Below are 57,671 nucleotides of genomic sequence, written 5' to 3'. Positions count from 1 at the left end.
CGACTGTCAGCCACGGATCGACGTCGAGGGAGCTGTATGCGCGCTGTCGGGACTGGCTTACTGTTTGGTCTCGCGAGGCATCGAACGCCTCGGGGCTGCGGGCGAGTCGGCGGCGGCTGTCCGGTCGGTGGGTCTCGTCGCGCCCGAGTCCACGGAGTTTGTCGGTGTCGAGATACAGCCGCGGCGTCTCATGGGTTTCGCCGATCACGGGCGCATCTGCCGACACGCTCCACGTTACGTCAATCGGCAGGCGCCATGACGACGTGATTGCGTCATCGGTGAAATACGTCGCCGGGTCGATGGTGCCGTCATTGAGCGTGGCGGCGTAGTCGCTGTCGCTCACCCACTGGCGGTCGGGATCGTATATTGCTGCGCGGAGTGCTACCTCTCGATCGGTGCCCGCGTTTCGGACGAGAATCCGAATCACATGCGCGAGTTCGGTGTCGATGAGCGTCTCAAGATACTCTTGGAGTGCCGTTCGTGGCGGAGACAGCTCCGGGTCTCGGGCGGACTGAGCGCGGGTCGTTTCTGTAGCTGGTGTGTCCGGGCCGAGGAGACACGCCGTCAATGCGGGGACGGGCCCCAATTTCGTTGCGTCAACGATCTCAAACCCAATCTCTTGTGGGAGCTCATCTTGGGCGGCCCGGATGAGCGGGTAGTTCGCTTCGAGTGTTCGGTTCCCTGCCGCCAACAGCAGCTCTTGTGATTGTGCGCCGGTGTGGATGGTCACCTCGACAAGATCATCCGGTTGGCGGGTCGCGGTGTACACCGCCCGGGCGAGGTCATCACGCAGTGGTGTCGTGCGTCGCTCATCGGCAATATCGACACCCGGCCAGCGAAGTCGCAGGAAGCTTCGTTCTAACGACATAATTAAAAATCGGTGCCAGCGACTACAGCGAGAGGTCAGCGTCGACACCGGCGAGATGCGGTGAGACGAGTCCGCGGGGGAACACCCAGCTGTAGCCATCGAGCGCTCTCTTTCCGTCGGACGTGTCTTTTCGGTCGATGTCGGGTAATCCTCCACCGAATCTAGCCGTGTCCGGGGCGTCTTTGCTGGTACACCACCGGTAGACTCCCATCATTGTCGAATGACACTCATTCGTGGTGAGCTCGGTGTCAGGAGTCTCGGTGAGGAACGTGTCTTTGACCTCGCTTCCGAACTCCTTGTACCGGTCCATTTTACCCCCGGCGCGCTCCCACTCCGGCGTGGCTTCATATTCGACGAAGTCACCGCTGTCTTTGTGTTCCGCACCCGTCTCGTACATAATCGTCACGTACTGGAGGTAGCTGATGTCGATCGGGACGTGGGGCGTCGTGACCCGGCTCCACTCTCGTTTGAACGCCGTTCTGCTCTCGTAGGTCAGCGTCTCACCGTCGCGGGTGGTGACGATGTATTTGCCATCTTCTTTTTGTGCCGTCGCACAGCCGTGGTCGACCTCGGTGAGATCTGCCTCAGTCGGACACCGGCTGACGATCTCGCCGTCGATGACGTAGACGAGCATGCCGTCGGGCGTGATACATCATGTTGACTCCGATTCGGCTGTGACGAGCATTTTTCCGTCGATTTCGGGGATTGCGTCTCCCTGATACGTTTTGACGCCGTGTTCTGTTAGCCTCTTATACGTCGCATAGAGCATCTCATAGACGCGGTCAGCGGCCGATTCGCTTTTACAGACGAGGATGACGTGCCGGTCCGCAGCGATCGCACGTTCGACGTTCGTGAGGATGTTTGCCGGCTTGGTCTTGTTTTCGTACTCCGGTTCAACGTTGACCACGTCGCTGTCGACCTGCTTTTCGAGGGTATTAATGTAGTCCTCATCGGTGGTGAGTTCCTGATCCGGCAGCGAATCCCCGTCTTGTTCGACACGGCCGATCTCGTCGCCGCGGGCACGCGCAAATGTCATGAACCTGTCGCCGAGTTCCAGATGGCCATCAGTTCCATCGGTCTGGTGTCGCTGTTCAGCGTCGACGGTCGGTCCGGGCGTCTCCCAGTCTGTCTTGACATCGATATCGCGTACCGAACGCGGCGTGAACTCTGGCGCTTCTCGGACCGGCGAATACGTCCACGGATCGATGTCGTAGTAGTGTGCGTACCGTTTTGTGAAGTAGCTAATTGCCGCCGGCGGGATCCAGAATCGGCCGTAGTACCCGTGATCTTCTGCCGCTTGTTTCCAGCCTGTTGAGCCGTTGAGCAGTCGTCGGAAATCAGGATGGCCCAACACAATTTTTTTCAATTTCTCGATTTTGCGCCGGTGTTGGTATTTCGTATCGTACCGTTTTCGCATCGCATCTCTGATAGTGACCGTGTGGGCGGTCTGTCCGTTGACCTGCTGGTCGTATTTGATGTGAAGGTAGTCTTCGATGTCGATGTTGTAATTCGACGTGAGACCGATCGATTTAAACAGCCGACCGAAATCCTCGGATGCCCCCTCCTTGACGAGTCGGGCGAGTCCGCGATCCCCTTGGTATGTGTGGTTGGACGACAGTGCTGCGAGCCGAGATGTAATGTAGTTTTTCCCGCCATCGGGTTCAGCGATGAGCTGGTGAACGAACGGCTCACGCGCGTGCGTGAGTGCGTCGTATGTTTGCTCCATCATCTCCGCATTGACTTTGCCAACGCCAGCGAGTTCTTCGGCATCCTCGTTGACAAGCCGGCATGTGGCGGTCGGTCCACCGGTCGCGATCGGGTCAAGATCGAGATCGCCCACCTCGACATTGTACACGTCGGGGAAGCTATCGGCGATTTTCTCGTGGGCGACGTCGAGGACGTTTTGCAGCACCCGCTCGTCGAAGTCAGTGACGTCAGCCTGGATCGCGCGGCCATCGACGAAATGCGGACTGATATGGAACGCATGACACAGCACCGCCGCAGTATCCACATCTGTACGCGATACCGGCCGCGGGTACGTTAGTACTTCAATTGGCGCGTCTATCTTTTCGATGAGTTTTGTGATTGCCTCCGCGATTTCATCACCCGTCTCGTGTACGAGCTTGTCTCTGTATACGGGATCGACCGGTGGTGTTGTGTGAACCGTATCCTGTCTTACGCGCCCGCTTTGGAGTTCGCCGATCCACAGTTCCGGGCGCGTTTCATGCCGATTGAATAACTGTTCAACGGTACCCGTCGAGAGTGTTTGCTGGCTCATACGGGCCACCTCCACTGTGACGGAGAGTTGGTTCGTCGTGCCGTGGTGTGTCCACGACAGGTTGGTGGTTCGTACATCCTGCGCTGGGCACTGACGGGGGGATTATGAAAATCGATTTCTCGAATTCGAAAGTCGAATCTCCGAAAGATGTATATTGAATCAGGCAGTCGGTTCTCAAAACTGATATCTTCACCGAGGGTATCTTATTACCATCAGTGGGAACACACTCGCGATGGGTGCCGTCTCAGAGACGGGACGCGAGCGAGAGGACTGTCCCTCATCTGTCGAAGCGATACAAGCTGCTATCAGTCGTGACGACCGGATTGGATCTGATCAGCAACCGGTTTCTCGGGTGAAATCCCGGGCGAAAGAGATTGTTGAGATCATTTATTTTCCGGGCGACGACCGCAGTCGGGAGCCGACCGACCAGCAGGCACGAACAGTCTGTGTTCAGGAGTTGGCCGACTGCGAGGCGTTTGCTGTGACAGAAGACACGCTGCGTAGGGACTTGGATACACTCGCTGAGTACGGCTATCTTGATGCCGATACGACTGGACGACCGTACTGGTACACTATTGCTGACTCTTGGGTCAGTTCGACGACGACTGATGTCGCTGTCGAAGATTCTGGTGTTGATTTACAACAGCCGGAACTCGATGTTCCGACAGCGACCCACGAGGCTGATCACACAGAACCGGATAAACCAATTAAAAATTATCAGCGGGTTCTGACGTTGTTTACCGCGGCTTATGCGAATCTCACGTCCGCACAGCAGACTGCTGCTTCTCTTTTTGGAATTAGTGGGGTCGTGTTCGGGTTGCTTGGGGTGAGCCTCGTCGTTAGTGGACTGTCTGTTGAGCCCCAGCTTGCCGCTGTGAGCGACTCCAGTCTCCGCGCAGGTGTGGCATCTCTATTCGGGTGGGCTTGGCTCCATCTCGTTGGCCTGGTGAATGCTGTCTCGGAGGACGATGTCACCCTGAGCAATCCAGCATGGTGAATCGATTACCCTCCGCAAGACTAAGGTATTACGACTGGTATTACTACGTATGAGTAAGTCTACCCGTGTCACAGAGAAGGGCCAAGCGACGATCCCTCACGAACTCCGCGAGAAGTACGACCTAAATCCCGGTGACGAGGTCGTCTGGATGGACACTGATGAGGGGATCGTGGTGAAAAAGCGTACTCGTACCGGCGGACGCGGGATGCTCGTTCCTGACGACACCTCGGATGCGAAGCGCGAGGAGATCGCCGAGGAGTTGGGCCAGCGCGTCCGAGATCGCCGTGATCGGAACTACGAGGAAGCCTGAAATGGCAGCATACACTGCTGACGCCGTCTCGCTGCTAGTCTATCTCGTCGACGCGCTCCCGCGAGAGGCTGACCAGGTGTTCGCTGAAGCTGAAGCCGGGGAAACGGTCATCGAGACACCGAGTACGGCGATCGCTGAAGTGCTGTACTCGGTTTCCCGCGACAAGGACGTTCAGGGCATCTCTCTCACGGGGACACCGGAGGACGCCCGTCAAGCGCTGGTTGGAAACGGACCGATCTCGGTCGCGCCTGTCGGTGATGCGGAGCTGGCAGAATACGCCCAATTGCTTGGTGAGTTCAGCATCGACGACGGCCTGATCATCGCTAGTCACCGGGCACAGGAGACTGATGCGATCCTCACGACTGACGGTGTTATCGGTGACGCCGGTTACAAGACGATCTGGGACTGATTTTTCTCTTCCATCGTTTACCTGTGGGGACCGCACTCCCTGTGGACACCGTTGTGTCTGTAACGCGCGTCCTGGAAGCAGGAAGCCCCACCCTCAAGCGCGAGGACGTCAGCCCGAGCGGTAGGATGGAGTAATGCACCGGGGAGTGGCCTCTTCAGCGTCCACCCCTACCCGAACTCGTAGTCGCTATCGTGGGCGTCGACGTACGCGTCGTTCCCTGTTCGATCCGGCACGTAACAGGGGCCGCTATCAACTTGGTGGAAGACGGGAGCTTCAATATCCAGTCCACTTCGACGGCAGAGCAGAAGCGGCAACCGGTCACGCACGTCTCGGACGATCGGTTCTCGCCGCGCGTTGAGCGTTCCACTCGGAGGCCGGCGTTTGGTGAGCGGTGGGAGTTGGTCTTTGTCGAGATCCTGCTCGGTAATAATCCGCACGTCGAGCAATTGCGCTAACTGCCACGCACTCTCAGTTACGCGGCGCGCGACAGCGAGGACGGGCATTGCTCGCGTGAGCGCGGCCCGCAGCGCGACTGCTTCGACGGCGTCCCGCTGGACCGGGGTTTGATGCCAGTCTTTACACTCGACGACGAGGAAATCGTCAGGATCACAACGGAGCTCGTCTCGGCGGGCGATCACGTCGGTTTCGAGCCCGAAGCAGTACTCGTTGCGGGCTGTGGAGTACCCCCACTGCTCGAGTGTCTCGGCGACCCGCGTCTCGAGCCAGCGGCCGTTGGTTGGATCGTGGTCCGGTTCCTCGCCGTCTGGGGTGCCCACGGTGTCAATTTCGTCCGTAAAATCGGGAATGTCGTTACTCATCGGTTGGGTTCTCGATGGTGTCAGCGGCGTCTGCCTGCTGGGCTGCCTCTTCGAGGGCTATTGCGACCGTTTTGGCTTCTGTCGGCGTGAGTACGGCGAAGGTGACCTCACGGTCATCGCCGAAGCCAAGGAGGACACGCGATCCCTCGGTGACGTCGGTGCTGTCGGTGCTGACCTGGATACTCCCGTCCGTCGCTGTCGGGCGATCGCGTCTGATGACGGTCTCTAGGTCGAGTGTTTGGTCGCTCATTACTGCTCACCCCCGTTCGAGAGCCGTGTTTGTGGGGTCGCGACTGCTGTCGTCGGGTGTGGTGTCGGTGTCATGATGTCGGTTGGGTGGTCTCGGGTGTCTGGGACCTGGTTGGCGTGGCTGTTCGGCTGTCGGCTCTGGTTGGTGGTCGTCATCGGACGTGTGGTGTAATCGGTGTCGCCGCCGGGTTCGGTGGGAATCGCAATCGGTGGCTGTCTGTCCCATCTACCGCGATTGCCTCTCTCCGTGTAGTCAGGAGGCGGGCTGTTCGGCCCGGCGGGTATGGTTGACTGTCGGTGCGTTACCAGCGGCGGCGCGGGCTGATCGCTGCTCGCCGGGAGCCACGCCGTCACAGGGGGTGTCTTCGGGGATGGTGTCGGAGTCGTCGTGGCCCACCGCCGGTGGCCCCCCTGCTGGACGGGCGTGACGCGGTCCAGATCGCGAACATCGCTCAGGCGACGGTCATAGCTGCTCGCGGAGATCTCTGCTTGCTCGATGAGCTCCGAGCGGCCGAGTGGTTCGTCGGCTCGCAGCAGGGCGGCGTACAGCTTCGTCGCTGTCGGCGTGAGCTCGGGCCGGAAGCGCTCCGGTGAGAGTGTGGCCGCTGCGCGCTCGACTGCGCCCAGCGTCGGCGTTTGAGACTCGTTCAGCGCTCTCAAGAGGCTCACCACGACGTCGTACGGACACGCTTGGTTGGTGCCCGCCGGGCTGAACGAGCGTAGACAGCGCCGCACGAGCCGCTGGCGCTCGCGGGGTGTCCACTGGGTGTCGTGGGTCATCGCGACCTCGTCGATCACCCGCCGGATGGCGGGGTAGGTCGTCCCGTCGACGACCGGGATTTCGAGTGTCGGTGCGGGTTCAGTGCCGTCGGCGATCGCTTCCCGGACGGTCGTGAGTTCGCTTGCGAGGGCGGCAGTGATGTCGTCGTGGAGTTCCGTGATCGTCGGGCCGGCAACCACCCACGACATGGTGAGATCCATCCTCGCGTCGTGGTCCGCTTCGGCGGGGAGTCGCCGGCACAGCTTTGCGGGCCGGTCTTCGAACAGCATGCGGTAGCCCGAGTGAATTCCGTAGACGGACTGTTTAGGGGCCGTCTTGGCGAGGAACCCACAGAGGTCCTGTCGTTGGGTGGTGTTGCGTGCGAGGGCGTCGGTATCGGGCACTCTGATGGTAGTCGTGAGATCGATACCGGCTGCGTGATACAGCTGGGTCGCTGAGGCGATCAGGCCGTGGAGATCTTCGAAGAGGTTGGCGCGGGCGGCGGTGTCGTCGCTGTCTGTGAGTTCGGCGACTTGTGCGAGGAGTTGGTCTCGAACCGTTGTGATTCGCTCACGCCACGCTCCGTAGGTGGTTTCTGAATCGCTGTACCAGCCCACTTGGTGACCACGCCGGAGGATACGGTCTACGGGATACGCCTGGGTGTCGTCGTCGATCGCTTCGAATTCGTGGCCGAGCCGTGAGGGAGTGAGGATTTTGGAGAGGGATTTCTCGCTCAGTAAGGTGCTTGCGAGACGTCCCAGGGTGGCGAGGGGCCCACCCCACTGGAGCACAACGAGGGTTTCACCATCGGTGTGACTGAGGTACGCGACACGGCCGTCGTCGAACGAGTGGAGTTGGTCGTCGACGAGGGTGATAGCATCGTCATGGGAAACGGTGCTGAATCGCTCGTGAAGGTTGCTTGGGGCGTTCTCAGCAGTATTGAGCCACTGGACGTAGTCGGCGTCTGCGTCGGGGTCGCCGGTTGCCGCCACCCACTCGTCGGGAGTGGGTGTCTCCCTACCTGCCCGGCGGGGCGACACTGTACTTGTAGATTCCTGAGGGGTCGCAGTAAGACTCTCATCGAGCCGGCGCTGATTCGGGTGGACGAGGTCGTAGGTGTCGTCGAGACACTGCTGGACGGCTCGCTCTCCGAGCTCGGTGAGTTGGACGGTGTTATATTGGCCACGGCGGTCGATCGTGACTAACTCACGGTCTTCGAGATCGAGGACGTATCTGCTAATGGTGCCTTCAGCGACATCGATCGCGTGGTCGTTGGTGAGATCGCGGTAGCTCCGGGCGTACTCAGGGTTGAGGTTCCCGAGGAGCCGGCGTTTCCCAGGTTCGGTGTCGAGATCACGGATGGCCTCCCACGCGGCCGCGGCAGTCTGGGAGGCGTGGTCGGTGTGGGGGGACCGATCCCGGCTGCCAGTAAGATCGAGGTGACACCCGGTCCAGTTGGGATACCGCTTCGAGAGATGTCGGTGGACTTTGGGGGAAGCGACGAGTCTGACGTCGAACCCGTCGGCGAGGACGGCGATCGCCGCGAGTGCGCGGACGCCCGTGCGGCGGTCTGTAAGAGAGGTCCAAGCGTCGCCGTCCAACAGGAGCGTGAGGGCGGTAGGTTGGGCGTCGAGCTCGCGATGGAGTGCGACTGGTCCTTTCGCGAGTGCCCCGAGGTCGGCGTTGACTGGACCACGGCCCGTCCCGATGCTGGTGACTGTGTCGGTGAGATTAGTGTACCGCTGTTGGTGGTACGGACTGAGCGTGCTGGTGGGTTCATCTCCATAGATGAGCGCAAGTGTCGTGATGGCGCGCGTGTACGCGACGGCTTCAGCGACGTCGTCGGTCCACGGGTCCTCGGTCTGTTGCCACGCTGGCAGAATTTTGGCGAGGAGCTGTGAGCTCGTCCGCCACGGATCGGTGGTGGCGTACTCGCGGACGGTTCGCTCGGTGCGTGGCCGGAGTTTGGCGAGGAGGTCCGGTATCCACTCGGTCAGCCGGGGCGAGACTGCTGGACAGGTGATCCCCTCAGTGGAGATGTCTGTGGTGTGGCTGACAAGCCGGACCCCTCGCTTCCGGGCCGCGGGCTGGCGTGTTCCCACCGCCGATCACCTGCTGGTGGTGGGCTGGTGAGTCAGATCGGCCAGCATCACTCCGACCCCTCGCGTGGGGAGCCACCATCGGAGCGGGCGTGTTCTTGAACAGCGGTAAGAAGCGGGGTTGGCTCCTGCTGTGTTGGCTGGGTTGGCTCTCGTGGTGTTGGGGCGTCCGGGTGGACGTGTGGCTCAGCGGTTGTCGTGGGACTCGTGACGACCGGGGTCGGATCGAGGAGGACGAACGTTGTGGATTGTGTTCGGGTGTTTGAACACGTCCCGATGTGACCCGTAAGGATGTACTCGCGAACACCGCGGGTGAAGACGGTCGGGTGTTCGTGGCTATCTGAGCCGCACATGATGTAGCCGATCGCGTACGCGGGTTCGCCCGCCGCGCGGTAGGCGTAGGCGGTGATGTCGTCGCCTTCGTGGAGCGGTTGGCCGCAGACTTGGCAGATCGGGTTGCCGGTGCCGAGTGAGCTGCGTGTGAGTTTGGCGAGGTCTGCGGCTAGTGGGTCGTTGGAGCGCGTCATTCGTGGCCTCCCTCCGTGTTGTGGGTGGCAGTTTGCCACGCCTGTCGCGCGGAAAGTGCGCGGCGGGCCGATTCGGTGAGTCGGTATTGGGAACCGTGGGTGTGTTTGGTGACGAAGTCGCGTTCGATGAGCTCCTCGAGGATGGTACAGACGCGGGTGTGGTCGATGCCGTCAATGTAGTAGTCGGTGAGTGCGTGGTGTAGTGGGCCGCTCTCGCTGGGGCCGGTCTGTGAGAGTATCCACAGCAGGTCGCGGTGGGCGGCTGAGAGATCGGCAAGCGAAATGGCGTCGCTCTCGGTGGGACTAGACATTATGATCCTCCACGGTGTCCTTGTCGATGCTGCGTGTCGCAGCACACGGTGTACAGAGTGGGCCGTCGAAGGCAGCGTCGTAGCCGTCCGCTGGTTTGAGACACAAACTACAGCCGGAGTTGTTACTGTTCGATCCGTCAGTCGTCTCGCAGGGCTTAAGCCCTGCAGTTGCCAGTATCAGCATGGTTCTGTGGTACGACACAGAACCCGTCCTGGCCGGGTGTTCCAGCACCGCGGCCGGGGTTTCTACACTTTCTCACGAGCCGAGGGTTCGTCACTCGGGTTCCGTATAATAACGGTTAGCCTCTGGTAACATATATTTGACGGTATAGTTCGAAATGTGCTTTGTATAGCCTATAAGTGCTATTCGTCCGTACTATAGACTGTGATATTGGATATGTGCTCTATGAGGCACTCAGGCAAGTGGATGACTTCTCTTGACGATCGGATTTTGGAGTTCCTTCATGAGAATAAGCCGACAACACCTACGAAGATGACTACAGAGGCATCTCTACCTTACTCTAGACAGCATGTTGATCGAAGGTGTAAGAAATTGGATGAAGAAGGCCTCCTCGAAAGCTTAGGTAATGGTGTCTATATGATCTCTGAAGACGGTGAGGCATATCTCAAAGGACATCTGGACACTGAACATTGGAAGTATATTAATGAAGATGGTGAGGACGCACATGACGATCTAGCTGAAGATACTGGCATAGACAGGTGAACGGTATTTTTCTGAATCTGTGTGGATTACTCTGAGTTGGCAAATCACGCTTAACCAACACCTGGCCAATCTGAGAGCAGTTGTTGGTTAACAAGACGCGTGACTAACCCGAACCGGTACGTTTGTACGCGGGCGTCGGGTACGAGCCGGTAATGCGAATTCTCCGTGTCGCGCCGTGGATCTACCCCGACACGAAGGGCGGCGGGGATTACCACGTTCACGCGATGTCGCGAGACCAGGCCGCGATGGGCCACGACGTAACCGTGCTCACGACGCGTGAGGACGAGTCGTTGCCGCGGGTCGAGGAGACGGACGGGTACACGATCCTGCACGTCTCGCCGGGCGTGACGCTTCTCGGGAACGACGTCTCGCCCGCGGTGGCGCGGTACCTGTGGCACGCTGACGGCGAGGGCTTCGACGTGATCCACGCGCACTCGCACTGCTACTTCGTGACGAACCTCGCGGCGCTGAAAGCGCGGCTCGGGGACCTGCCGCTGGCGATCACCAACCACGGGCTGTACAGCCAGAACGCGCCGGAGCGGCTCTTCTCGGTGTACCTGAAGACGCTCGGCCGGTGGACGTTCGACCAGGCGGACGTGGTGTTCTGTTACACCGACATAGACAAAGAGCGCGTGCGGGACCTAGGTGTGAGTTCGCGGATCGAGGTCGTCTCGAACGGGATCGACACGGAGCGGTTCACGCCGGAGGGCTCCGAAAGCGATCTGATCGACGCGGAGGGGCCGGTCGTGTTGTTCGTCGGGCGGTTCGCGGAGGGGAAGCGGCCGTGGCTCGCGGTCGAGGCGTTCGCGGAGGTGATCGCGGAGTACCCGGACGCGGAACTGTACCTGTGTGGCGACGGGGCGTTACGCGGGGACCTGGAGGCGCAGGTGGCAGAGCTGGGGATCGAGGAGGCGGTGACGTTCCTCGGGCACGTGCCCTACGACCAGATGCCGAAGGTGTACCGGAGCGGGGACGTGCTGGTACTGCCGAGCCGGGCGGAGGGCGTGCCGCGGACGGTGTTGGAGGCGATGGCGAGCGGGCTGGAGATCGTCTGTTCGGACCTCTCGCAACTCAGCGAGTTGGACGATCCACACCTCCACTTGATCGAGACCGAGGACGAACACGAACTCGTGAAACAGCTCGTGTCTTCGATCGGCGATCCGACTTATGAAGTGAGTCTTACCGGGTCGTGTAGTTGGGCACGAACGGTTACTCAGACGACTACGTCACTAGAGGAACTCGCTGATTAGACGTATCCGAGATCTTCGAGTCTCGACTTCACTTCCTCGTGTTCCTCTTCCTGCTCCTCGCGATCACCCTTCGAGATCGATCGTCGTTCGTAGTGTTCTAGCTCAAGGTACGGTACTGAGGTGAGACCTTTCGCTGGTAAGTTCGAGGGGTGTCCATAGATCTTCACCGGAAGTGGTGAGACGCGTTCTCCGAACAGATTTCCGTGATCGCTGGTGATCACCGTCTTCCCGTCGATCCGGTCAGTTAGCGCCATGACCTCGTTGAGTACGATCTCGAGGTTCTCCTCGTATGCCCTTCTGACCTCATCTTCTGAGACCTCCCCCGAAGACAACATCTCCCAGATGGACGGATGCTCTCGTTTTCGGAGTCCTCCCGTGAACGTGGCGTGCGTCTCCAGATCGCGTCCGGTAGGGCCGATGAAGGGATAGTGCGGCTGCATGTAGTGTACGATCAGCCGCTTGTCCGGATACTCCTCGAGGGCTTCTATTGCTGACTCGGTTACGCTTTGTGGTGGAACCGTTCGTAGTTCCTCGTCCCACGCGTCCTGCCAGACATGAACGACCTTATGGAACCTCGATTCACACTTGGTTACTTGAGGAGACGCGGTCACGTACACCGTGTCCGACTGGTCCCCAGTTAGATTTCTTGCCAGAAAGTCCGTCGTGTGGCTCGCATTCGAGGTTCCCTCCGTTGCTGACTCACTAAACGGATTGTACTCCTGGAACGTATCGTATCGGCACCCGTCGAGGATGATCAGATAGTCCCAATCAGTATCGACGTGGGATTCCTCGGGAAACGAACCAGACACGAAAGGACGGACGAGAGTCGCAGCAGCTTTTCGCTTGGCTGCTTCGGGGAACCTGATCGTTTTGCGAACTCGTTCAAACATTACGTCCGGATTCTCGTCACCATAATTAAAATGGAGGAATTTAATAGACATCTCGAGTCGGATCTGATTGTACTAATTGCTACTCTATTTTGACATTGATTCATTTCAAAAACTCATTTTCAGAAAGATAGAATCACTTAGCAATCTCAGTATACAATTCGTGATAAGCAAATGCTGTTTCTTTCAAGGAATATTCTGAAATCGCTCTTTGACGTAGCTTCTCACGCATTCTTTGAACACGTTCACTATCGATCTCAAAGCTGATCTCGATTAGCTGAGTCGCGATCGCGTTCGGATCATCATGTGGGACAAAAATCCCGTGTTCCCCAATAACTTCGCGGAAGACATCTATATCACTCGCGACCACAGGTAAACCACAACCCATCGCTTCCACGGCTGCTACGCAAAACCCTTCATACACTGATGGTGTGAGAAATATATCTGACTGGTGAAGTAGACTGTATATTTGCTCCCGTTCGGGAAGATAGCCCGTGAACGTCACTAGATCTGAAAGACCGAGTTGGGAAGAGAGATCTCTTAATTCCTTTTCGAGCGGTCCACTACTCGCGATGACGAAGTGAACGTTATCGGCTGCTGACCTTTGTTTCATTTGTCGAGCAGCTCTCAGAATATTCCTTTGGTTCTTTTGTTCCGTCATGACCCCTACATTTGTGATCAGCAGTTTGTTTGGAAGATCAACGGGGAGCTCATGATCCTTACTTTTGCTAATACGTTCGATATCAATTCCATTGTAAATGACTTCGTTGCGCTTTGAAAGCCATCGCTCGACTGGTCCCAGTGATGACAGAGTACTCTCCGAGTTGTAAACGTTCACTTGTGGTAACCAGAAGGTAGCCGTATTCACAAGCCGTTGTGGCAGAGAAAAATGTTGAATATCATTATGTTCTGTATTCACAACTGAGAGTTGATGTGATCTTCCAATGAGTCTCCCAATTGATCCAGTAAAATTGTGGTGTGGATGAATTATGTCATATTTCTTATCGTGTAGATGATCCCATAACCGTCGGTAGGGAGTGATATCGAAATTCCCAGATCCTCCGAAGAATATTATCGGTAGCTCCATCTCTTGGACATCTGGATCGAGTCTATTATTAGAATTTTCCATAAGAACGCCGACCGTAACGTTTGAAGAAGTATACTCGTTGATAGCAGAAGCGATTTCAACTGGAATTGATGTTGATGAAATCGAATTGACGAGATATAGAACATCTGGCATTTTACTTAAGATATTCTGGTGGGTTAATAAAAATTCGCACTTTATAACTTTGATCACGACGATCTGTTTGTAGAGGATCAAACTGAAACACAGTACTTATGATTCAACACTTTATCGATGACCTTGTGGGAGTCACTTGGGAATCTCAACGACAAAAGATTGGTTCAATTTATCCACCACTATTATTGTTATTCTTATTTTGTTCTCTCATATTACAGAACACAACCATATCTACTAGGTCAGCGTATATAACTATAGCAATCGTATATGGTGTAATTTCGTTGTACTTCTCTATTTATATCCATCAAGTAAAGATTGTAAATAAGTTTTATATTCTTTGGTTTTTATTATTTGCGTCACTCATCCTTTTTCGAACACTATTTAATCCAGTTCTTGGTGACGTAGTTCGTCTTCTGGCTTTACTCACTTTTACGACTGCGAATCTAATTATTCTTCCTCAGGTCTTCAGTTTTCGTCAATTCTGTCTTATTGGTAGCCGACTCGGTGCCTTTCTAGTTGTGCTAGGATTTCTTCCATATTTTGGACTTTCCTTCGGTATTGGATTCATAGATGTGTCCCTATGGGGCAGTCAACTGTATTGGTATCCAAGTTTACAACCTATGATGAGTGTGTTTGTCAATCCGAATCAGCTCGGTTCTTTTGCTCTCTTCGCGACTATCGCTTCACTATACGAATGGAAGACTGATCGCAGTTCGTACACGACCCTTATATTGGTCCTGAATCTTTTGGGACTAGCGTTCTCAAATTATAGGACAGGATGGATTGCGTTATTGGCGGCACTAGCTATCTATGTTGTATACACAAAACTAGGTAGAGAGTTTATGACCCTCGCAGTAATCAGTGGCTTTTCCAGTCTACTCATTGCCTTTTTAATGATGTTTAACGTATTCCCTGGTCCGGAATTCCTCACAGAAGTTTCGCTTAATAATCGTCGGGAACTTTGGACAACAAGTATTTTAGCACTACAGGAGCGGCCATTTTTCGGATATAATTTCACAGGAGTAGTTGACATCGTGGGTAATCCTCACAATTCATATTTACGGATGTTCTCCGCGTTTGGTCTCTTTGGTGGGTGCCTTTATTCCATACTGTCACTCGGAATTCCCATCAGTGCTACTCGACAGGCTACCACCGATTCGCAAGTTATACTTGCGATGTTGCTTGTCTCATTTGTATTTGTTCAAATATTTAATTCTCTTTCATTCGTGGGAGTAGCAATGCGCTCTTCGATCATCGCTTTACTAATGGGATACTCCATTACGGCTACTCATCCGGATTGATAACCTGAGATCATATTTCATTTTGAATTTTTGAGATGTGACAAAATTAGTCCCATCTATCATGTTAACCCCGATATCCGAGGTCTTTGAGTCTCTCCGTAACTCTGTCTGTGTCAATTTCTTTACTTATCTCGTTGGTCACTCCTGTTCGAATTTGTCGCCGTTCCCCCTGAACAACCTCCAACCAGGGAATACGCGTAACTGGTTCCTCATATAATCCTCTAGGATGACCGTACTCTCGGATAGGTATCGGTGACGCGTGTTCACCGACGTAGTTCCCGTGATCAGAGGTAATAACCGTTTTTCCCAGTATCTCGGTAAGCAGGTCCTCAACGTGTTTCAATACGTACTCGAGATTCGCAGTGTATACATCCCACAGCTCTGATCGAGTCTGGTCGAGTTCACCCGTGAACTTCTGTGCCCAGACGTTTTCTCCGGTCGCTTCGTCCTCACCGCTTTCGATAGATGCCAAGTGCTCCTTATCGAACTCCGTATCGGACGAAACGAACGGATAGTGTGGTTGCATGTAGTGGACCACTATACGCTTCTGTGGGAACTGCTCGTGTGCCGTTATCGCGGTCTCAGTCATCGTATCAGCGAGTACGGTTCCGGTGTCTTCGTCCCAACCCTCGTCGAGCCAGACGTTGATCACCTCGTGAAAGTCGACATCCCAGTTCTCACGGTTGCGTTCGAGTTGGGGATTTGCCGTAACGTAAACCGTATCGCGTAGATCGCGACCGTCGACGTTTGTGCGGAGCCACTCGGATGTCGATGATCCTTTGGATTCCCTCGCTGTGAGCTCCCCTTCGATGTGATTCATTTCCTCGAACATGTCGTATCGACAAGCGTCGAGAACGACGAGTGTGTCCCAGTCCTCGTCGAATACGTCTATGCCGGCTGTGTTCTCTGATCGAAGTCCTCCACGACGGTGATACGCACGATTCAATCCCCGGAGAAAGAGCTTTGGGCTTTTGAATGCCCTTATTAACCGATCTTTTGAATCCATTTGTCACTCGCTGATATCTCGGGATTCGGCTTGAGATATATAACCTTCGTGGACTTTGAACTAGGTAAGATCTCCCATAGATGATCTCACAATTCCAGACCAGGAACCTCCGCTGAATTCAAATCCAGTTCAGAGCAATCACTCTGCCGCAATTGTACGGCACGTTTCAATGCTGTGACTCTGTTAACGATGTTTGGATGAGTATACGAGAGTCCCAGCAAAATCCGGCGGCGTACCGTTGGGTCCAACGAAACAGAATCTCGCAAATGTTGCCGGGCTGTCTTCAGATCTCCTCCTTTGAGATACGCTCTCCCAACCCGCTCAGCGACCTCCGCTCTGGCCAGATCCCACAATCCTCTCTCGCGTATTCGAGCCTTATGCTTGTCTAGGATCGTTTCGTTGTCATTTTTTGATGACTCAGGAGAACTCGACATGCTCTCATGGATCGTTCGAAAACAGAGATAGTCCTCAACAGCTCCAACCCGCCAATTCTGACATAACCGCATATAGAAATCCCAATCCTGTTTTGTGGGCAAGGATTCATCGAAGGCTCCAACATCGTTGATCGCTTTGCGCCGGACGAGAACCCGTGATGGTGTCCCGATCGAATTCCCGATCAGTAGTTCTTCAGAGCAATCTCCGTCCGGGGCACTGGTTTCACAGTAAATAATCTCATTATCCGGTGAGATCGATGCTACTAGACAAGTAACGAGTCCGACCTGTTTGTCTTTTTTGATTGCCTCCACTTGGCGAGCAATTTTCGTCTTGTGCCAGCGATCGTCGTCATCGAGAAATGCGATGTATTCGCCATTGGCGTTTCGAATCCCTGTGTTTCGGGCTGCGGATAATCCTTTGTTGTCTTCATGACGAACACAGCTCACTGACTCAGAGAATTCAGAAACCATTTTGTCAGCATATAATTCTTTAGAGCCATCGTCGATAACAATTACTTCGATATCGTCGTACGTTTGTTCTACCGCAGTCTTTATTGAACCTGGAAGGAACTCAGGGCGTTCATAGGTTGGAATTACTACGGATACAGTTTGTGCCATGAATACGAATTACCTGTATTCTGGTGCCATTCAGAATTAATGTGACGATGAAGTTTTAATTCTCTACTAAGGGACAGATCGAGTGACTTCGTCTTGTTCTCGTAGAACTCGTTTGAAGTGACATTTGTCTGCATCTTGAATGATTCTCGATAACGAAACCACTTTAGAGTAACAGTTTCGTATATCAGGCTATGAGTATAGTCGGGTGGATTTCCAGATACGCTCCTCAGCCCGTGTTGGCTGTTTTACGACCGATCTATCGGAGATCTAGGGAACAGATTTTCAGTATTGCTGATTCGATGAAACTCGTTGATCCTAGTACAATCTACGAAGAAAATTATTATGCTAAGCGGCGAGAAGACCCATGGCGGTCTGATGCACATTCTGTATCGCGCGCGCTTCGTGAATACTTTGAACCCAATAGCGTTATTGACTTTGGATGTGCTATCGGAGCCCATCTTGAATTATTCTACGAAGAAAATATCGAGATCAAAGGTGTAGAGGGTAACTCAGATGCCTTCAAGTATGCCGTTGTACCGGTCGAACATCTCGTAGAGCATGACCTTCGGGAGCCGTACGATCCTGAACGCTCCTACGATATCGCATTCTGTTTTGAAGTTGCTGAACACCTCCCAGAGGAGTATGCGGACGTACTTGTAGATACCCTTACCAAGTCCAGCGATACGATAGTAATGACCGCTGCTCCTCCGGGGCAGGGTGGTACACACCATGTTAATGAACAACCACCAGAATACTGGTGCGATAAATTTGAGTCACGAGGATTTGAATATGATTCACAAGATGTCGAAACCCTTGTTAATCGAATTGAAGTTGAAGAGGCTATCTGGATTCAAGAGAATCTGATGGTTTTTCGTTCAGGAACAGACCTCTAACACTAAAATAACCTATTGTGTGTTTAATTGAATTACCTCCTAAGTACAGATCATAATGCCGGAGAACAATTTACTACTGTCGTACTACCTGACTTACATGGGGTGAATTTCAATTATGACTGACTACGGGTTTCGTGACATTCTAAAAAGTGCTTCTGTCGTCGGAGCAGGAATGATCTTCTCAAAGGGTATCAGCCTCTTTGCCGAAACCGTGGTCGCTAGAGAACTGGCCGCGTCAGAATTCGGCGCAGCAATCTTCGCATACACAATCTTACTCACGGTCGGCGGTATCGCGCTCATCGGGATTCCGGAAGGGTTCACATACTACCTTTCTATCTTAGACGAACGCGATGACACCGACACAGCGTTTCGGATCATTATCTCTGGAATTGTTATCCTTACTATTGTCATTGCCACCAGTTTTCTCACGATCTATATTATTCCATTCCCGTTCATCGAACGATTCGGAATCTCTCGGGAGCAGTGGCAGTGGATTAAGCTCTTGGCGCCTCTTGTCATCGCCTATCCCGTTACACAGATCTCTTTCGGGATCATGCGTGGATATGATCGTTCTGCCCCCAAAGTGCTCTCCGGCGATATATTGAACAAACTGATCGCGCTTGGCGCACTTGGTATCGCTATCTGGCAAAGTAGTGGGATATTGATTTTCTTATCCTTCTATCTGGGTCAGTATCTTTTGAGTGGTGTGTTTGCCGGTGGATATGTGATCTACCTTCTTAAGATGAAACTGACGAGAGTCACAAAACTCGACCAATTTAATCAGGACGCGCGTCGTCTCTTCTCTTATTCGTGGCCCCTAGCGTTCAAGAACGCGACCCGTCGTCTGCTCGGTAACACGGATATCGTGCTTGTTGGCGCTTTGTTGGCCTCCTCTGCCGTCGGCTACTATCGAGTCGGATATGTCATATCCCAACTTGGGATGATCACGTTGATCTCAATCACGTATCTGTATACTCCCCGTGTTGCCCGCCGCTACGACAACAACGATCACAAAGGAATGGAGCAACTGTATCGCCAAGCGACGAAGTGGAGTACACTTCTCACGCTTCCTTTAATTGTTCCTATGCTCTACTTTCCAGACGAGATCATCCAAATTCTGTTCGGTGCCGAGTACACGGCTGGTTCTGTCGTGTTAACCATCCTCGCAGCCGATATTCTATTTCGAGTTGGAATGGGTCCTGCCTCGGCTACTCTTCAGGCAATTGACCGGACGAGAGTTGATTTTGCTACCACAATTATAACAATGATATTAAATGCTGGAATGAGCTATATTCTTGTCTCGAATTTGGGTATTCTGGGCGCTGCTATTGGCACCTTTATCAGTATCTTATTTATGAATACGATTCAAGTTCTGCTAGTCTACCGATATACCACTCTTCACCCATACACTCTACGGTACGTAGCCGGTGTTTTCACACTTGTCACGGCTAGCATTCCGGTGTCTCTCTTAACAGAATTTGCTGTCGGTGACGCAGTAATCTTGTCCTTTGATATCCCTGCTATACCTTTCGTTTTTGTAGCTGTATTCTGTATTGTCGAATTGGTTATTATTTGGAATAGCGGTTTACTTTCACCTGATGAAAAAAAATCTATACTAAAAATTCTGCGCGACAATCGACTCCCCTTTATACGATAGTCTCATTAACAAAGTTACAACGATGGCTGATCGGGGCCCCTCGCGTACGATTCTGTTGACGATTGACGCGCTTCGCGCTGATCATCTATCCCAGTACGGGTACGAGCGAAACACGATGCCCGCACTAGATCGGCTTGCCGACAAAGCAACTCGTTACGAATCGGCCTTTGCTAATGGAACGAATACTGGCGTTTCACTTCCTTCCTTGCTGAGTTCACAGTATCACGGTCGTGACCCATGTATCAACGGACAGACGGTCGCTACAGTTCTTAGTAACGCCGGTGTTCGAACTGCTGGTTTTCATTCTAATACTCTCTTTGCTAATGCTGTCGGTGTACCTGATGGGTTCGACGATTTTCAAGACTTTGGCGTGCGTGAGAACGAGTCGAATGATAAGTACACCTCTCTCTCCCGTCAAATATATTTGAAAAGTGCTAATAAAATAAAACCGCTTGTTGAACGTCTTGGAGTCAAATCTTTCGCTAAGCGTGTTAAAAATTCACTTCTCCCTGATTCTGCGTTACATTCAATGAGTTATTACGTGAACGGTGAGAAATTAACTGATGCCGTTGTTGACTGGTTACAGAAACACTCAGACGAGTCGTTTTTTCTCTGGGTACACTACCTCGACCCTCATCGACCATATGGAATTGATCTTGATGATCCAGTATATGGTGAGCAAGTAAATCTGTCTGAGATACAAAATTTGATGTCAAAAGCAGGGATTCACCCGTCGTCTGTAACAGACGCGGAACGTAAACGTATGATTGATCTTTACGACTCTGACCTCCGATACACCTCGCAGGCAATCGCTCGCCTTTTCGACAAACTTGAGGAACTCAACATCTGGAATGATACTTCGTTGATATGTACTTCAGATCACGGGGAAGAATTTGGAGAGCATGAGAATTATTTCCATCGAAACGTTCCGTACGATGAGATTCTCCACGTGCCTCTATTCGTGAAAGCTCCAAGCTATACAAAGGATGTAGTTGCTGATCCACGAGAATTACTAGATATTGCGCCCACAATATGCGAAGTTATGAACATCGAAGAACAGATATTCCACGGTAGCCCCCTTTCCTGTGCTAACGATCGACAAGTAATCGCTACCGGCTCATTTGCTGAATCGGGCCCGGTTGTCGCTGGCCGGTGGGATGAATGGAAGTACATATTCACAGCTACTCACGAAGAACTCTATAATCTGCGGGACGATCCATCTGAACAGCAGAACCTCGTTGATGAACACCCCGAAGTTGTATCCCGTTATCGAAATTTGATCCCGGACTATTTATTTAAGAAATCTCAAAATTCGCCCGAGCAAACCGATAACGAGGCAGTAGAAGAACGATTGCGTGGATTAGGATATCTTGAATGAACGATAGAAATTCCTGATTATGTACTTTCCAGGATCTTGTTTGGGAATAATCTAAGTAACCGACTGATAAACCGATACCAGACTAATGACAACGCCAAACGTAATACTCCTCACGCTTGACAGTCTTCGAGCTGATCACCTTCCAACCTACGGATATTCTCGCAGTACATCTCCAGCACTCACTGAATTCGGTAATCGTTCAGACGTAACCGTCTTCGAAAATGCCTTTGCGACGACAGCGTGGACACTTCCCTCACACACGTCCCTCTTCACAGGACTCTCGACTGTCCGACATGGGCTCTATGACAAAGGTCTTCGTATCGATCCAGAACACACACTCGCAGCGGAGCTGTCAAAAGCAGGTTACGATACGACTGCGTTTCTGACCAATGGTTGGCTGACAAATGGCGGTGTCACTGACGCGTTTGATGAGGTTGTTGAGATTTTTAATACGGATGTTTCACCCGGGTTCGTCGAACGAAATCTGAACCGACTTGAGATGATACTCTCAATGCAGGACGACGGTGCTGACGACTCGGTTCGGAGTTTTCGGGAATGGATTCAAACGGATCGTAATGCGACAGTCTCACCCGAGGCCTCGCCGTTCTTCGCCTTCTTCCATCTGATGGAGCCCCACTACCTCTATAATCCGATGCGGCCGTATCACAAGGAGTATGTCGACCAGTCAGTTATACCGTTGTTAGTCAAACAGCGTGAGGTGTATACGCAACGCGGCAAGTATTTTGCCGGCAACACATCGATCTCGCCGAAGCAGATGCGAGGCTTTGTCGATCTCTACGATTCTGAAATCCAATACCTCGATAATAAATTAGCTGAGTTGTTCGACAGACTCAAACGTGTTGGCGAATTCAAAAACTCGCTAATCGTTATTCTGGGCGATCATGGAGAACTGTTCGGAGAATACGACCTCATCGGTCACCATTTTTCACTTTCTGACGACCTACTCCGCGTACCGCTGTTCGTAAAGTGGCCTAACGAATCGAACCCCTTGGCTACGAACCGGTCGGAAGCATTTGTTAGTCTTTCGAATATATTCAAAACGGTCGCCGATATTGCTAATATTGAGCCATCGAATGAGTTTGATCGAGTCTCGCTACAGGAGCAACACGCCAACAATAATCAGCGAATATTTGCCCACTACCGGACACCCGAATCTATGTTGGAATCGTTCCGTGAGCAGGTGAACCAGTCTTTCTCATATCATAACGAGTGTGATACCAGACTATCTGTGGTTCGCGACGGCTCAGACAAACTGGTTATTTCCGATGACGACGTTCGACTCTACAATCTTGATACTAAGGAGGGTGAAACCAAAGATCGGAGTGATGATCGCCCGGATCGAACCTCCGAGTTACGGGCAATACTTGATGAACATCTCTCGCAAGAGCCTCTTGCCACTCAATCAACCACAGATTTCAGTGAGGGTGTACAGGAACAACTCGAAGATCTCGGATACATTTGATATAGATTGGCTCGGGATCTGACGATGAAATACAGAGAATTGTCTGATACGGATGACGACCTGAATAATGTCGTCCGTCCCCTCTTGTGCTCTGCCCACGATCTGTGTACGGACGCTCCTTGACCGACTTCACCCGGATCACGCTATCACTACCACGGTCTAGACTCGCTGAGAGGGAGTATATATTGATGAAGCTACTGTGATTGGACCAACTCGCTCGCCCGTTCCACGTCCGCGGGCGTGTTCACGTTCACACGTCTACCGACGCGAACCGTCGCCACCTCGTAGCCCGCCCGCACCAACAGGCCGACGGCCTCGCTCAGCTGGTACTCGCCCTCAGCCGACGGCCGGAGCAGCGCACACGCGTGAAAGATGTCTTCAGGCAACACGTAACACCCAGTCGTCACGAGCGTCGACGGCGGGTCGTCAGGCTTCTCGACGATCCCCGTCACGCGTCCCGCCTCATCTGTATCGATTACACCGGTCGTCGCCGCGACCGCGGGCGACACCTCCTCGACCGCGAGCGCGGCGTCCGCCTCCTCAACAGCCTCAATCGCCGGCTCGACGCTCCCCGCGAAGACGTTGTCGCCGTTCACGAGCAAGAACGTCCCGTCGACGTTCGGCTCGGCCTGTAACACCGCGTGACCCAACCCCTTCCGCTCGCGCTGGTGGACGTAGGTAATAGGAACACCGACGAAGGCGTCGCCGAACCGGTCGACGATCTGGCCTGCCTCATACCCAACGATCACGACCAGTGCGTCGGCTCCGGCCTCGATCGCCGTCTCGAAGACGTGTGCGAGGAGGGGCCGCCCCGCGACGTCAACAAGCCCCTTCGGTCGGTCCGCCGTCAGCTCGTCGAGTCGACTTCCGCGCCCGGCAGCGGGGATAACTGCGTCCATGTCACGAAAATCGACCACGAGATACCTGAATCCGACGATGAGTCTGTCGCGAGAGCTTTCACGGACTCATCAGCAAGACCGTCTCTTAATGCTACGTCCTCGACACGGCCCATTACGACTGTCCCGCATTCTCTTGCCGGACGACCGAATACGAGCGCGTATGCGCCTAACCCTACTCGGTACCGGTAGTGCCCTCCCGTCGCCGACGCGACTCCAGACGGGAGCCATCGTCGAGCGCGGAGGCGACACGCTCCTCGTCGACTGCGGGAGCGGAGTCACCCACCGACTCGCGCAGTCGGATATCGACTACCGCGATGTCGATACCGTCCTCCTCACGCACACACACCTCGATCACGTCGCCGACCTTCCGACCCTCGCCAAGGCCCGCTTACTCGACGGCCACGACGCGTTCACGGTGGTCGGACCGCAAGGCACCAGCGATGTCTGTGACGCGTTGTTCGCCGTTGACGAGCTCGCTGATCGTCTCAACCTCACCGTTCGCGAACTTCCCACAGGCACCGACCCGTTCGCGATCGGCGAGATAGCGATTGAGCGCGCGCCGACCGACCACTCGAAACCGGGCTACGCATACCGATTTGACGAGCGAGTGACGATCGCCGGCGACACGGCACCAACCGAGCCGGTCTGTTCGCTCGCCGACGGATCAGAGGTGCTCGTCCACGAGTGCGCGTATCCGGACGGGACGGAGTCACCAGGACATTCAACACCCACGGCACTTGGGAAGTTGCTCGCGGACATCGACATTGACCGCATCCTGCTTACGCATCTGTTTCCTGAGACGGAACCGCACGCCGACGAGCTTGTCAGTACCGTCAGCAAGTACACGGACGCCACCGTCAGCGTGGCGACGGACCACACGAGCGTGATGCTCGAGTAATTACGACGACCGCACCAACGGCTCGTACCACTCCCGATTTGCTTGGTACCACTCGATGAACTCTCCGACCCCTTCAGCGATCGTCCGTGAGGGCTCGTACCCGATCTGCTCCCGGGCCTTCGCCACCGACGCGTGGGTGTGCTCGGCGTCGGCCTCGCGGGCGGACTCGTACTCGATCGCCAACTCGGGCGCTAACTGATCCCGAACCGTCTCGGCCAGCTTCTGGATCGAGATGTTGTCCGAGCTCCCGATGTTCAACACGTCCCCGTCGGCAGTCTCTGACTCTAGCAGCGTTCGGTTCGCGTCTACCACGTCGGCCACGTACGTGAAATCCCGCGTCTGCTGGCCGTCCCCGTAGATCACCGGCGGCTCTCCGTTCACACACCGCGAGACAAAATTCGAAATCGCCATGTTCGGGCGCATCCGCGGCCCGTACACGGTGAAGTACCGCAGACAGACGGTCGACAGCCCGTGGAGCTCCGTGTACACCCGCGCCATATGCTCCTGGGTCAGCTTCGTCACGCCGTAGGGACTCACGGGTTCGGTGGGATGGTCCTCCTCGTAGGGGAGCGACTTCGGCTTCCCGTACACTGACGACGAACTCGCTACGATCACTCGCTCGACACCTGCCTCCTTCGACGCCTCCAAGAGGTTCACCGTCCCGCTCACGTTTATGTCGGTCACCTTCCGCGGGTTGTCCACACTCTCGCGGACGCCCGCCTGTGCGGCCTGGTGGACGACGACATCCGCATCAGCGACGACCGACTGAACCGTCTCCCGATCTCGGACGTCGCCCTCGACAAACTCGTAGCTCGCGTCGCTCGCGCTTGCTACCTCGCGATGGACGTCGAGCGTGTGGCGTTTGATCCCCTCGGCGTAGAACGGCTCGAAGTTGTCGAGGACCCGAACGTCGTGCCCATCGTCGAGGAACGACTCGGCGAGGTGGCCGCCGATAAATCCGGCCCCTCCCGTCACGAGGATTTGCATGGCGGCGCTTTCAGCGGCCGACACAAAACTCGCGCGATTCGCCCGTGACACGACGCAATCGGAACTCTCTCAACGACATCGCTGACCGATCGACACTCTGCTCTGTCTCGTATTCAACTGAAGTGGTAGCGTGGAGTCCCCTGACATACTCTCGGAGACGACCTCAATAAAATATATTTTGGTGACAGAACATATCTGTCTCTTCAGTGGGGTCGTCCGAGAACGGCCGAGTCGGTGACACAGCGAGCAGTCGGACGAACACTGATGAATCGCAGACCGTGAGACGTAGTCTGCTCTCACTCGACTAATTCGCTCGCCCGTCCCACGTCTGCCGGGTTGTTCACGCGTTCGCCGAGACGCACAGTTACCACCTCGTAGCCCGCACGCACCAGTCGACCCACACCCGCTCAGCTGGTACTCGCCCTCGGCGGACGGTCGGACCAGCTCACAGGCGTGAAAGACGTTTTTATGGATCGGTATCCTTGTACTGGCTGTTACCCCGGTCACTACCCGCTTGATCGCTGACTCTCATACGCAACTCCCGAACGAATACGCTTTTGACGGAGGCGTGAATCCTCCGTGATAATGCGACGCTCGGGTGGTCCCCAATGGAGGTAATCGATGATGACGGCAATCTCTTCGGTGCCGTCAACGTTGTCGACGTGCTTGTTGTGCTCGTGGTGCTTGCAGTCGGCGTCGCCGGTGCGGCTTTCGTGTTCGCCGACGACCCGGCGCCCCAACCCGACACTGACACGACGTACGCCACGCTCGATCTGGGGACACAGCCTGCCTACATCGTGGAGGCAATCAACGAGGGTGACATGTACGAACCGGACGACAGCTCCACGCTCACGGTCACTGATGTCCACCTCACCCCTCGCGGAACCGAGATCGGTGTCACACTCCGCGTCGAACTCCAAGGCGAGACCGACGACGACACCATCACGTATGCGAACGCTCCACCACGGCTCGGCCGAACGCTGGCCATTGAAACATCACAGTATGAAGTGAGCGGCCAAGTGCGGGATGTCAGCGATAGCGACACGCTGGCCGGCGACAGCCAACAGGTAATCCTCCGTGACACGCTTGATGCTAAAACCGCCACCGAAGTCACTGCGGGCGACGAGATTCGGCTTGCCGGGCGCACGGTCGCGACTGTTGAGGAGGTCGCTAGCTACGCCACGGACAGCCCCGACCAGACGCGCGTGCTCGTTGAGGCGACGCTTGCCACCCACCGAGAGGGTGGTCAGTCCCGCTTTGGCGGAGTTCCGCTCCAGCGCGGGCAGTCGCTCACCCTCCCGGCTGCCGACTACACGCTCGACGGCCAGATCGAGCGTGTGAACGGCAACCTCCAGCTGGGCGAAACGTCGACGCGACAGGTCACGCTCCGGATGACGGAGGTGCGTGCCGACACCGCGGACGCTATCCGCCCGGGAATGAGCGAAGGCTCGAGTACCGATCCAGTTGCGGAGATCACCGCCGTCGAGACCGAGCCGTCGCTCATCATCGCGACGGGCGAAGACGGCAGCGTCAACGTCGTTGATCACCCGATTAATCGGGATGTGACGATCACGGCGGAACTCCAGGTCCGAGAAACAGCGACGGGCGTCCAATTCAAGGGTGAACCGCTTCGTGGTGGCACGAACATTACCCTCGACCTTGGGACGCGCATCATCGAGACAAAGGTCGTGAGTATCAGATAATGATCCACGGTGTCCCCCCCGTCGCCACCCGACATTTGCCCTTCTCTTGTCCGTCGAGAGAGGTGCACGCGAAGTGACCATGCGCGCGACAGATGGGTCCGGAGGTGCGAACACGTCTGAGCCGCCGGCCGACGATGAGCTTCCAGCCACGCTGGCCGGCTCCCGAATTGTCTCAGCCGTTCGCGCAGCTACCACACGTGTTGGGTTGTGGGTGCGACATTCGGCGCTATATCAGTGGCTCACCGCCGAGCCCGATCCGGACGTAATCGTCATCGATCTACGCGAGACGTGGACTGTCGGGCCGTTCGTTCGTCTCCTCGACTGGGTCGTCGACATTCTCTTAGATGCTGCGGCCGGTTCGCGTGTCGTCGGGGTCGCCCAGCGTGGCGTCACTGTGACGCGTGCAGCACCGCTTCGTGCATTCGGACTTGTGATCGCGACACTGGGACTCGCCGTCGCCGGGAGTAGCCTCATGGGTGGGGTCTCGACGACGCGGCTGACTATCGGTGTCAGCATCGCTGTTGCTGGGTTGATCGCCATGCAAGATGAACGTGACGCGGCCACACTGCGTGAGACACGGCTGGTCGCTCTCACTCTTGCTGCGTTGGAGCCACCGGATCCCCCAGAGACGGCAGCTGACGACGAGACGGCTGGCCGCCCGCAAGCCAACCACCGCACAGACAGAGACCCCGCTCACGCTGACGGCTCAGAGGACGCAGACGCACTCTCAGGGAGTTCAGCAGACGCCGACGAACAGTCGAGACCAGACAACACCTAGCAGAGTACTGCGATGTGGACTGGGATAGCGACTCCGGAGTTATACTTGGTGAACGGACGCGTCTTGGCCCACAGAATCGCAGTGAAAACGTTCATTGCCACGGTAACGTCCGTCCACCACTCGCTGGCGCCTACAGATTTATTTCAATCGCGCGGGAAACGGTTTCCAAGGCGCCCTCCAATGAAACTCGCACTCATCGGCGTCGGCCAAGCCGGCGGAAAAATCGTCGATAAATTCATTGAATACGACAAGAAGCACGGCGCGGAAATCGTCCGCGGTGCGGTCGCCGTCAACACCGCACGAGCGGACTTGCGTGGTTTGAAACACATCCCCGAGGACCGGCGGCTCCTCGTCGGCCAAGCCGAGGTGAAAGGCCACGGTGTTGGCGCCGACAATGAACTCGGCGCCGAGGTCATTGAACGCGGTCTGGGCGAGATACAGGGTGCGTTGGACACGGTCCCATCGCATGAAATTGACGCCTTTCTCGTCGTCGCCGGGCTCGGCGGCGGCACCGGATCGGGCGGGGCGCCAGTCATCAGCAAATACCTCAAGCGGATCTACACCGAGCCCGTCTACGGGCTTGGCATCCTCCCCGGCAGCGATGAAGGTGGGATCTACACGCTCAATGCGGCGCGCTCGCTGCAGACGTTCGTCCGCGAGGTTGACAATCTGCTGCTGTTCGATAACGACGCCTGGCGGCAAACAGCTGAATCCGTCACCGAGGGCTTTGCAGCGATCAACGAGGAAATCGTTCAGCGGTTCGGGCTGTTGTTCAGCGCCGGCGAGATCCAGGCCGGAAACAATGTTGCAGAAAGCGTCGTCGACTCCTCGGAGATCATCAACACGCTCGCAGGCGGGGGCATCTCGACGCTCGGCTATGCGGAGGCGGCTGTCGACGAGCCAAAACGGCAAGGGCTGCTCTCGCGGCTCTCGAGTGGGGGTAACAGTAGTGTCTCGTTCGACAGTACGGACACCACCAATCGCATCACGAGTCTCGTCCGAAAAGCCACCCTCGGTCGCCTCACACTCCCCTGTGAGGTCGACGGCACCGAACGCGCACTGCTCGTCGTTGCCGGCGCCGGGCCACTGCTCAACCGGAAGGGAATCGAGCGCAGCCGTAAATGGCTCGAAGAACAGACCGGCTCAATGGAGGTACGGGGCGGCGACTACCCCCGGACGGGGAGCGGCGTCGTCGCCACCGTCGTGTTGCTTGCTGGCGTGACGAACGTCCCCCGTGTCAAAGAGCTCCAACAAGTTGCCGTCGAAGCCAAACAAAATCGAGACGCGATTGACGACGAACGTGAGGACAACCGACAGAATTTGCTCGGCGACGACAATGATCTGGAATCGCTGTTTTGAATCGTCCCGCATGCTCGTTGAGTCTCTACCACAGCCCAAATGAGCGACGTGCGCGTGACAGCTCATCACAGATCTGTATCCCTTAAGTAGCCCGCCCAACCCACTCTAGCCAGTGACGCTCTCGGATCTGCTGATTGCGATTCTCGCCGGGCTTGTGCAGGGTGTCGTCGAATGGCTTCCCGTTTCGAGTCAGGGGAATTTGTCGTTAGTGTTGACGCTGGTCGGCACCGACCCCGCGGTGGCGCTGCAGCTCGCGCTCTTTTTACAGGTTGGCACCACGCTCTCGGCAGCGACGTACTACCGACACGAAATCCAGACCGCACTTGCGGCAGTGCCGGGGTGGCGCCCCCGAGCGGCCTACGAGGAAGACAACGCCCTCGCTTCATACATCGTGGTCGCCTCGTTTATGACGGGTGTCGTCGGCATCCCGCTCTACATCTTTGCCGTCGATCTGGCTGGCCAACTCACCGGCGGCGTCTTTATCGCCGGCATTGGGCTGCTGCTTATCGCAACCGGCATCCTCCAACTCGCGTCTGAGTCCGGTGGGATGGACGGGCACACGACACCAACACTCGCCGATTCGATACTTGTCGGTGCCGTTCAGGGGCTCGCCATTTTACCTGGCATCTCGCGGTCAGGGATGACCACCAGTACCTTCCTGTTCCGCAGCTACGATCCGCCGGCCGCATTTCGACTCTCATTTCTGCTCTCGATTCCAGCCAGTCTCGGGGCAGCCGCCCTCACACTGCTCAGCGCGGGTGGCCTCCCCGGAATTCGTCCCACAGCCGCAGCCGTCGCGCTTGCGGTCAGCGCCGTCGTGGGGTATCTCACGATTGACGCACTCATGCGGGTCGTCGAACGCATTCCCTTCTGGGCTGTCTGTTTCGGCCTTGGTGGGCTCGCTATTGTCGGTGGCGGCCTCGTCTCGGTCGTAGTGTGAGCCGGCCTGTTATTTTCAGCACCTGCACTGACGGGTGGTTGTTCCTTTCGCGTTGTCAGTTATGATCGCCGACTCCGGACACCGAGTGCTGTCACGAGCAGCGCGAGCACTGCAGCACCAACACCGAACCCCGGAACGTTCTCGTTCGTCTCCGGGTCCGCTGTCGTCGTGTTCCCGTCGTCGACACCGAACAGCGTGACGTCGCCGACCTCAGTCCCCTCGAGTGAGACAGATCCGCTTTCGGATGGTTCAAACTCGATTCGGACGGTTGCATTTTCCCCCGGATCGAGCGTCACTTCGCGTTCAGTAACGGGTTCGCCGTCCATGCTGACGGTGAGAGCACGGGTTGCCGGGCTGTCACCGGGGTTGACAACCGTCGTCCGAAGCGTCGTCTCGTACCCTGCCCGGACCTGTTCGGCAGGCACGACACTCTCGACAATCTCCACGCGTCCGGGATCGAGCGCGACGACGGCTACGGGCATCGCGTGTGGGAGTGTCACCGTATGTGTGTCGCCGTCGACATCGTGGGTCACGTTCGCCATCGTCCACTCGCTGTCGGCATACCGGTACACGCTGACGTTCTCTTGGCTGAGGCCACTCGGAATTGCACCCTCATCGACGGTGAATTGGAGCGTTGCTGCACTGGTACTGGCTGCGTCAAGCGAGGCATTGAACTCCAGATATCCCAGCGCCACCCCGTAAGGGGCAGGGTTGCGATCGCTGGGCTCGGCCGTTGGCTGGCCGATGGTCGTTTCGTACACTGTTGGCTCACCAGTCGGGTCGATCCCGACAGAGGACACTGCCACTGCGGACTGTGACGCCGATGGGCCAGCGAGGTCTACCGCAATATCGTAGGGCTCGCCGCTCCCACCAACAACGCTGACGCTGACAGCCTCCTCCGACTCAGACCGGACCACGGTCGGATCGGCACCGCCTGTCGTCGTCGACCCCGATGAGCCGGATGCCCCAGATGATCCGCCCCCACCTCCTCCACCTCCGCCACCGGAGCCGCTAGTCGGCTCTGGGTCGTCAACGGTGACGTTGGCGACGGTCATCTCATCGACTGCAACGGTATACTCTCCGGTTGCGTTGTATGCATGAGTGACCGTCAGCGTCGTTCCGTTCTCGGGGACGGCAGACGATCGCTGGATGACAGTCCCATCACCAAGTGCGATGTCGACGTCTCGTTGCCCGGTGGCCTCGCCATCGTTCCGGAGATCGATCATAAACTCCACTGACTCGTTGACCTCGACCGAGTCGGAGGAAACGGTCGTTTCGCCGAGCGACACATCGGCTGGTTCGAGCACGGCTAGGGTGCCAACACCGTCGTTGTTGACGGCGAGATCGTAGTCGCCGGACGTCTCGAACGTCCGATTGAAGCGAACGGTCTCGTTGGCATCCGGACCGACCGTCCGAATGTCGGTCCCAAGCGTGGCGTTGCCGTCCCGAAGCTGTGTCGTGAGTTCGCCGTCGACATCGCCGTCATTTGTGAGAACGACGGTCACCGTGACAGACTCACCGGCAGTAATCGTCTCGGATGAAAGCGTGGTCTCACGGATCGAGACGTTCGCGGGTTCGAGCACACTGAGCGTGCCGGCCGTGTCGTTGTTCACGGCGATTGCGTACTCATCTGCCTCATCGAACGCCCGTGAAAATACGACTGTCTCGCTGTCACCAGGACCGATATCGAGTGCTTGCGTCGCAACGGACTCACCGTCGACGACTAACGTGGCGGTGTGTGTGCCTGATTCGGTCCCAACGTTCACGATGGTTGCGGTCACCTCGGTTGGCTCGCTCTCAAGTACTGTGTCCGACTCGATATCAGGATTTGTCGTTCGGAACGTTGCCGGGCGGATCACAGTGAGCGTTTCAGCAGTCATCCCGTTCACGGTGATTTCGTACTCGCCGGCGGCAGTCGCTGTGTAGGTGAGTTGTTGTGTTCTGGTCTCCCCGGGGCCGACGGTTACCGCCTCGGTCGTCTTGACATCCCCACCGGCCGCTGCCGAAACTGATAGCGTCCCCTCACGGTCGCCCGTGTTCTCGATGGTGGCGCTCACCGTAACCTCCTCACCAGCGTCCACAACGTCCCCCTCGAGTTCTGCGTCGGTGACTGCCAGATTTGCTGGTGATTCGATCATTAGTGTCCCAGCCGCAGTCTGGTTGATCTGCACGTCGTACTCACCGGGCTCATCTATGGCTCCACGTAGCTCGACTGTTTGTGATTCTCCGCCTCCAAGCATCACTGATCGCGTATCGACCGTTTCGGTGGTGCCATCCTGGTTCGTCGCGCGGAACTCCAGGTTAAATGTTCCCTCAGTATCGCCGACGTTTGTTACCTCAGCGGACACGACGGCGGTGCCGCCTGCCAAGATGGTGTCGTCACCGAGAGACGCGTTTGACACCTCAAACGCTGCGGGTTCCGAGACTGTGAGGGTACCAGCCGACTCATCGTTGACGGCGATTCCGTACGTTCCCGCCTCCGCAAAGCTCGGGGTGAACTCGATCGTCGTTTGCTCGCTAGGATCAACGGTGCGCATCTCGGAGGTTCTCGTCGTCCCGTCAACTTGGAGGTCGGCAGTAATCTCGCCTGCAGTCCCACCGTCGTTTTCGACGGTTGCTGTGACCGTTACCGACTCACCAGGGTCGAGCCGCGTCTCTGACAGCTCTGCGTCTGTGACTGAGACGTTTGCTGGTTGCGGTTGGTCGGCGGTGAGTGTCTGCGTGGGACCGTCACCGATACCGATCGCGTAATCACCTGCCGTCTCGAACGACGGCGTGAAACTAACCGTCGCCGTCTCACCGGCAGCAACGTCGACGGATTTGGATTCTCTGGCAGTGCCATTACGCTGTAGTTCGGCCGTATACGTGTCGTCTGCATCTCCGATATTGGCAATCTCAGCTGTCACGGTGACCGTCTCGCCGACGGTAATCTCGGATTCAGACAGCGTCACCGCTGTCACGTCGAATTCGGCTGAGGGGGGTTCCGTAACAGTGAGTTCTCCTGCATCCGTACCGTTGACGTTGAGCTCGTAGGTGCCTGTGTTCTCGAACGGGTGACGAAAGTCGACAGTTCGCGTCTCGTCCGGTCTGATCTCAACATCTGTGGTGTTGATAACGCCGTCTGCGTCGCTCCTTAGCTCGGCCGTGAATGTCCCTGTCTCAGTGCCCACGTTCTCGATGTCGGCTGTGATCGTGGCGGTGTCTCCCTCGACGACCTCCGACTGCTCAAGGCTGGCGTTCGTTACTTGAAACTCGGCGTTCACTGCGGCAGCTTCGGCTCCGATGCTGCTCCCGCCTGAAAGAGTCACTGCTGCAAATATGACTACAATACAGAGCCAGATAGCGGTTGCTTTACGGCCGGACATAGCGACTCAACCCAACCGAGAGTCATTGTAATAGAGATTGAATCCGAATTAAGGCGGTCTTAGACACTCGCGTTATGGCTGCCAGCAGGCCACACAGGTACGGAAGGACTTGGTAGCTCTCTCCAGATTGCAGCGGCGAGTACTGAGTCTGCCGCAAGTTGTTTTCTGATCGGTGTCCCGCTCGCGAGCTCGCCTGTAGCGGTGACCGCGCGCGTCAGACCGGCGATTCAATATCAGCCAGCTGTGCCGCTCGGTAAAACCGAGCGTATCGCACGATGGCTCGCCAACAGACCACCGCTACAGCCGCCCCCGTCGCGTTGACGCCGATATCTCCGAACGCGAAGGTGCGAGAGGGGAGTCGCGACTGTAGCAGCTCAATCGTCACGCCATACCCCACAGCACAGCAGAACACGAGCAGAAACACGTGCCATCCGCGCAGCCGAGAGTCATGCAGTGCGTACGCGAGCATGACAGCCAGACAGGCGTACGCGAGAAAGTGCAGCCAGTCCGAGTAAGGAACCAACCCAAGCGGTCCCGTCTGAAAGGTTTGGGTGCCCGGGCCGGCGCGGATCGAATAATACAGAATAATTCCCGCAACCGCGAGAACGGCGCTCCATCGAACCGTCTTTGGCACAAGTGGGAGCCGCAACCGGCGCATACTCCGTGGGAGAGTTGTCAGCAAATAAAGACCACGCAATCTGTCGATTTCTGTTGATGTGTTCGGAACTACTCCCCGACTGGCGCAGCGCTTAGCACTGGTCATATCGAACGAAAACGCTAATCGGGGGCGCGCACAGTTGCACACTAATGCCCTCACCCGAGGAGACGACCGAAGCCGCTCGCGAGTACCTCGCGGACCATCCTGAGACGGAGGACGCGCTCGTTGCTCTCCTTGAGCGCGATGCAGACGGCGAACCGTGGAACTTCGCAGAGATAGCGTTGGATTCCGGTGAGTTTGGTGAGTTCATCTCACGTGATCTGGCGAAGAATATCGACGACGGCTACCGCCTGCAGCATCCAGACGCGCTCCGTGCGGCCCTTGACGCAGACGGTGATTTTGATGACACTACCGCCCCCGACAGCTCCACGACCCCCACTGCGGCTGCTACCGATCAGAGTAGCTCTACGACGCAAGCCAGTCGCATGTGGATTGCTGGACTCGTCGATGGTGATCTAGGGACGGTCGCCGGGCTCGTCGGCGCGCTCGTTGCTGTCGCCGCGGCGCGACTCGTGGCCGCCCCGGCCGTGTTTCGCGACGGCTACGTCGTCTCACCCGCAAACGACACCTACTTTTTCCGCTACTGGCAGGAGCGGCTGGCCGCTCGTGCAACCGGTATTTTTGATTTCGGGCTTTTCGCCGATATGGGTGGAGCTGCAAGTACTCGCCCGCTCTCACATGCGGTCAACTGGTGGGTGACTGTTCTGTTTGGCGGCGTTGAGGCCGCCCCAACGATCGCCGCGTGGCTGCCGGTTGCGGCCGCCGTTGGCCTCGGCTACGTCGTCTACCGACTAACGCGACTGCTCACTGGCGATGTGCGGGTTGCAGTCGCTGCAGTGCTATTCTACGGGCTCGCGCCTGTGAACGTCGTGTACACTTCGGTGGGATTTCTCGACCACCAAGCCCACCAGTATTTGTGGCTTGGTTTGCTGGCACTAGCGCTGTTGGCCCTCGCAGCTGACGTCGCCAAGCGTGTCGACACGGCGGCCAGTGAGGAGGCTACATCCGTGTTTCCCACACGGGCACACGCGATGGATGCAAGAATGTGGGCGATTGCGGTCGGACTCGCAGTCGCTGTGGCAGCTTCTGCACACACGTGGGGGGGCTCGCCGCTTACATTCATTCCTGTCGCCGCCGTGGTCGGGCTCCGGGTCGCACTTGACGTGCGCCACGACGTCTCCCCAGTGTACGGTAATGCACCGCTCGTTGCAGGGCTCACTGTCGGCGCTGGGATCGCCTTTGCAGCTCACCGCTGGCTCGGGTGGCACGAATCAATTGCCGCGGTCACGCCGCTTCTCGTTGCTGGTGGAGCGCTTGCGGTTGTTGTCGCCGGCGAGGGGTGGCACCGCACCGACCTCCCGGCAACTGGACTCGTCGGGCTCGAAGCTATCGTCGCCGGCGCTGGCCTCCTCGCGTATCGGACGCTCCGCCCACAAGACGTCGCCCGGTTCCGGACCCGGGCCGAGGACCTGTTCTTTCGGGAGGGTGCCACCGAGACCGTGTCACTATTTAGTCCCGACTTTGCAGTCGTCTTCGGTCCGCTGCTCCAGCTCGGACTCGGATTCTACTTCGCCGTGGCCGTGCTCGCGGTTGCGACGTGGGCGGTTGCGCGCCGATACGAACCGGGGTGGCTTGTGCTTATCTGCTTTGCGTGGTATTACACGCTACTCGCGACGATCCAGGTGCGGTTTGCCGGCCAGCTAGCGATCTTTATCGCGCCATTCGCTGGGATCGGACTTGTGTACCTGCTCGCGGCGGTCGACATCACGCGCCCTGTGGATGTGCTCGGGAGGGCGTACAATACTCGCGATGCTGGAGATACGACGCGATCACAACGTCTCACAAGCGCCGGCGACGACGTTGACACGTCTCTCCTTGACCGTGTCGAAGACAGCGACGATACGCAGGAGGTGTCGACGCTGCGATTGCCATCCAGTACCGGAAAACGGGGCTATCTTGTCGCGACGGTGGCACTCGTCTTGGTGTTTAATCTCATTCTTGTGCCGCCGCTGGTTGGCCAGACGACCCACGATCGAGCGCAGTTCGATGCCGCCCAGACGATTGACACCCATGCTGACTCCAGTGATCGCGCGTATCCCGAAAATTTCGTGTTGAGCCAGTGGGGCGACAACCGGATGTACAACTACTTCGTGAGCGGTGAGGCCCAAGGCTACGGGTATGCCCAGAGCAACCACGACCAGTTCCTCACGGCCGAGGATCCCGATGGATGGTACGATCAGTTCCAAGGACGAGTCGGGTACGTCGTCCTCACGGATCGAGAGAACGCGCCATCAGAAAATACAGCATATGCAGCGTTGTATGAGGGACTCGGCACCGGGGTCAACAACACGACGGCAACCGGTCACTACCAACTGCTTGCGTCGGTAGACGGCGTACGGACGTTTGCAATCGTTCCCGGCGCTGTTATCGAGATCTCGGATCCGACAGGTAACCGGGTAACTGCGACGACCACGGTGACTCTTGGCGACGAAACCCAAACGTACACTCGCAGTGCTCCGGTGTCGAATGGAACCGCGACGATACGAGTCGCCCACCCCGGCGAGTACACTGTCGGCAACCGGACCGTCTCTGTGACGTCCACAGATGTTCTTGATGGAAATCAGACCAGGGTTGATCGGGATGGCGCCTCACACGTGGCCACTAGTTCGTCGGTGAGTGTTATCAGCTCCCGTGTTGAGTGGATGTGAAGAGACGGGAGATTCTCAATCTGCCCAGTTGTAGCAGTGCCTTTAGGCTTCTGCGTTCGATCCCCGAACACTCATACAGCCTGCCGTCAGTCTCACGGATATGCCGTCGTACGTCGAGAAAGAACTACTCGGTGAGATCCGTCGCGTGGCCGTGGTTGGTGACACTGGTGGAAAACCTACGCTCCAGCAGTTCCGTGAGCACAGCTTGATCGCCGACACGCCAATCCTGCGACGGTTTGGCTCGTGGAATGACGCCGTCGAGCAGGCCGACGTCCGATCCGCACGCACCCGATACAGCGATTCCAACGGGGGACCTGCTTGCCGAGGTTCAGCAGCTTCCCAACGACCTCGAATGGATTCCGACCGGCGACCAGATGAACGAGCACGGCGGTACTCCCGCTGGACGTATCAGAGGCGATTAGGGTCGTGATCGGCCGCACTCGAGGAGGCGTTCGACGAGACGACGGAGGGTGGTGCGCATGTGTCAAATGGAGATCTACCCGATGAGCTTCACCGTGTGGTGCACGACTCACCACCTGTTTGGAGGGATGCGCGAGCACGGCACTCATCGAGCACGCACCCACACAGAGTGGGTTGGCTCATAGAGTGAGGCGCTTGCGGCGGCGGGCACCGAGATGCCTGACCAGCTGCCAATTCCGACGGACGACCTCATCACGGAGGTTCATCGCCCGCCTTATGATTGGGCGAGCAGCCAACCTCGACGACTGTCGCCCGCGAGGGTGAGTACACACTTGCAACCTACCAGCGTCGGTTCGGATTGTGAGGCGGTCGAAGCGGCGCTCGACGACTAGGCAAATCTTAGCTGACAGCAATGAGGGGTTTTATGGGTTGCCTTCGGAGAGTCTACGTTACACCCCCGGTCATCCCGTCATTTGGACTGGAAGAGCCAGAATCAAATAGTGAAACCTGATATCCAGCCGTTGGGTACGAAGACCGGATATGGCGGGGAAATTACCACGCTGAAATTGATGTGTTAGCCCTGGCAAGACTGATCCTCGTACGTTTCTGGAAACAGCCGTCTTACCCCTGTCAGACTCTTGTGTGAGGTGTTCACACACTGGGCGTGTCCACACAAAGCATTTATACTGACCCCTTTAACGGATGGATGCAGACCCCTACCCAGCGACACAAACGCGAGTACTCTGAACCGAGTCCGGTCGTGACCTCGATGCAGTGTAGGTCGATGTCGAACGGGCAAGCAGGGTGAAGACAAAGCAGACTGTCGCAACACAGAACAAAACAACAATATGACAAACGACAATACAACACGCAAGAAGGCTAACGCGGTCTTCTTTGCAGCGGTCATGGTACTTTCCATGGTTGCTGCTGGATTCGCAGCTGCTCCCGCGGCTGCGTTCAACGACGAGTATGATGCAGACAGAACATTCGAAGGCGAGAGTGGAGCGAATGGCATCAACAACGCCATCCTCTGGCAAGGTCAATCCGTCGCAGTCGACGGATTCACTGTCGATGAGGTCTCTCTCCGCGAGGATCAGGGTGATAATGACACCCGCCTTGTAGAGGAGCTAGATGTTGACGAGAACGGTGTCGTCGAGTTCGACAGCGCTGATCTCGACACTGGTGACTACTACCTCGACGCCGGCGATGGTAACATCAATAACGTCTTCGAGGTTGCTGTTCAGGACCTCTCCGCCGAGTTCGACGATGACTCGATCCAAGCTGACGAGGAGGCCGAGTTCGAACTCGACTCCAACCGTGGCACTTATACGCTCAACGTGAGCGCCGACGGCGAGCTCGACGATCAGGAACTCGAAGCGCTCTTCGCGGACGATTTCGACATTGACTTCGGTGACGAAAACGACGACGACGAGATACAGCTCGTCTCCACAGGTGACGGCACCTACGACGCGAACTTCTCGAACCTCTCGGATGTCGATACCGGAGAATACGAGTTCACCTTCGACGTGAACGACACGTCCGCTGAGGATACCGATTCGATCAACGTGACTGAGGCCGGTGAGGGTGATCTCCAGTTCGGTTCGAGCAGTTACACCGTCCCGCAGGGTGACGTTGTGAACTTCACTGTCGAACTCGACGAAACCGACTCCGGAACACTCGTGGTCGGCGATCTTGAGGACGACAACTACCAAGCCAACATCAGCATCACGGATGATGATGACGACGGCGAGGTTGCCGTCCTCTTCAACACCTACACTGCCGGCAACCGTACCGGCGATGTCAGCGATATTGCCGAGCTCGCGGACGATGATGACGAGATCACTGTCGAGGGCGAGTCCGGGAATCTCACTGACCTTCTGGACTCCGGCGACTACACGGTCTCCGTGAGCCCGACGACGATTGACTCCAATAACGCGAGCGACGCGCTTGACGACGAGAGCGACGTTGCGTCGCTCGTCATCGAGGAGCGCACCACCGGTGATATGCAGCTCTGGCGTACCACGGACGATGTCCGTGACGACGTCCTTGACGTGGCTGATGACGACGGTGACGACGCTGCTGTCGAAGCGATTACCGACAGTGCTGGAACCAACGTGACCCAGACCGACCAAGTCGCGATTGGTAACCCCAGCGACGTGCTGGTCCACCAGATCTCCGTGACTGGTCTTGAAGGCGCGCTTGAAGCCAACGGCGGCACTAACGCCGGCGCGCTCTGGGACCTGCTTAACACGAATGCCAGCGCGGGGAACGATAACGTGACGAGCCTTGTGTTCGAAGAAGAGGACCCCGGCTCAAACGTTCAGGCGAACGACATCGACGCGTCGGAACTCAGTCGGGCAGCCTTCACGTCCAATGTTGACATCGTCCACGACGACGACAATGGAGACTACTACGTGTTCCTCGACCTCGATGGGCTCACTGGTACCATCGAGGACGGCGATACGTACACCACGGACTTCCAGGTTCAGGACCCGCTCCTGACCGACGCTGACGGCGAAGACGACAGCGAAGACGAGATCGAAGACGCGTACGAATCGTCGAACGCGACCTTCGATGTCAACGACGCTGACGGTGACTTCGACGGCGACCCGGTTCAGGTCTCCAACGCGGAGAACCAGACCATCTCGGGTACGATGAATGTCGCGCCTGGGACGGAGTTCACCGTTCGCGCCCGCAGCGATGAGGACGCATCGACGAGCTTCGTCAAGAACGCTGAGGATGTTGTCGTCCAGCCGGACGGCACGTTCTCGGCCCAGCTCGACTTCGACGAACAGGAAGTGAACGACACGTTCACTACCTCGACGCAGCAGTCGCCGCTCGACGAAGAGCTTGAAGTCGACGGTGAAGTCGTCGAGCAGGTTCAGGAGCCCGCGGTCTTCGAGGTCTCGGACCTGAGCCCGTCTCAGGCGACCGCTACGGCTGGTGACTCGGTAACCGTCTCTGCGACGATCGAAAACACTGGTGGCCAGCAGGACACGAAGAGTGTCGCGCTCACGCTTGACGGCGACGAGCTCGACAGTCAGGATGTCACGCTTGCTTCCGGTAACAGCACCACCGTCGAGTTCACGGCCGACACGTCCGGCCTCGACGCTGGTGACTACGAGCACGGTGTCTCCACCGACGACGACGAAGCGACCGGCACGCTCACCATCGAAACCGAAGGCGGCATGGATGGTGACGACGGTACCGACGGCGAAGACGGTACCGACGGTGAAGACGGTACCGACGGTAACGGTACCGACGGAGAAGACGGTGGCGACGGCGGCACCGACGACTCCACGCCCGGCTTCGGTGCTCTCGTCGCGCTCGTTGCCCTCATCGCGGCTGCGCTCCTCGCGACGCGGCGTAACGAGTAACCCAGCAGCGATTCACCACACTCGCTAACCATCGGCCCTCGCGGGCCGACTCACACGCGGTTCCTTTTTATTTGATTCGCCCACCCAGCTACAGCTGCTGCTCAGATAGGTAGATGACACTGGGTTGCTTCCAGACTAAGCGTGGTATGATACCTTCACGTATCGTGAATGGTTGAGACCTGTTTGTGTATGAGATATTGTCCTTGTGTCCACTGGGCACAGTCTACCAATTCGAGTCACAGAGGTTCATACTCCAGATATACTACTTCCCATTCGTATTTAGCTAAGACTTACACTTCGGTTGTGTAGCGGCAGCGAGCGTTTCTTGGAGTATCGGCCGTTGCTGGTGGATTTTCTGAGCATCCTCGATCAACCTCTCCAGCAACGGCGGTTGCGAGTAGTCGAGGTACTCACTGAGTTCGTGGAGAATAAACTGGGCGGCGATCCTCCGGTCGCACGCCCACCGTTCCAGAGGAAACACGATCTCATTGTCGGCCCGCTCGGTGACTAGACCCAACAGCTCACAATTCACCAGCAGTGGCAGCAACGCTGCGTACAGCAAAATTCCCACGACATCGCGGCTGCTTGTGTCAAATCCGCCCAGTTCATACTATGTATTCAGACCACGGAAGAAATTCTATACCTCCCAGCAACACCGATACAGCGGTGTTAAATCTGACCGCAGGAACACCTCTCCTGGAAGATTCGTGATATTGAGGTGGTAGTCGTCGTCCTCTCACGGACGCCGACGACACGGAACTGCTTCGTGTCCCGCGAGTGCGTCCATTCGTACTGACCTCGCTCGAAATTCATTTTGACCTCTACGTTGATGTACTTCCGTGTGAAGTCATCAACTATGTTCTGTATCTGCTTGCTCTCCAAGGGATGGTGCGGCCGCGCTACTCCTACAATTCCTCCGTTATCACCGGATTTGCGTTCTGCTTCAGCTTACTCATCAGGTAGCCGTCGTTCTCATCGATTAACGTGAAGCGGCGACATTAAAATACGCCAGATCGAGCAGAATCAACCGTCCTTGCAGCCACGATCCTGTCTTGAACAGCGTGCTGTCGTGCGTTTTCTCATCCGGTACTTAGATCCGCTCAATCGTCTCGTCGGTGGCGTTGTGGAGCAGGTGGAGCTTCCCACCAGCTCCTCATGGTGGTATTGGAACTCATCAGGGAGGAACTCGTGCAACCGAAACACCGTTTATCGCTGATCATCAAGTCTCTAAATCGATCCATATCAGCGTCAACAGCATCAGGGATAGCGACCCGGTCGAGGCTGCGCTCGACGAGGTCGCGGGGATACTCTGCGGGGGTTGGTGATATCCGGTGATAGAAGCCGCCGGGAGAAATTGGTTCGGCAGCTGTAACGTTGGAGCAGTGTTTGAACCCAGCAAGGTTCGGCTCTCGCCTGGGGCAAAGCCGAACACGAGCGCCCACACGAGGATAGGAATCTGAAGCTTGCTGTCCCGTTTGACCACGCCGAATCCCTTGGGTGTTCTTCGAGGAGTTCGGGGAAACAGTATAGTGATCCGACACAAGATTTTCAATGAGGAGGTGCCTTCGTGTACACTTGCCGCTTCCTCATTCCTCTCGAAAGAAGTCTTGATAAGCTGCTGCTGTCACGCGGTTTCTCTCTTAGCCAAAGACAAATGAATGCTCTGTTACCTGCCTTGTCAAATACATATTAGTGTACCGCGAATTAGCCAACCTGATAACACATTGATCAACGCAATTGTATTCTGTTATTTATTTTTATAATGGGTTCTGCTTGGCGGCATTTATTCATGATATCATTGATAGTATAGCATACCTATAAGTGATAATTTCGGAATTATATCTGTCTGATGGAAGAGTCTAGATATCACCCTACACTGGTAGGTTATCTTTGATCGTTGTCCGGAAGCGTGAAGAGATCACTAATAACGTCGCGAAATACACTGTTGCGCCAAGTCCGACTAGGACGAGTACAGTGACAATGTTGATCCCAATCAGTGAGTGGGTTTCCTCTAAAGACAATCCGATAAACACGACTACTCCCATCAGACCCGCAGCAACCCATTGTTTAGCGATCTCTTGAGTTGGTACAGAAAATCCAATCTGTGACGAGAGTAATACATAGGCTACTCCGAGACTTATCGCGACCGATGCTGCCGTTGCAGCGGCTGCACCGAAGATATTGTAGAATGGAATAACACTCACATTTAAAATTACATTACCGATGATAAACACAGCATTGACACGAAACGATAGATCCGGCCTGTCAATCGCATTTAAAGTAGTTGTGAACTGACGTTGGTACCCCTGAATGAGTGTTGCTATAATAAGTACGGAGAGAACAACCGCACCTTGAGAGAACTCACTACCATACACTCGGAGCAACCGTTCGCCAAGGACTGTTGCACCTACGAAGCCGGGAATCAGAATTAGTCCTGCAAAGGCAAGTGCCGTTTCAAACAGATCGCTGACTTGTTCTTGATCATTGTCGGCTGACAGCGAACTCATCTCGGGAAAGAGAGTCTGACTCAATGATCCACCAAAAAGTATCAGAAACACCGCAATGTTCCAAGCTGCGGTGTAGATGCCAACAAGTGATGTCGACACAAAGAACCCAAGAATAGACACGTCCACCCAATTGAACGCTCGGCTACGGAGAGATCCAATCCACGAAAACTTCGCATACGAGAGGATGTTCCGAAAATGAGAGCGGCGTGGAAGCGATATTTGATCGAAATTTCGCACGACAATATATGTTCCAAGTACCGCAACAAGCGCATATCCGACGGTGTACCCAGCGAATAATCCAACAAGGCCCAGCCCTGCAAATAGAGTGGTAATCTGCACTACACTCCGTGTTCCGGTGCGAATTGGATTGAATATCCCAGAGATGTGAACTAGCTGTTGGCCTTTTAATACGGCGTTGACAAGTGTCTGTGCAATATTCGCGAATAGCAACAAGACGACAAAATTAGCGGCGGGATAGCCGACATAGTTGTTGACTGGCTCTCTAAAAACGAGCACACAACCCGCAACGAGAATAAACAGACCAGTGCTAATTGATACACCAGCAATCGTGTGTGCGCTCTGTGACTCGCCTTCGCTGACTCGTTTTGTGACCGCGCCAGGGACTCCAAATTTCGTCGCTATTCCGAGCCACGCAATCATCGAGAGCACCAGGTAATACGTACCGAGACCGCTGGATCCAAGTATTCGTCCGATAAACACCGTCGAAACAAATCCGAGTACAGAAGCTAAAAACCGCGACGCGAAATGGACAAGAGATGTCTGACCTAGACGCATAGAAATACAAGCGGAAAAGAGAGGTATAAGAGCATCTTTTTACTCTATTCTAGTTAGACAATCTGTTGTAAGATCCCCAGTCGCAATCGGAACCAGTAGTTCAAATAACCAAATCGTGGTTAATTACGTCTTGTATCCGAGTTCATGGAGTCGCTGTTCGATTTCGTCATCAATTGCGTTGTCCTCTCGCCCTATGTTTGCCGGTGAAAATTCGTCCATCACCGAATCGATGTAGTCTCTATCACCGGATTTGACATTTTGCCGAACGACTGGACTGTACCGCACATGGTCCTCACGGCGAACAGCGTCAACGAGTATCTGCTCGTCCCGCATTCGACATACAGCATGCCATGGTCCGAAATACGGTTCTCGATCGGCGGCCGGTATCGGGAGTTCATTGCCAGGTTCTTCGACGCGATATGAACTCGTGATCGCCTCCCCGGTTTCCGATACGAACGACCCAGTGTTTCCGTTGACTGTCTCTCGAACGACTGTCGGAAAACGGGTCAGCGTCGCTGGTTCGGTAACGGTCTCGTTAGATGTCGATCCTGGTGGCTTCACGAGAAGCGGCACGTGTGCAACCTCGTCGCCAATACCCCAACTATGGTCGATTAATCTCACTTTACTGTTGAGGAGGCTGTACTCGCCGAATCCCTCCCCATGGTCGCTCGTGATGACGACGAGTGTCTCGTCGAGTTCCCCCTCATTCTCCAGTTCTGTGAGGAAGTCACCAACATAATCATCAACTTGCCTAATGCAATCATCATATATGTTTTCTGTGGCCTCAAGTTCCCAGAAGGGCCGGTCTCCGAGATATTGGGCCGTCAGCGGGCCCCCCATTGCTTTCTGGTGAAGCTTCTCAAGCGAGCTGCCGCCCCATTGACTGTAACGCTCTTGGGGCAGGTACGGATAGTGTGCGTCCATGAGATTAACACAGGCTGCCCATGGTCCGTCAGCTGAGTCACGCCATGTCTGAAACGCATCAAGATACTCACCAGCGTGTTCTTGCATAGGATCATGGGCTGAGATCGATCGCCCAAATTCTCTATAAATCCCATTGATGATGGCTTTAACAGGCGAGTCACTTTGAGCAGCGGCTACGAGATACTCTCCGTAGCTTGTGTTCCCATCAACCTGACTAGGGCCGAGCGCCTCCGGAAATACTAATTTTTGACGTTTGGGTCCAACGACCGTCTCGAAAAACGATGCAAGATTGGAGGATTCTGCGACAATGGCGTTGGGCGTAAACAAGCCAGTGCGGTACCCTTCACCTGTGAGTTCCTCCCAAATCGTATGTCCAGATTCAATTTGTGCGGTGTGAGATGTCGCCTGATGTTGAGCAACTTCTAAACCAGTAAAAATGCTTATATGACTTGAGATGCTGTGTATCCCTGGAGATCGTGCGTTCAAATAGGTGGTCGATTGTTTGGAGAACGCATCTAACTCTGGTGTTGTTTCTCGTTGATACCCCAAGTGACTGACGTTTTTAGCACGAACGCTATCAAGGACTAATAAAAGAATGTTCGGCTTATCCATGAGTACAAGTCCACATAGATATTTATGTAAACTTCGGTGAGGCAGAGGAATGATGATTTCGGTACCAATATTTATCCAGAATGAATGTCTCCGGCAATGACGATTAGTTTTCGAAAATGGGTGTCACAGAGCTATGCTAACCTCCGGGATACCAAGAAACCACTAATATCACGCCTGCTGCGACCTATTTACTATGTATATATTGCATTCCTGTTGAGCATTACTAAACGGTGGCCATGGGGTACAAACGTGTATAACCGGGACTGGGACGCGTTGATTATCCTTGACGCCTGTCGCGTGGATGCACTTCGCGAAGTTGAAAATGAGTACGAATTTCTGACCGCCGATGATTCAATAACGTCTGTTGGAAGTACATCCTTTGAATGGATGAATCACACATTTGATGAGACATATCGAAGTGAAATCGAACAGACAGCATATATATCTGGTAATACCTATACTGAGCGTGTTCTTACGCAGAATGGGGATACTGGCCACGCAGCCGCCCCATTCGGCCCATCAGAGTACGACGTGGTGAACCCAGCTTCATTTGGATATATCGAAGAACTGTGGCGTGCTCAATTCGATGACGATTCAGAGTGGTCAATTTGCGGTGAAGTTGGCTCACGCGTTCATCCAAGATACACGACGGATAGAGCGATTGCTGCTGGCCGCGCACAACCAACAAAACAGCTCATCGTACACTACATGTACCCACATGACCCGTATCCACTCGCGACAGATGAGGATCTGTTTCAACCATTTGATTCTCTTCGGTCGGGTGAGATAACCCGTGGCGCTGCATGGACTGCATATCTGACCAATCTCAGATTTGTTTTGGATGAGGTGGAACGATTACTAGAGAATTTGGACGCGGAAAAGGTGGCGATTACAGCCGATCATGGTGAAGCGTTCGGGGAGTACGGCTTTTATCGGCATGTGATTGGCTGTCCACTTCCATGCATGCGGAAGGTTCCTTGGGCGGAAACTTCTGCAACTGATGAAAAGACATACACTTCGTATGCTCCCGATCCTGAATCGACAACTGAATCAACATCTGCGGAGAAACGGCTTGAGGACTTAGGATATCTCTAGGCTACTTTAATCTGTCAGTCAGTAGTGAGAACGTCACGTAGTGTCGCTTCTAATTCTTTCGCATCCACGCGGATATCTAGCCCGGCCTGTTCACACTGCAGATAGCGATACTCGTGGCTCATACTTTCAGCAAGGCGATCGAACGTTGCCATTGTCTTATCACCAAACAGCTCTATGACTGTCAGATCCGATCCGTACAGAATATTTGTTAACCCCGCTCCGTGTGGCCCCACGACAACCTCAGCGTCACTAAATAACGAAATTTGTTCTTTAACACTCAGCTCTCCAAGTAGGTACGTGTCGATATTATACCGGTCGAACACCTGCTGTACAGCGTCTCGGTTCGCAATACGGCGAACAGTTGCATCTTGGCGTGCAACAAACACACGTTGATTCTGTTCGCCGCTAGTTGTCACCTGCTCTCGCATTCGATCTTGAATCCACGCACATTCCTGTGGGATCGGATCGGGGAATGTCGGCACAACCAACTTCTCAACGTCTACTACTCCGGATTTGAGACCTGCGATATCTCCCGTGTAATTGATCAGTTCAAGTGATTCATCAATCCAAGACGGACGCTTATTTGGAACAAGGAGGGTCGGATACGTTCCCGTCCGGTCACCGTATTGCTCAAGCAGTCTCACTCGGAGAAGACACTCAACACTCCAGTGATAGTAGTTGTTCCAAGGTGAGACCGCGTGAGCCGCGACATCGATCTTATCTGTATAGGTTGCTTCCCCTTGGAGAGCATTAAGCGTTGGCCGGATCCCATTCTTAGATATAGACTGGGCTAGTGAAACGCCTGTTCGCCTTGAAACAAGAGGTGGAGAACCCACCGTATCCGCAATCACAGTTCCTTCTTTTGTGAGTCCTGGCCCAACTGGTCCAAGGATCGTAGCGTCGTCAAAATCGCACACGAACCGGTCACCTGCGACGTACTGCTTCGGTTGGTCCGCTCCCCGAAACCCAGCTTCCCCCTTGTACCGCATTGATCCATCAAACTGACCAAACGATAGACACCGATCGGTTCCGTATATGTCGTTTCGTGTGAGAATATTTATATTTTGTTTAAGAAAATTTTTGTACATGATTCTAAAAAGAAATAAATCCTGGATTAGAACATTATGACCCTCATGAATGAGTTCTTTTGCCCCGTCTTTGGTGAATTTGCGAACTGAACGGGCTGGAATCTGTCCGATTTCCATGTTACTTCTATTGAGGCCCAGGAGGATTTTAATGACTGGGGATTGTGAGCGGTTTGTCGCCATATTCTTCAATGCGTTACTATACCGTCTGAGCGACTGCGTCACTCGGGACCAGCAGACCGGGGCGATGTTGTTTTGATCGCCCCTCAAAATGTTAATCACACATATCTGAATACAATGCGAATTAAAGAAATTCTGAGGCTACTTCAATGTATTTAAATCACTTACACAACGGAGTTAAGATAAACAGTTCACTATGCCCTCGCACTCTGTTTCGATAGTCATTCCAGTTTACAACGATCCAGTCGGGATTCGAAATACACTAGCGTCGATTAGCTCGTTGCGGGGATTTCATGATCTCACTGTTTTCGTAGTGGATAACGGGTCGACTGACCACACCCGTGAAGTTATTCAAGACTATACTAATGAGTATCAAAATATTCACCTTCTCGTCGAAGATGAAATTCAGGGATCATACGCCGCTCGCAACGTAGGTATCGAACATACCAAGAGCGACATCATTGCGTTTCTTGATGCTAATGAAACTATCGACAATGACTGGTTTGAGACCGCATTAGATGCCATGCAGCGTCAAAACGCGGACTACCTCGGTTGCAATGTAGAACTAACACTCCCAACAGACACGCTTGTCGGTCGGTACGATGTCCGGACGGGATTTCCAGTAGAGTGGTATCTCCGGGAGGAGCATTACGCACCGACATGTGCGCTGGTTGTCCGGCGCTATGTTTTTGATGATATCGGACAGTTTGATGCAAGACTCACCTCAGGCGGTGATCGAGAGTTTGGCGAACGAGTCTTCGAGGCAGGTTACACACAAGGATACGCCGCAGATGCTACCGTATTCCATCCTGCTCGAACCTCGGTCAAATCACTCGGGAAAAAGAACTTCCGCGTAGGCCGCGGTTTTACCCAGAAGCAACGGTATTACCCAGATCGCTTCGGCCGTCCCGGACTTCCTCCAACCCCAACGAGACCGAGTGGGAATGATGCAGAGGAGTCTCCAATCTCAGTGTTTACTCGCATAGTGTTCTTTTTTCTATCTGTTGCCATGCTTGCAACTCGTGGACTGGGCTATTACTACGAGTTTTTGTTCGGCACCAAACGTAACCTCCGTGCCCCTACGCGTTAGCCTGTTCCACCAAATTCGGAGTCAGCGTCGCGTAAATATATCCTAACCCAACCGCTGCGGTGAACGCGGCGATAGCCCCCAACTGTAATACTACCGCTGTCGAGGGTGATAGGAGTAACCCTTTCAGCCGCCGTAGCACCCGATCAGCTACTAACCACTTCAGATAGTCGCCCTTGGCATCGGGTGCCTGCGGATACAGGAGGTCCATCACGCGCTTCGAGTAGCCCTGCCAAAACGATCGGAACAACAGCCACCGGAACTCCCCACGGTATTCGAACAGTGTGTGATGCACCACGGCATCCTCAGCGTACACCATCCCCTGTCCGAATTCCTCGATCAGACGAATGCCGACCGGTGCTTCGTGCGCCTGTAAGTGTTTGTCGCCCTTCCGGCCCGTGTTCGGGTCGTACCCGCCCACTTCCAAAAATTTCTCACGACGGTATGAGATGTTCGACCCGTAAGTGTTCCGAACCTCCTCGCCGTCCTCGGCAAACTCCGGCTCAACACAGCCGACGAGCCAGTAGAACTCTTCGGGGAAAAAAGCGGGTTGCTCGCCTTTCCAATTCGGACGGACGTCGCCGCCGACCGCAATCGCATCTGTGTCCTCATACACCTCGACGAGTTTCGCGATCCAGTCTTCCTCGGCTACCCCGTCGTCGTCGATGAACGCGACAATTTCGCCTGACGCCAGCTCCGCGCCCCGCGTCCGACTGTATGAGATCCCCCGATTCTCGTCGTTGTCGTAAATGACGACGTTCTCATAGTCACCGAAATCCTCGACCGCCCGCTCGTACACCTCGGGGTTGCCGTCGATCACGAGCACGACCTCGATCGGGTCGTACGTCTGCGCGAGTGCGCTCTCGACGGCCTCCGTGAAGACGTCGTAGCGGTCCATCGTGTACGTGCAGACGACGACGGAGACCTTCATTGTCGCCGAATTTTCTCCCCGGATCAATAAGGGTTCTGAACCCGCCGCCGGGCGGTATATAACAAGTCTTATGGACGTTTTGGTAGTGGCATCGTGTAATGAGCGAGCAAACCGACGCCGTCAGGGACCACGAGAGATCACCCTTCGAGGTCCTCCAACGGTGGTACCACGTCCCCGTCCTCCTCGGGGCCGTGGTGTTCATGCTATGGACTCGTCTTCGATCGTACGGTAACTTCATACAGAACGGCGAGGTGTACTTCCGCGGCAACGACGCGTGGTACCACTTACGCGAGACCAGTTACCTCCTCGAGAACTGGCCGAACAGCCTCCCCTTCGACGTCTGGACTGGCTTCCCCGTCGGCCGGTCGGCCGGGCAGTTCGGCACGCTGTGGGACCACATCATGGCGGTCAGCGTCTGGATCGCCCGGCCGATCATGGGCAGCACCGAGGAAGTCATGCTCATCATGGCCCCCATCGCGGGTGCACTCGTCGCGATCCCGACCTACTTCATCGCGCGCCGGTTCGTCGACCGATTCGCCGCGGCCGCCGCCGTCGTCGTCCTCGCGCTCCTGCCGGGCACCTTCTTCAGCTACAGTCTCGTCGGCTTCCCGGACCACAGTGCGGCCGAAGTGCTCTTCCAGAGTCTCGCCGTCCTCGCGTTCCTCGTCGCCTTCGCGGTCGCCGAGCGCGAGGCGCCTGTCTGGGAACTCGTCGTCGATCGCGACTGGGACGCGCTGAAGCGTCCGACCGCGTACGCGGCCGCCGCGGGCGTCGCACTAGGCCTTTATATGTGGACGTGGCAGCCGGGCGTCCTCATGGTCGGGTTTACCGGCGTCTTCCTCGCGATCAAGATAACCAGCGATGTGTACCACGGTACCACGCCCGAACCGATCGCCTTTACCGGTGCCGTCGCGATGGGCGTCACCGGCCTGATGCAACTGATCCCACTCGACAACTTCTCGTTCGGCGTCACCAGCTACTCGCTCACGCAGGTCGTCCTCCCGATCGGCGTTGCCCTCGGCGCCGTCTTCCTCGCGTGGCTCGCTCGCCAGTGGGAGTCTCGCGAACTCGGGGTCGACACCTATCCGCCGGCCGTCGGCGGTCTCATCCTCGCGTCCGCGGGCGTCATCTGGCTGGCGCTTCCCTCTCTCTGGCGAACGATCACCGGCAATCTCCTGAACTTCGTCGGCTTCAGCGCAAGCGCTAACCTCCGTACCATCGGTGAGGGCCAACCGCCACTTCAGGAGGCCGCCTTCTCCGACTTCGTCCTCTCGCAGTACGGCTTCGCGTTCTTCCTCGCGCTCGCCGCGGTGCTCTACATCGTCGCCCGCCCGCTGTACCGCTCCGACGACAGCACCCACACCCTCTACATCCCGGCCGCGCTCGCCGTGGTCGGCTCTGTCTACGCGGTCCCCCAGCTCTACGACGCGGTCGGGAGCGTCGTCGGCGTGAGCTGGCAGGTCGTCGGCCTCGTCATCGCCGCGGCTCTCCTCGTCGGCGCGACGTTCCTCGTCGAGTACGACGCCGAGGAGCTGTACTTCGTCGTGTGGGCGGCGTTCATCGGGAGCGCCGCGTTCACGCAGACCCGCTTCAACTACTACCTCGCGGTGATCGTCGCGGTCGGCGCGGCGTACTTCCTGCAGGTCGCGCTCGACGCGATCAGCCTCCGGTCGCTTGACGACGTCCGCGACGTCGAGGGCTGGCAGGCGATGGTCGCGATCGCCTTAGTCGTCGTCCTGATCGTCCCGCTCGTCGCGATGGCGACCCCCGTGTGGGCCGCCGGCGCCAACACCGGTCCCGGGGGCGTCACGCAGTGGGACGGGAGCCTCCAGTGGATGAACGACGAGACGCCGACGCCCGGCGAGCTCGAGGGCGCGGACAACCCCATGGAGCTGTACGGCACCTACGAGCGCCCGGCCGACGGCGACTTCGAGTATCCGGAGGGCGCGTACGGCGTGCAGTCGTGGTGGGACTACGGTCACTGGATCACCACCCGCGCGGAGCGCATTCCGAACGCGAATCCGTTCCAGCAGAACGCGGGCGAAGCCGCGGATTACCTCCTCGCGCCGAGTGAGGAGGCGGCCCGCGAGGTGCTCGCCAGCCAGAGCACGGAGGGCGAACACACCCGCTACGTGATGGTCGACTGGCAGATGGCCTCGCCGAACTCCAAGTTCGGCGCGCCGGTCACGTTCTACTCGGGCAACGAGACGCGCTCCGACTTCAACCGCGTGCTCTACCAGCAGACCGAGCAGGGCGGCTTCCGGACGGTGATGCAGGTGAACACTCAGCGCTACCACGAGAGCCAGATGATCCGGCTGTACGAGCACTACGGTAGCGCGGTCGACCCCGAGCCCGTGGTTGTCGACTGGGAGACGCGGACCGCCGAGACACGGAGCGGCGGGCAGGTCGAGGTGAACACGCTCCCGGCCGATCCGACAGCCACGGTGCGGCAGTTCGACAACATGACCGCGGCGCGCGAGTACGTCGAGCAGGACGGAAGCGCGCAGATCGGGGGCGTCGGCGACCTCCCCTCCGAGCGCGTCGCCGCGCTCGAACACCACCGGCTCGTCCACGCCTCGCAGGCGCAGGGACAGTCGCCCTCGGCGCTGCAGGTCCGTGTCCTCCAGCAGCTCGTCCCCGAGGGGACCAGCGTCGAGGACATTCTCGGCGAGTCCTTCCTCGCGGCGTTCCAGGACGACTACGTGAAGACGTTCGAACGCGTCCCCGGCGCGACGATCGAGGGCTCGGGCGCCGAGCCCGGTCAGGAGGTCGAGGCGACCGTCGAGATGCGGAAGCCCGCAGGAGGGACCTTCGAGTACACGCAGTACGCCGAGGCCGATTCGAACGGCGAGTTCGCGTTCACGGTGCCGTACTCGTCGACCGGGTACGACGAGTTCGGCCCGGAGAACGGCTACACGAACACCAGCGTCCGCGCGACGGGCGCGTACACCATCACCACCGCGCAGACGACCGGCGACGACCTGTACACCACGCAGCGCGTCGGGCAGGTCGAGGTGACCGAGGGGCAGGTCGTCGGCGCGGACGACGCCGCGGCGACGGTCGAGCTCGAAGAGGAGATAATCGACTGCCCGAGCGGCGACCCCGACTGTCCGGTCGACGGGAGCGGCTCCGACGGCGGCGACGGATCGAGCAACGAGAGCGCGACGGTCGCGCCCGCGACGCCGGTCGGGGCGGACGCTGTCGCCGAGGCGACCGTCGGCATCGGCGCGAGCCCGTAACCAGCGATGGCCGGCCTTCGAGAGTGGGCGACGCTGTACCTGAAGGGCGTCGCGATGGGGAGCGCCGACGCGGTCCCCGGCGTCTCCGGCGGCACCATCGCGCTCATCGTCGGCATCTACGAGCGCCTGATCGCGGCCGTGACCGCGGTCGACCCGTCTCGAATTCGACGCGTGCTCGCCGGCGTCCGACCCGCCAATATCCCGGACGCCCGCGCCGCGTTCCACGAGATCGACGGCGCCTTCCTGCTCGTGCTCGGCGCGGGGATCGGCACGGCCGTCGTCACCGTGTTGAGCGGCGTCAACTACCTGCTCGCGACGCGGCCGGTCGCGACGTACGGCTTCTTCTTCGGGCTGATCGCGGCGAGCGCGGCGGTGTTGCTCCGCGGCGTCACGCTCGACACGCCCCGGCGGCAGGCGGCGGCGGTCGCGGGCTTCCTCCTTGCCTTTCTCGCCTCGGGCGTCGCCTCGGCCGGCCTCGGCAGCTCGCTGCCGCTCGTCTTCGTCGCCGGCGCGGTCGCGGTCAGCGCGATGGTGCTCCCGGGCATCTCGGGGTCGCTCCTCCTGATCGTGCTCGGCCAGTACGAGTACATGTCTGGGACCGTGAGCCGGGCCGTCGACGGGCTCGCCGCGTTCCTGACCGGGAACGGGAGCGACGCGCTCGTCGAGACGCTCCCGCCGGTCCTGACGTTTCTCCTCGGCGGGGTCGTCGGGCTGTTCACCATCGCGCACACGGTCAGGTACGCGCTCGCCCGCGCTCGAGCCGCCACGCTCGCGTTCCTCGTGAGCCTCGTCGTCGGCGCGCTCCGGGCGCCGCTTCTCGAGGTCTCGACTCGACTCGCCGAGAGCGGGGAGTCGTGGCAGGGGGCGGCGCCGCGGTTCGCGCTCGCGGCGCTCGTCGGCGCGGCGTTCGTGTTCGTGCTCGACCGGTACTCCGCGGCGATCGAGTACTGACCCCGGCCGGACGCGGCCGGTGCGCACTCGGTGGCTTGAAATCGACGCCGGCCGAAGCCGCGAGCGATGCGAACTCGCCGAACCCTGTTGGCGTCGGGCGTCGCCGGACTGGCGGGCGTCGCCGGCTGCGTCGCGTCCCCGTCGGGCGGACGTAACGACGAGGCCGGGGGACGCGAGGACCCGAACGCCGCCGACGTCGACGCGCGGCTCGGGTTCGTCGGCGACCTCATGCTCGGGCGCAGCGTGAACGAGCGGTGGGCCGACGACGACCCCGCGGGGGTCTGGGGGCCGACGCTGCCGCGCCTCGCGGAGCTCGACGGGCTCGTCGCCAATCTGGAGTGTTGCGTCTCCGAGCGCGGCACGCGGTGGCCCGACAAGGTGTACTACTTCCGGTCGGATCCCTCGTTCGCCGTGCCGGCGCTGGAGGCCGCCGGCGCCTCGTTCGTCTCGCTCGCGAACAACCACATCCTCGACTTCCGCGAGCCCGCGCTCCGCGACACGCGGACGCACCTCGGCGACGCCGGGATCGCCCACGCCGGTGCCGGGACCGATCTCGGGGCGGCGCTCGAGCCGGCGGTGTTCGAGGCGGGCGACGTCACGGTCGCGGCGTTCGGCCTCACCGACCAGTCCGAGGCGTTCGCTGCGGCTCAAGAAGAGCCCGGCACCGCCTTCGCGACGCTCGATCCCTCGATCCCAGCGACGCGCTCGCTCGTCGAGGGGGTTCTCGAGAGCGCCCGCTCGCACGATCCGGACCTCGTCGTCGCCTCCCTGCACTGGGGCGCGAACTGGGAGACCGAACCGCGGCGGGTCCACGAGCGGTTCGGGCGGTGGCTCGTCGATCGGGGCGTCGACGTCGTCCACGGCCACAGCGCGCACGTCCTCCAGGGCGTCGAGGTGTATCGGGGGCGGCCGATCGTCTACGACGCGGGCGACTTCGTCGACGACTACGTCGACTACGTCGACCGGCAGGGGGTTCACAACAAGCGCAGCGCGCTGTTCGAGCTGGTCGTCCGCGACGGCGACCTCGACGAGCTGTTCGTCGAGCCGACCGCGATCGTCGACGAGGCGGCGACGATCGCGGACCCCGACGTCGCCGAGTGGGTTCGGGAGACCGTCGCGGAGCGCTCCGCGGCGTTCGGGACCGACGTCGAGCGCGTGGCCGGCGGCCTCTCGATCCCGTTGGGCGAGGGATGAACTAGGGCGGCGACGACGGTCACCCGCTGGATAGCTTGAAATGCGCATGACCGCTAGCGGGGATCTGTTCGGTCTGAGCGCGGCGCAGCTGGAAACGATCATGCCGGTCCTCCTGATCGCGATACTGGTGCTCGGCGCCGCGTGCGCGTTGTTCGTGCTGTCGACGGACTCGACCTGAGCGTCCCGCCTCGGCGCGTCCGCCGGGCGTCCGCCGGGCATCCGCCACCGTATCAGACCCCCGGGGTTGGATACGTCAGACCCCGGGTGGGATACGTCAGACCCCCGAGCGGGATACGTCAGGCCAGCCGACCGATCGCGTCGACGATCACGTCGACGCCGACGTCGATCGCGTCCTCGTCGACGTCGAAGTACGCCGTGTGGTGGCCCGAGGGATTGCTCGCGCCGACGCCGAGGTACGTGGCGGTCCCACCCTGGTCCTGCACGCGGCGAATGAGGTAGGAGGCGTCCTCGCTGCCGCCGAACTCCTTCTCGATGATCCGGTCGACGCTCGGCGTCGCCTCCGCCGCGGCCTCGACCACGTCTACCACCGCGTCGTCGTTGCGGAAGGTCGTGGTCTTCCCGTAGAGGCTCGCCTCGACGTCGACGTCGTGCATCGTCGCCGCGCCGTCGACGACCTCGCGGGCCCGCCCGAGCATGTACTCGTTGAGGTCGTGGGTCTCGCCGCGCACCTCGACCCGCATCGTCGCTTCCTCGCAGACCACGTTCTGGGCGTTGTCCGCGCTCACCCTGCCCACGTTGACCCGCGTCGCGCCGTCGCCGTGGCGCGCGATCCCGTAGAGGTTCCCGATCGCCGCGGTCGCCGCCTGCAGCGCGTTCCGCCCGGCGTGCGGCTCGCCGCCCGCGTGGGCGGGCTCCCCGGAGAACGTCACGTCGACCTTCGCGTTCGACAGCGGGGCGTCGTAGCTCGACACGACCGTGCCCGTCGGCTCGTCGAGGCCGACGTGGACGGCGAGCAGGTGGTCGACGTCGTCGAGGTGGCCGCTCTCGGCCATCGGCTTGCCGCCGCGCCCGCCCTCCTCGGCCGACTGGAAGAAGAACTTCAGCGTGCCGTCGAACCCGCTCTCGGCGAACGCCCGGGCCACGCCGACGCCGATCGCGGCGTGCGCGTCGTGGCCGCAGGCGTGCATCTCGCCGGGGTGGACGCTCGCGAACCCCTCCGCGGCCGGGCGGTGGTCGTCGTCCATCGCCTCCTGTCGTTCGAGCGCGTCGATGTCGGTCCGCAGTCCGATCGTCGGGCCGTCGCCGAACTCCCGCGTCGCGATGACCCCGGTGACGTCGCCCATCGCGTCGAGGTACTCCGCCGGCGCGCCGGCCTCCCGAGCGCGCTCCTTGGCCGCGGCGACCTCGTCGGCCGGCGGCACGCCCATCCGCTCGTCCGGCGCGACGGTGTCCTCGCCGACGAGCACGTCGTACCCCAGGCCGTCGAGTTCGGCCGCCAGCAGCGCGGAGGTCCGGAACTCCTTCCAGCCCGCCTCGGCGTGGCGGTGGAGGTCTCGTCTGATCGCTCGCAGCGTCTGCCCCTCGAACGAGTGCAACGCGTCCATACCCGTCACCCTCGCGGGCCGTCGGAAAAAATCACCCGGCGAAGCTGGGTCGCCGTCGCCCCCCATTCGGCCCCATGCCCTGCTGGCGTCCAAACCCTATTGGGGCACAGGGGTCAACGCCGACCGTGACTGACACCAACCGCGAGTGGGTGCTCGCCGAGCGCCCGACCGGCGAGCCCGACGAGGACTGTTTCGAACTGCGGGAGACCGACGTCCCGTCCCCCGCGCCGGGCGAACTCCTCGTTCGCACGCGCTACCTCTCCGTGGACCCGTACATGCGCGGTCGGATGCGCGACGCCGAATCGTACGCCGAGCCGTGGGCGGTCGGCGACCCGCTCAACGGCGGCGTCGTCGGCGAGGTCGTCGAGAGCGAACACGACGCGTACGAGGCGGGCGACCTCGTGACGGGCGAGGGCCGGTGGGCCGACTACGCGGCGCTCGACGCGGCCGACGTTGCCCCGGTCGACCCCGCGGTCGCCGCCCCCGAGGCCTACCTCGGCGCCCTCGGGATGCCGGGGCGGACCGCCTACTTCGGGCTCCTGGAGGTCGGCGAGCCGAAGCCCGGCGACACGGTCGTCGTCTCCGGCGCCGCGGGCGCGGTCGGCTCGGTCGTCGGCCAGATCGCGAAGCGAAACGGCTGCCGCGTCGTCGGCTTCGCCGGTAGCGACGAGAAGACCGACTGGCTCACCGACGACCTCGGCTTCGACGCGGCGATCAACTACGAGACGACCGACGACTACCGCGCCGCGCTGGAGTCGGCCGCGCCGGACGGCGTCGACGTCTACTTCGACAACGTCGGCGGGCCCATCACGGACGCCGTGTTCGCGCAGCTGAACCTCGACGCGCGCGTCGCCGTC

Annotated in this window: 46 protein-coding genes and 1 pseudogene (1 of these 47 running past the window's edge); 25 read left to right on the top strand and 22 right to left on the bottom strand. The window is 57.4% G+C overall.

What is annotated here, in order from left to right; all coding sequences use genetic code 11:
* The 3 genes in view from DJ81_RS10635 to DJ81_RS10630 are tightly spaced (at most 22 nt apart) and all read right to left on the bottom strand, a layout consistent with a single transcriptional unit that may run on beyond the window.
* On the bottom strand, positions 1–868 hold the start of the coding sequence (locus DJ81_RS10635; protein ID WP_249269120.1) for a hypothetical protein. The gene continues 1,130 nt to the left of window position 1, outside the view; 868 of the gene's 1,998 nt are visible here — the first part of the coding sequence; the start codon lies at positions 866–868; the stop codon falls past the left edge of the window.
* 22 nt (positions 869–890) lie between these two features.
* On the bottom strand, positions 891–1,502 hold the full coding sequence (locus DJ81_RS19665) for a hypothetical protein (RefSeq protein ID WP_249269119.1): 612 nt from the start codon (positions 1,500–1,502) through the stop codon (positions 891–893).
* A gap of 18 nt (positions 1,503–1,520) precedes the next feature.
* The gene (locus tag DJ81_RS10630) at positions 1,521–3,146 is read right to left on the bottom strand and encodes a hypothetical protein (RefSeq protein WP_249269118.1); all 1,626 of its coding nucleotides are present in this window, start codon (positions 3,144–3,146) and stop codon (positions 1,521–1,523) included.
* A gap of 232 nt (positions 3,147–3,378) precedes the next feature.
* Between DJ81_RS10630 and DJ81_RS10625 the strand changes: the two genes are divergently transcribed.
* Genes DJ81_RS10625 through DJ81_RS10615 form a run of 3 tightly spaced genes read left to right on the top strand, consistent with a single transcriptional unit; the run spans position 3,379 to position 4,862 of the window.
* Positions 3,379–4,143 (top strand): agmatinase, encoded by a 765-nt coding sequence (locus tag DJ81_RS10625; RefSeq protein ID WP_249269117.1) that lies wholly within the window; start codon positions 3,379–3,381, stop codon positions 4,141–4,143.
* A 49-nt stretch (positions 4,144–4,192) separates the two neighbouring features.
* Positions 4,193–4,453 (top strand): AbrB/MazE/SpoVT family DNA-binding domain-containing protein, encoded by a 261-nt coding sequence (locus DJ81_RS10620; RefSeq protein WP_094558200.1) that lies wholly within the window; start codon positions 4,193–4,195, stop codon positions 4,451–4,453.
* 1 nt (position 4,454) lies between these two features.
* On the top strand, positions 4,455–4,862 hold the full coding sequence (locus DJ81_RS10615; RefSeq protein WP_094589648.1) for a hypothetical protein: 408 nt from the start codon (positions 4,455–4,457) through the stop codon (positions 4,860–4,862).
* Between the two features lie 167 nt (positions 4,863–5,029).
* Here the strand turns inward: DJ81_RS10615 and DJ81_RS19215 are convergent, their stop codons facing one another.
* Genes DJ81_RS19215 through DJ81_RS10590 form a run of 5 tightly spaced genes read right to left on the bottom strand, consistent with a single transcriptional unit; the run spans position 5,030 to position 9,626 of the window.
* Entirely contained in the window at positions 5,030–5,680 is a 651-nt protein-coding gene (locus DJ81_RS19215) for a restriction endonuclease (protein WP_170938299.1), read from the bottom strand.
* On the bottom strand, positions 5,673–5,930 hold the full coding sequence (locus tag DJ81_RS10605) for a hypothetical protein (protein WP_094589646.1): 258 nt from the start codon (positions 5,928–5,930) through the stop codon (positions 5,673–5,675). Before DJ81_RS10605 ends, DJ81_RS19215 begins: the two co-directional genes overlap by 8 nt.
* On the bottom strand, positions 5,930–8,791 hold the full coding sequence (locus DJ81_RS10600) for a plasmid replication protein RepH (RefSeq protein WP_094589644.1): 2,862 nt from the start codon (positions 8,789–8,791) through the stop codon (positions 5,930–5,932). Before DJ81_RS10600 ends, DJ81_RS10605 begins: the two co-directional genes overlap by 1 nt.
* Positions 8,792–8,838: 47 nt before the next feature.
* A complete protein-coding gene (locus DJ81_RS10595; protein WP_094589642.1) occupies positions 8,839–9,315 on the bottom strand; it encodes a hypothetical protein in 477 nt (158 codons plus the stop codon).
* Positions 9,312–9,626, bottom strand: a complete 315-nt coding sequence (locus DJ81_RS10590; RefSeq protein WP_094589640.1) for a PadR family transcriptional regulator — start codon at positions 9,624–9,626, stop codon at positions 9,312–9,314. The genes DJ81_RS10595 and DJ81_RS10590 overlap by 4 nt, the downstream gene beginning before the upstream one ends.
* Before the next feature lie 493 nt (positions 9,627–10,119).
* Here DJ81_RS10590 and DJ81_RS10585 point away from each other — a divergent pair, with 493 nt between their 5' ends.
* Together DJ81_RS10585 and DJ81_RS10580 are read left to right on the top strand one after the other, a co-directional pair.
* Positions 10,120–10,350, top strand: coding sequence for a MarR family transcriptional regulator (locus DJ81_RS10585; protein WP_321166812.1), 231 nt, complete (start codon positions 10,120–10,122; stop codon positions 10,348–10,350).
* 152 nt (positions 10,351–10,502) lie between these two features.
* Positions 10,503–11,600, top strand: a complete 1,098-nt coding sequence (locus tag DJ81_RS10580) for a glycosyltransferase (RefSeq protein WP_094589638.1) — start codon at positions 10,503–10,505, stop codon at positions 11,598–11,600.
* Here the strand turns inward: DJ81_RS10580 and DJ81_RS10575 are convergent.
* The gene (locus DJ81_RS10575; protein ID WP_094589636.1) at positions 11,597–12,490 is read right to left on the bottom strand and encodes a hypothetical protein; all 894 of its coding nucleotides are present in this window, start codon (positions 12,488–12,490) and stop codon (positions 11,597–11,599) included. The two genes, DJ81_RS10580 and DJ81_RS10575, sit on opposite strands and share 4 nt — an antisense overlap.
* A gap of 133 nt (positions 12,491–12,623) precedes the next feature.
* On the bottom strand, positions 12,624–13,727 hold the full coding sequence (locus tag DJ81_RS10570) for a glycosyltransferase family 4 protein (RefSeq protein WP_094589634.1): 1,104 nt from the start codon (positions 13,725–13,727) through the stop codon (positions 12,624–12,626).
* A gap of 125 nt (positions 13,728–13,852) precedes the next feature.
* Here DJ81_RS10570 and DJ81_RS18810 point away from each other — a divergent pair, with 125 nt between their 5' ends.
* Positions 13,853–15,028, top strand: coding sequence for an O-antigen ligase (locus DJ81_RS18810; RefSeq protein WP_170938298.1), 1,176 nt, complete (start codon positions 13,853–13,855; stop codon positions 15,026–15,028).
* 64 nt (positions 15,029–15,092) lie between these two features.
* Here DJ81_RS18810 and DJ81_RS10565 read toward each other — a convergent pair whose 3' ends face one another.
* Both DJ81_RS10565 and DJ81_RS10560 read right to left on the bottom strand, forming a co-directional pair.
* Positions 15,093–16,034: a hypothetical protein gene (locus DJ81_RS10565; RefSeq protein ID WP_094589632.1), complete on the bottom strand. Its 942-nt coding sequence runs from the start codon at positions 16,032–16,034 to the stop codon at positions 15,093–15,095.
* Between the two features lie 86 nt (positions 16,035–16,120).
* Positions 16,121–17,086 carry a glycosyltransferase family A protein gene (locus tag DJ81_RS10560; protein WP_094589630.1) on the bottom strand — a complete coding sequence of 322 codons (966 nt, stop codon included), beginning with the start codon at positions 17,084–17,086 and terminating at the stop codon, positions 16,121–16,123.
* 191 nt (positions 17,087–17,277) lie between these two features.
* Here DJ81_RS10560 and DJ81_RS10555 point away from each other — a divergent pair, with 191 nt between their 5' ends.
* The 4 genes from DJ81_RS10555 (at position 17,278) to DJ81_RS10540 (ending at position 22,497) form a co-directional block, all read left to right on the top strand.
* Complete coding sequence (locus DJ81_RS10555; RefSeq protein ID WP_094589628.1) at positions 17,278–17,979, top strand: methyltransferase domain-containing protein; 702 nt, start codon at positions 17,278–17,280, stop codon at positions 17,977–17,979.
* Between the two features lie 115 nt (positions 17,980–18,094).
* Positions 18,095–19,636 (top strand): flippase, encoded by a 1,542-nt coding sequence (locus tag DJ81_RS10550; protein WP_094589626.1) that lies wholly within the window; start codon positions 18,095–18,097, stop codon positions 19,634–19,636.
* Positions 19,637–19,658: 22 nt separating this feature from the next.
* Positions 19,659–21,014 (top strand): sulfatase, encoded by a 1,356-nt coding sequence (locus tag DJ81_RS10545; RefSeq protein ID WP_094589624.1) that lies wholly within the window; start codon positions 19,659–19,661, stop codon positions 21,012–21,014.
* A gap of 85 nt (positions 21,015–21,099) precedes the next feature.
* Positions 21,100–22,497 carry a sulfatase gene (locus tag DJ81_RS10540; RefSeq protein WP_094589622.1) on the top strand — a complete coding sequence of 466 codons (1,398 nt, stop codon included), beginning with the start codon at positions 21,100–21,102 and terminating at the stop codon, positions 22,495–22,497.
* 194 nt (positions 22,498–22,691) lie between these two features.
* Here DJ81_RS10540 and DJ81_RS10535 read toward each other — a convergent pair whose 3' ends face one another.
* Positions 22,692–23,396 carry a sugar phosphate nucleotidyltransferase gene (locus DJ81_RS10535; protein ID WP_094589620.1) on the bottom strand — a complete coding sequence of 235 codons (705 nt, stop codon included), beginning with the start codon at positions 23,394–23,396 and terminating at the stop codon, positions 22,692–22,694.
* 133 nt (positions 23,397–23,529) lie between these two features.
* Here DJ81_RS10535 and DJ81_RS10530 point away from each other — a divergent pair, with 133 nt between their 5' ends.
* Positions 23,530–24,294 (top strand): MBL fold metallo-hydrolase, encoded by a 765-nt coding sequence (locus DJ81_RS10530; protein ID WP_170938297.1) that lies wholly within the window; start codon positions 23,530–23,532, stop codon positions 24,292–24,294.
* Here DJ81_RS10530 and DJ81_RS10525 read toward each other — a convergent pair whose 3' ends face one another.
* The gene (locus DJ81_RS10525; protein ID WP_094589616.1) at positions 24,295–25,281 is read right to left on the bottom strand and encodes a GDP-mannose 4,6-dehydratase; all 987 of its coding nucleotides are present in this window, start codon (positions 25,279–25,281) and stop codon (positions 24,295–24,297) included. It abuts the gene before it with no gap.
* A gap of 608 nt (positions 25,282–25,889) precedes the next feature.
* Between DJ81_RS10525 and DJ81_RS10515 the strand changes: the two genes are divergently transcribed.
* From DJ81_RS10515 to DJ81_RS10500, 4 genes are all read left to right on the top strand, one after another.
* Positions 25,890–26,984: a DUF4330 domain-containing protein gene (locus tag DJ81_RS10515; RefSeq protein WP_094589614.1), complete on the top strand. Its 1,095-nt coding sequence runs from the start codon at positions 25,890–25,892 to the stop codon at positions 26,982–26,984.
* Between the two features lie 79 nt (positions 26,985–27,063).
* Positions 27,064–27,762, top strand: coding sequence for a hypothetical protein (locus DJ81_RS10510; RefSeq protein WP_141212568.1), 699 nt, complete (start codon positions 27,064–27,066; stop codon positions 27,760–27,762).
* A 180-nt stretch (positions 27,763–27,942) separates the two neighbouring features.
* Positions 27,943–29,121, top strand: a complete 1,179-nt coding sequence (locus tag DJ81_RS10505) for a tubulin/FtsZ family protein (RefSeq protein WP_094589609.1) — start codon at positions 27,943–27,945, stop codon at positions 29,119–29,121.
* Positions 29,122–29,233: 112 nt separating this feature from the next.
* On the top strand, positions 29,234–30,061 hold the full coding sequence (locus DJ81_RS10500) for an undecaprenyl-diphosphate phosphatase (RefSeq protein ID WP_094589607.1): 828 nt from the start codon (positions 29,234–29,236) through the stop codon (positions 30,059–30,061).
* Between the two features lie 59 nt (positions 30,062–30,120).
* Here the strand turns inward: DJ81_RS10500 and DJ81_RS10495 are convergent, their stop codons facing one another.
* Both DJ81_RS10495 and DJ81_RS19800 read right to left on the bottom strand, forming a co-directional pair.
* A complete protein-coding gene (locus DJ81_RS10495; RefSeq protein ID WP_094589605.1) occupies positions 30,121–33,426 on the bottom strand; it encodes a CARDB domain-containing protein in 3,306 nt (1,101 codons plus the stop codon).
* Positions 33,427–33,640: 214 nt separating this feature from the next.
* A complete protein-coding gene (locus DJ81_RS19800) occupies positions 33,641–34,084 on the bottom strand; it encodes a VanZ family protein (protein ID WP_094589603.1) in 444 nt (147 codons plus the stop codon).
* Between the two features lie 149 nt (positions 34,085–34,233).
* Between DJ81_RS19800 and DJ81_RS10485 the strand changes: the two genes are divergently transcribed.
* The 3 genes from DJ81_RS10485 (at position 34,234) to DJ81_RS10480 (ending at position 40,649) form a co-directional block, all read left to right on the top strand.
* On the top strand, positions 34,234–36,852 hold the full coding sequence (locus DJ81_RS10485; protein WP_249269116.1) for a hypothetical protein: 2,619 nt from the start codon (positions 34,234–34,236) through the stop codon (positions 36,850–36,852).
* Between the two features lie 100 nt (positions 36,853–36,952).
* Positions 36,953–37,282, top strand: coding sequence for a homing endonuclease associated repeat-containing protein (locus DJ81_RS20010; RefSeq protein WP_394338291.1), 330 nt, complete (start codon positions 36,953–36,955; stop codon positions 37,280–37,282).
* 838 nt (positions 37,283–38,120) lie between these two features.
* A complete protein-coding gene (locus DJ81_RS10480) occupies positions 38,121–40,649 on the top strand; it encodes a BGTF surface domain-containing protein (RefSeq protein WP_094589601.1) in 2,529 nt (842 codons plus the stop codon).
* 283 nt (positions 40,650–40,932) lie between these two features.
* Here the strand turns inward: DJ81_RS10480 and DJ81_RS10475 are convergent.
* The 3 genes and pseudogenes from DJ81_RS10475 to DJ81_RS10465 all read right to left on the bottom strand — a co-directional run bounded on the left by DJ81_RS10475 (position 40,933) and on the right by DJ81_RS10465 (position 45,487).
* Positions 40,933–42,192, bottom strand: a pseudogene (locus DJ81_RS10475) (IS4 family transposase).
* 328 nt (positions 42,193–42,520) lie between these two features.
* A complete protein-coding gene (locus tag DJ81_RS10470) occupies positions 42,521–43,951 on the bottom strand; it encodes a polysaccharide biosynthesis C-terminal domain-containing protein (protein ID WP_094589599.1) in 1,431 nt (476 codons plus the stop codon).
* A gap of 123 nt (positions 43,952–44,074) precedes the next feature.
* Positions 44,075–45,487: a sulfatase-like hydrolase/transferase gene (locus DJ81_RS10465; protein ID WP_094589597.1), complete on the bottom strand. Its 1,413-nt coding sequence runs from the start codon at positions 45,485–45,487 to the stop codon at positions 44,075–44,077.
* 249 nt (positions 45,488–45,736) lie between these two features.
* Between DJ81_RS10465 and DJ81_RS18805 the strand changes: the two genes are divergently transcribed.
* The gene (locus DJ81_RS18805) at positions 45,737–46,582 is read left to right on the top strand and encodes a PglZ domain-containing protein (protein ID WP_141212567.1); all 846 of its coding nucleotides are present in this window, start codon (positions 45,737–45,739) and stop codon (positions 46,580–46,582) included.
* A 14-nt stretch (positions 46,583–46,596) separates the two neighbouring features.
* On the opposite strand, the gene DJ81_RS10455 is transcribed toward DJ81_RS18805, so the two are convergent.
* Positions 46,597–47,787 (bottom strand): DUF563 domain-containing protein, encoded by a 1,191-nt coding sequence (locus DJ81_RS10455; protein ID WP_170938296.1) that lies wholly within the window; start codon positions 47,785–47,787, stop codon positions 46,597–46,599.
* A 256-nt stretch (positions 47,788–48,043) separates the two neighbouring features.
* Here DJ81_RS10455 and DJ81_RS10450 point away from each other — a divergent pair, with 256 nt between their 5' ends.
* Complete coding sequence (locus tag DJ81_RS10450) at positions 48,044–48,937, top strand: glycosyltransferase family 2 protein (RefSeq protein WP_094589591.1); 894 nt, start codon at positions 48,044–48,046, stop codon at positions 48,935–48,937.
* On the opposite strand, the gene aglG is transcribed toward DJ81_RS10450, so the two are convergent.
* Positions 48,927–49,865 (bottom strand): glucosyl-dolichyl phosphate glucuronosyltransferase, encoded by a 939-nt coding sequence (gene aglG / locus DJ81_RS10445; RefSeq protein WP_094589589.1) that lies wholly within the window; start codon positions 49,863–49,865, stop codon positions 48,927–48,929. The two genes, DJ81_RS10450 and aglG, sit on opposite strands and share 11 nt — an antisense overlap.
* A 98-nt stretch (positions 49,866–49,963) precedes the next feature.
* Between aglG and DJ81_RS10440 the strand changes: the two genes are divergently transcribed.
* From DJ81_RS10440 to DJ81_RS19795, 4 genes are all read left to right on the top strand, one after another.
* On the top strand, positions 49,964–53,104 hold the full coding sequence (locus DJ81_RS10440) for an oligosaccharyl transferase, archaeosortase A system-associated (RefSeq protein WP_094589588.1): 3,141 nt from the start codon (positions 49,964–49,966) through the stop codon (positions 53,102–53,104).
* Between the two features lie 6 nt (positions 53,105–53,110).
* Complete coding sequence (locus DJ81_RS10435; RefSeq protein WP_094589586.1) at positions 53,111–54,055, top strand: DUF368 domain-containing protein; 945 nt, start codon at positions 53,111–53,113, stop codon at positions 54,053–54,055.
* Between the two features lie 66 nt (positions 54,056–54,121).
* Entirely contained in the window at positions 54,122–55,249 is a 1,128-nt protein-coding gene (locus DJ81_RS10430) for a CapA family protein (protein ID WP_094525135.1), read from the top strand.
* A gap of 46 nt (positions 55,250–55,295) precedes the next feature.
* Entirely contained in the window at positions 55,296–55,427 is a 132-nt protein-coding gene (locus tag DJ81_RS19795; RefSeq protein ID WP_275542429.1) for a hypothetical protein, read from the top strand.
* A gap of 118 nt (positions 55,428–55,545) precedes the next feature.
* On the opposite strand, the gene DJ81_RS10425 is transcribed toward DJ81_RS19795, so the two are convergent.
* Positions 55,546–56,814, bottom strand: coding sequence for an amidohydrolase (locus DJ81_RS10425; RefSeq protein WP_094589584.1), 1,269 nt, complete (start codon positions 56,812–56,814; stop codon positions 55,546–55,548).
* A gap of 125 nt (positions 56,815–56,939) precedes the next feature.
* Here DJ81_RS10425 and DJ81_RS10420 point away from each other — a divergent pair.
* Positions 56,940–57,671 (top strand): NADP-dependent oxidoreductase (locus tag DJ81_RS10420; RefSeq protein WP_094589582.1); only part of this gene is annotated, 732 nt, incomplete at its 3' end.

Origin of the sequence: Halorubrum sp. Hd13 (assembly GCF_002252755.1) — an archaeon.
GTDB lineage: Archaea > Halobacteriota > Halobacteria > Halobacteriales > Haloferacaceae > Halorubrum.
Note: the sequence above shows the minus strand (reverse complement) of the source record. Positions and strands in the feature narration are given on the sequence as shown.

Coding starts and splice junctions, on each gene's coding strand:
- DJ81_RS19665 (WP_249269119.1), bottom strand. CDS start 1,502: ATGCTCGTCTACGTCATCGACGGCGAGATCGTCAGCCGGTGTCCGACT.
- DJ81_RS10630 (WP_249269118.1), bottom strand. CDS start 3,146: ATGAGCCAGCAAACACTCTCGACGGGTACCGTTGAACAGTTATTCAAT.
- DJ81_RS10625 (WP_249269117.1), top strand. CDS start 3,379: ATGGGTGCCGTCTCAGAGACGGGACGCGAGCGAGAGGACTGTCCCTCA.
- DJ81_RS10620 (WP_094558200.1), top strand. CDS start 4,193: ATGAGTAAGTCTACCCGTGTCACAGAGAAGGGCCAAGCGACGATCCCT.
- DJ81_RS10615 (WP_094589648.1), top strand. CDS start 4,455: ATGGCAGCATACACTGCTGACGCCGTCTCGCTGCTAGTCTATCTCGTC.
- DJ81_RS19215 (WP_170938299.1), bottom strand. CDS start 5,680: ATGAGTAACGACATTCCCGATTTTACGGACGAAATTGACACCGTGGGC.
- DJ81_RS10605 (WP_094589646.1), bottom strand. CDS start 5,930: ATGAGCGACCAAACACTCGACCTAGAGACCGTCATCAGACGCGATCGC.
- DJ81_RS10595 (WP_094589642.1), bottom strand. CDS start 9,315: ATGACGCGCTCCAACGACCCACTAGCCGCAGACCTCGCCAAACTCACA.
- DJ81_RS10590 (WP_094589640.1), bottom strand. CDS start 9,626: ATGTCTAGTCCCACCGAGAGCGACGCCATTTCGCTTGCCGATCTCTCA.
- DJ81_RS10585 (WP_321166812.1), top strand. CDS start 10,120: ATGACTACAGAGGCATCTCTACCTTACTCTAGACAGCATGTTGATCGA.
- DJ81_RS10580 (WP_094589638.1), top strand. CDS start 10,503: ATGCGAATTCTCCGTGTCGCGCCGTGGATCTACCCCGACACGAAGGGC.
- DJ81_RS10575 (WP_094589636.1), bottom strand. CDS start 12,490: ATGTTTGAACGAGTTCGCAAAACGATCAGGTTCCCCGAAGCAGCCAAG.
- DJ81_RS10570 (WP_094589634.1), bottom strand. CDS start 13,727: ATGCCAGATGTTCTATATCTCGTCAATTCGATTTCATCAACATCAATT.
- DJ81_RS10565 (WP_094589632.1), bottom strand. CDS start 16,034: ATGGATTCAAAAGATCGGTTAATAAGGGCATTCAAAAGCCCAAAGCTC.
- DJ81_RS10560 (WP_094589630.1), bottom strand. CDS start 17,086: ATGGCACAAACTGTATCCGTAGTAATTCCAACCTATGAACGCCCTGAG.
- DJ81_RS10555 (WP_094589628.1), top strand. CDS start 17,278: ATGAGTATAGTCGGGTGGATTTCCAGATACGCTCCTCAGCCCGTGTTG.
- DJ81_RS10550 (WP_094589626.1), top strand. CDS start 18,095: ATGACTGACTACGGGTTTCGTGACATTCTAAAAAGTGCTTCTGTCGTC.
- DJ81_RS10545 (WP_094589624.1), top strand. CDS start 19,659: ATGGCTGATCGGGGCCCCTCGCGTACGATTCTGTTGACGATTGACGCG.
- DJ81_RS10540 (WP_094589622.1), top strand. CDS start 21,100: ATGACAACGCCAAACGTAATACTCCTCACGCTTGACAGTCTTCGAGCT.
- DJ81_RS10535 (WP_094589620.1), bottom strand. CDS start 23,396: ATGGACGCAGTTATCCCCGCTGCCGGGCGCGGAAGTCGACTCGACGAG.
- DJ81_RS10525 (WP_094589616.1), bottom strand. CDS start 25,281: ATGCAAATCCTCGTGACGGGAGGGGCCGGATTTATCGGCGGCCACCTC.
- DJ81_RS10515 (WP_094589614.1), top strand. CDS start 25,890: ATGGAGGTAATCGATGATGACGGCAATCTCTTCGGTGCCGTCAACGTT.
- DJ81_RS10510 (WP_141212568.1), top strand. CDS start 27,064: ATGCGCGCGACAGATGGGTCCGGAGGTGCGAACACGTCTGAGCCGCCG.
- DJ81_RS10505 (WP_094589609.1), top strand. CDS start 27,943: ATGAAACTCGCACTCATCGGCGTCGGCCAAGCCGGCGGAAAAATCGTC.
- DJ81_RS10495 (WP_094589605.1), bottom strand. CDS start 33,426: ATGTCCGGCCGTAAAGCAACCGCTATCTGGCTCTGTATTGTAGTCATA.
- DJ81_RS19800 (WP_094589603.1), bottom strand. CDS start 34,084: ATGCGCCGGTTGCGGCTCCCACTTGTGCCAAAGACGGTTCGATGGAGC.
- DJ81_RS10485 (WP_249269116.1), top strand. CDS start 34,234: ATGCCCTCACCCGAGGAGACGACCGAAGCCGCTCGCGAGTACCTCGCG.
- DJ81_RS20010 (WP_394338291.1), top strand. CDS start 36,953: ATGCCGTCGTACGTCGAGAAAGAACTACTCGGTGAGATCCGTCGCGTG.
- DJ81_RS10480 (WP_094589601.1), top strand. CDS start 38,121: ATGACAAACGACAATACAACACGCAAGAAGGCTAACGCGGTCTTCTTT.
- DJ81_RS10470 (WP_094589599.1), bottom strand. CDS start 43,951: ATGCGTCTAGGTCAGACATCTCTTGTCCATTTCGCGTCGCGGTTTTTA.
- DJ81_RS10465 (WP_094589597.1), bottom strand. CDS start 45,487: ATGGATAAGCCGAACATTCTTTTATTAGTCCTTGATAGCGTTCGTGCT.
- DJ81_RS10455 (WP_170938296.1), bottom strand. CDS start 47,787: ATGGAAATCGGACAGATTCCAGCCCGTTCAGTTCGCAAATTCACCAAA.
- DJ81_RS10450 (WP_094589591.1), top strand. CDS start 48,044: ATGCCCTCGCACTCTGTTTCGATAGTCATTCCAGTTTACAACGATCCA.
- aglG (WP_094589589.1), bottom strand. CDS start 49,865: ATGAAGGTCTCCGTCGTCGTCTGCACGTACACGATGGACCGCTACGAC.
- DJ81_RS10440 (WP_094589588.1), top strand. CDS start 49,964: ATGAGCGAGCAAACCGACGCCGTCAGGGACCACGAGAGATCACCCTTC.
- DJ81_RS10435 (WP_094589586.1), top strand. CDS start 53,111: ATGGCCGGCCTTCGAGAGTGGGCGACGCTGTACCTGAAGGGCGTCGCG.
- DJ81_RS10430 (WP_094525135.1), top strand. CDS start 54,122: ATGCGAACTCGCCGAACCCTGTTGGCGTCGGGCGTCGCCGGACTGGCG.
- DJ81_RS19795 (WP_275542429.1), top strand. CDS start 55,296: ATGACCGCTAGCGGGGATCTGTTCGGTCTGAGCGCGGCGCAGCTGGAA.
- DJ81_RS10425 (WP_094589584.1), bottom strand. CDS start 56,814: ATGGACGCGTTGCACTCGTTCGAGGGGCAGACGCTGCGAGCGATCAGA.